This window comes from Burkholderia sp. YHN3-13 (genome assembly GCF_055810675.1).
The window spans coordinates 171,919-227,454 of the sequence record NZ_JBVVNQ010000009.1 but is presented as its reverse complement, the minus strand read 5'-3'; the positions used below and the strand labels follow the sequence as shown (position 1 = coordinate 227,454).

The window sequence follows — 55,536 nt, the reverse complement described above, 5'->3', positions numbered from 1 at the left end:
CGGTCGAGATGGCGAACGCGAGCATCGACGACGTGGCGCGCAAGCTCGCGCAGTCGTCGCACCGCGCGCAGCTGGTGCAACTGTTCGGCGCGCGCGTGTTCGACAGCCCGCAGCTCGCGGTGTCGGAGGCGATGTTCGCGATCGCGCGCTACCAGGTCGAGGATCCGTCGTTCCATCCGTACAACAGCAAGTACGACCGCTGGCTCGAAGGCCGCGCGCGCCTCACGCAGGCCGAGCTGCGCGGCCTGCGCCTGTTCAACGATCCGGACAAGGCGAATTGCGCGGGCTGCCATCTGTCGAAACCCGGCAAGGACGGGTTGCCGCCGATGTTCACCGATTACCAGTACGAGGCGCTCGGTGCGCCGCGCAACCAGGCGCTTGCGCAGAACCGCAACCCGGCGTTCCACGATCTCGGCGTGTGCGGACCGTTCCGCGACGACCTGAAGGACCAGACGCAGTATTGCGGGATGTTCCTGACGCCGACGCTGCGCAACTCGGCGACGCGCCGCGTGTTCTTCCACAACGGCGTGTTCCATACGCTCGACCAGGTGATGGCGTTCTACAACGAGCGCAGCATCTCGCCGCAGAAGTTCTATTCGCGCGGCGCGGACGGCAAGGTCGACGAGTACGACGACCTCCCGCCGAAATATCGCGCGAACGTCGACGTGACCGACGCGCCGTTCGACCGCAAGCCGGGCGACAAGCCCGCGATGACCGCGCAGGACATCAAGGACATCGAGGCGTTTCTCGGCACGCTGAACGACGAGCCGGCACGGCACTGAACGCCGCGCGGGCGTCGCGCCGCATCAGCGGCGCGCGCGGATGCACAGGAAGGCCGGCGCCAGCGACAGCTCCGCGTGGAGCCGTTCCGACGCCGCCTTCATCTCCGGCAGCGGCTTCGGTTCGACGAATCGGTCGAGCCGCCAGCCGCCGTCGGCGAGCGCATTCAGGATGTCGGCCAGCGGCCGCCGCCAGGCTTCGACGTAGGGCCTCGGCTCGCCGAACCCCGACCAGTGGAAACCGAAGCGTGACGTGTCGAAGTACGTGCCTTCCCCGCGCGTCCGTTCGTCCATCCAGTCGCGCATCGGATGCGCCATCGAGAACACGAGCGTCGCGCCGGGGCGCGCGACGCGCCTGAATTCGCGCAGCGTCGGCGCGAGATCGCGCACGTAGTCGAGCGCGAGCGAGCACAGCACCTTGTCGACCGCATGATCCGGCAGCCACGCGAGCGGCGCCTCCAGGTCGCCTTCCACGATGTCGACCGCGAGGCCGTCGCAGCGCGTTCGCGCGAGCGCGACCATCTCCGGCGTGACGTCGAACGCATGCACGGTCGCGCCGCGGTGCGCCAAGTGTTCGCTGCAGATGCCGGGACCGCACCCGGCGTCGAGCACCGTCAGGCCGTCGACGTCGCCGAGCAGCGCCAGCGTCGCCGGCCGTTCGTACAGCGCGTTGTGCGCCTTCGTCGGCGCGATGTCCGCGTAGCGTTGCGCGAAGCTCGCATAGGCGCGGCGGCCGGGCGATTCGTTCGGATCGGTCATGCGGCATCCGTCGGCGGAAACTGGGAGTGTCGATTCTGCCCGATCGGACGACGGTTGGCGATCCTGCTTCCCGCCTGCGTTACGACAGGCTGTCGAGCAGCCGGTACCAGGCCACGCCGGCCGCGATATAGAAGCGCTGCAGCCCGTGAAACGGAATCGGCCGGATCGGCGTGACGCGGAACGGCAGCGGCAGTTGCGCGTCGCCCGACAGCTGCGCCGCCAGATGCTTGCCGAGCGTCGTCGCCATCGCGATGCCGCGCCCGTTGTAGCCGAGCGCGATCGTCACGCCCGGCGCCGGCTCGTGCACGTGCGGCATGAAATCCGCGGTGATCGCGACGCGTCCGGCCCAGCGGTATTCGAACCGGACGCCCTTGAGTTGCGGATACAGCAGCGTCGCCGCACGCTCGAGATGGCGCCAGTCGCTCGCCGCACGCGGTTCCGCGAACGGGCCGCGACCACCCATCAGCAGGCGTCCCGCCGCATCGCGCCGGAAGTACAGCAGCAGGCGCCGCGCATCCGATGCGACTTCGCCGCCGGCGAGAATGTCGCGGCCGAGTTCCGGCGCGAGCGGTTGCGTCGCGACGATGAAGCTGTTCGCGGCGATCACCGACTGGCGCAAGCCGGGCCACAGTCCGTCGGTATAGCCATTGGTCGCGAGCACGACGCGGTCGGCCGATACCGTCGCGCCGCCGGCGGTCGCGACCTGCCAGCGACCGCCGGCACGCGTCAGCCCGACGGCGCGCGTCAGCCCGTGCACGACCGCCCCGCTCGCCTGTGCGGCGCGCACGAGGCCGCGCGTATAGCTGAGCGGCTGCACGCTGCCCGCGCGGCGATCGATCCAGCCGCCCGCGTAGGCGCCGGTGCCGAGCCGGCGCGCGACGTCGTCGCGACCGAGCAGTTCGACCGGCGCGCCCCGCGCGGCCCATTGCTGCGCGCGCCGCGCGACCGTCTCGAGCATCGCGGCGGTCGGCGCCGGCTGGATCCAGCCGCGGCGACGCGCGTCGCAGTCGATCGCGTGCCGCGCGATCAGGTCGAACACCGTGTCGGCCGCCCCGCCGACCACGCCGGCAAGCTGCTCGCCGGCCTCGTCGCCGAACCGGCGGATCAGTTCGTCGGGATCGTATTTCAGGCCCGGAATCACCTGCCCGCCGTTGCGGCCCGACGCCCCCCAGCCCGGCTGCGCGCCGTCGATCACGCGCACGTTCACGCCGCGTTCGGCCAGGTGGAGCGCGGTCGACAGGCCGGTGAAGCCGGCGCCGACGATCGCGACGTCGCACGACGCGGACGCATCGAGCGCGGGGGTATCGGGCGCCGGCGCGGCGGTCGCCGCCCACAGCGAATCGGGCCACTGCGTGTCGGGCCATCCGGGTGCCGCGTTCCTTGCACTCATGTTCGATCCGGGTTGGCGGCGTCGTCCGACGCCAGCAGGCGACGCAGGAATTCCTGCGTGCGGGGATGCTTCGGCTGCGTGAGCACGTCGCGCGCGGCGCCGCTTTCGCAGATGGTGCCGTCGTGCAGGAAGCACACGCGATCGGCCACCTCGCGGGCGAACGCCATTTCGTGCGTGACGACCACCATGGTCATGCCGTCGCGCGCGAGCCCGCGCATCACGCCGAGCACCTCGCCGACGAGTTCGGGGTCGAGCGCCGAGGTCGGTTCGTCGAACAGGATCGCCTGCGGCTCCATCGCGAGCGCGCGTGCGATCGCGACGCGCTGCTGCTGCCCGCCCGACAGTTCGGACGGGTATGCGTTCATCCGGTGCGCGAGCCCGACCTTGTCGAGCAGCGCGCGGGCCTGCTCGCGCGCTTGCGCGGCCGGCCTGCGCCGCACGTGGACGGGCCCCTCCATCACGTTCTCGAGCGCCGTGCGGTGCGCGAACAGGTTGAAGCGCTGGAAGACCATGCCGACCCGCATCCGCAGCTCGTGAATGCGTTTCGAATGCGCATCGACCTTCACGCCGTCGATCGTGATCGACCCTTCGTCGTAAGTCTCGAAGCCGTTGATACAGCGCAGCACGGTCGACTTGCCCGAGCCGGACGGCCCGATCAGGCACACGACCTCACCCTGCTGCACGTCGAGGCTCACGCCCTTCAGCACGGCGTGCTGGTGGAAACGCTTGTGTATCGCATCGATCCGGATCATGTGCTTCTCCTCAGCGAGAGCCGCTTGCCGAGCCGGTTCACGCCGAACATCAGCGGCAGGCCCAGCGCGAGGTACAGCAACGCGACGAGCGTATAGACGCTCATGTTCTGGAACGTCGACGACGCGATCAGCTGCCCGGCGCGCGTGATCTCCGCGACCGTGATCGTCGATGCGACCGATGAATCCTTCAGCAGCATCACGAGCGTGTTGCCGTACGGCGGCAGCGCGATGCGGAACGCCTGCGGCAGCACCACGCGCCGCATGATCATCGGGCCGCGCATGCCGATCGCGTGCGCGGCTTCGATCTGGCCGCGGTCGATCGCCTCGATGCCGGCGCGGAAGTTTTCCGCCTGGTAGGCCGAGTACGCGATGCCGAGGCCGAGCACGCCGGCCTGGAACGCCGACAGCTGGATGCCGAGATCGGGCAGCACGAAGTACATATAGAACAGCTGCACGATGATCGGCAGCCCGCGGATCACGTTGACGACCGTGCTGCCGGCCGTCGCCACGACGCGGTTGCGCGACACCTTCAGCAACGCGAGGATCAGCCCGAGCACCGAGCTGAGCACGAACGCGCATGCGGTGATCTCGATCGTGACCACCGCGCCCTTCAGCAGGATCGGCAGGAAATCGATCGCGTTCTGAAAAAACATGAGGTCTCCTATGCGACGGCCTGGCGACGCGCCGCAGTGGGTGCCCGCGACACGCGGGCGATATCGTCCGGGCCTCCCGGACGGGCGCTCAGCTCATGTGCCACTTCTGCAGGATCTGCTGCAGCGTGCCGTCGCTCTTCATCTTGCGGATCGCGCCGTTGAGCTGCTCGAGCGTTGCCGTGTCGCCCTTGCGCACGATGAAGCAGACCTGCCCCTTCACGACGCTCTGGTATTCGGGCACGAGCCGCACCTGACGGTTGACGCCGTGTTCGATCTGGTACGCGACGATCGGCTGGTCGGCAAAGCCGGCCTTGATGCGCCCGAGCGCGACGTCGCGCATGATGTCCGCGATCGAATCGTAGGTCCGGACTTCCTTGAAGATGCCCTTCTTGTTGAGCGCGTCGACGAACGCCGTACCGACCTGCGCGCCGACCACCTGCCCCTTGAAATCGTCCATCGACGTGTAGCGGCCCGGGTCGTCCGCCTTCACGATCAGGCCTTCGCCGAACGAATAGACCGTGTCGGAAAAGTCGACGACCTGCTGGCGCGCCGGCGTCTTCAGCATCGCGGCCGAGATGATGTCGATCTTCTGCGTGGTGAGCGACGGGATCAGCGCCGAGAACACGGTCTGCTGCACGTCGACGCGAAAGCCGGCCGACTGCCCGGCCGCGGTGATCGCATCGACCATCATCCCCTGGATCGAATTGCTCTTGACGTCGAGAAACGTGAACGGCACGCCAGTGGCCGTCGCGCCGACCTTCAGCGTCGGCTCGGCCGCGGCGGCGCCGGGCGATGCCGCGCCGAGCGCGATGCAGGTGGCGAAACCGGCGGCCAGTGCGCCGAACCGCTTGATGAACGAAACCATGGTGCCTCCTTCTCGAATACTTCGGTGCGCCGACTGGTCGCGGATCGACACTGCGACGATGACTCGATCTTAAAACGAATCAAAAATATCGAGAAAAGATTTTTGAGTATCGATATGCGATACGCTATGATGCGTTATCGAATCGATTCGGCCCCTTGCCCATGGAAACGTCGCCCGATCAGTCAAACGACCTGCTGTTCAACCAGTCGCTGGAGAAAGGGCTGAACGTGTTGCGCGCGTTCAGCGCGAAGCGGCGCACGATGACGCTGGCGGAAGTGGCCGACGCCGCGGGCATGACGAAAAGCTCGGCGCAGCGCATGGTCTATACGCTCGAGAAGCTCGGCTACATCCGCAAGCATCCGGTCACGCGGCGCTACCAGCTCACGCCGCACGTGATGCGGATCGGCTTCAACTATCTCGCGGCCGATACGCTGATCGACGTGGCGAATCCGTTTCTGTCGGAGCTCACGAACCTGACCGGCGAAACCACCAACCTCACCGAGCCGGACGAGGACGAGATGGTGTACGTCGCGCGTTTCGTGTCGACGAAGTTCGTGCCGATCCACATGCCGATCGGCAGCCGCATCCCGATGTATTGCACCGGCTGCGGCCGCGCATTCCTGAGCGCGCTGCCGCCCGGCGACGCGCGCGCGCGTCTCGACGCCATGGCGCGCCCGCCGCACACGCCGCGCACGGTCACGGCACTCGACGAACTGGTCGCGCTGCTCGACGGCGCGCGGCGCGAAGGCTACGCCACCAACCAGGAAGAACTGTTCATCGGCGACATGTCGATCGCGGCGCCCGTGCTCGGCAGCCAGGGGCAGCCGGTGGCGGCCGTGCACGTGGTTGCGCCGACGAGCCGCTGGACCTTCGACGACGCGCGCCGCAAGCTCGCGCCGGCCGTGATCGACTGCGCGCGCGGCATCAGCAATTCGATCAGGACGCTCGAGTAGGGTTCGAGGCGCGGAAGGCGCGGTGTACGACGGCGTTTGATCGTCAGCGCGGCTTCTGCGGCTTCTTGGTCCGATAGGTACCGTTCGGGTGCACACGCGTTGTTTCGCCGCGGCGTCCCGTGCTCTGCCGTGGTACAGATCGACGCACTTCAGGTAGTCGAACTTCACGTCGCCGACATCCGTTTCGACGACCGGATGTCGACAATCCCGCGCCAGATGCTTCGCCACCCGTGCGTGAATGACGTCCGGCGCATGCTCCGAAGCGGTACCTGGCCGTCAACCCTCGTCCGCCCTTCCTCGGCGTTTTCCCCGATCCCGTTCGTCTTGACTCCGCCCGCCGCATCGTCAACACTTCGCCTATCGCAAGTGTGATCACAGATCGCAGATCAAACCCAGGAGAACCCCGCCTTGGCACCTCGTATCGTCCCGCCCGCACTGAAAGCCATCGAACAGGAAACGATGGCCGACAAGGTCTACCAGCAACTGCGCGAAGCGCTGATGAGCGGCCGTTTCGCGCCCGGCCAGGCGTTGAGCCTGCGCAGCGTCGCCGAGGCGGTCGGTTCGTCGACGATGCCCGTGCGCGCCGCGCTCACGCGGCTGCGCGCCGAGCGCGCGCTGGTCGACGGCCCGAATCGCGCGCTCGTCGTGCCGCCGATGACGCTCGACATGCTCGACGAACTGCGCGACGTGCGGATCGCACTCGAGGGCTGCATCGCCGAGCGTGCGTGCGAACGAATGAGCGACGCGCAGATCGCGGCCGTGCGCAAGACCTGCGAGACGATGCAGGCGCACGTCGAAGCCGGCCGCTCGCGCGCTTACCTGCAAAGCAATTTCGCCTTCCACAGCGCGATCTACGCGCATGGCGCCAGCGAAAGCACGCTCGCGATCGTCGAGAACTTGTGGATGCGGGTCGGGCCGTTCCTGAACATGGTCGCGCTCGACATCCCGCACATGCGGCGCTCGATGGACGCGCACCGCGCGATCGTCGACGCCCTCGAACGGCGCGACGGCACCGGCGTGCGGGCCGGCATCGCGCTCGACATCGGCGGCGCCGCACACGATCTCGCCGAAACCTTGCGGGCCGAACAGGCCCCGCGAACCGTGAACGCAAAGCCGTAGCGGCCGCCCGCCGCGGGCGGCTGCGATCCTACAACATCAACGATGGAGACAACCCGGCATGACAGCTTCCGACCTGCTGAAACCCTATGACGGCCTGCGCGTCCTCGTGACGGGCGGCGCATCGGGCATCGGCCTCCACATCGCCGACGCGTTCGCCGAGTGCGGCGCCCGCGTACATGTGTGCGACGCGTCGCCAGCCGCGCTGGCCGCACTCGCCGACCGGCCGCCGCGCGCCGGGGCCGGTGCGATCAGCGCGACGCTGGCGGACGTATCCGATCCGGCCGCCGTCGAACGCGTGTTCGACGACGTCGCGGCAACGCTCGGTGGCCTCGACGTGCTGGTCAACAACGCGGGGATCGCCGGCCCGACCGGCGGCATCGACGAGATCGACCCCGTGCAGTGGGAACAAACCGTCGCGATCAACCTGAACGCACAGTTCCAGTTCGCGCGCCGTGCGGTGCCGCTGCTGCGCGACGCGAAACATGGCGGCGCGATCATCGCGCTGTCGTCGGTCGCCGGGCGGCTCGGCTACGCGTTCCGCACGCCGTACGCCGCGACGAAATGGGCCGTGGTCGGCCTCGTGAAGAGCCTCGCGATCGAACTGGGCCCGCTCGGCATCCGCGTGAACGCGATTCAGCCCGGCATCGTGCGCGGCCCGCGGATGCGCCGCGTGATCGACGCACGCGCGCAGCAACTGGGCATCGGTTACGACGAAATGGAGAAGCGCTATCTCGAGAAGATCTCGCTGCGGCGCATGACCGACCCGGCCGAAATCGCCGCGACCGCGCTGTTCCTGTGCTCGCCGGGCGGGCACGGAATCACGGGGCAGGCCATCTCCGTCTGCGGCAACGTCGAAGTGCTGTGACGCACCCGGCATCGTTCACCGAAAGGAATCCATCCGTGGCAAACGCTCGCAAAGTCATCATCACCTGTGCGCCCACCGGCGCGATCCACACGCCGTCGATGTCGCCGTACCTGCCCGTGACGCCGCACGAGATCGAAACGGCCGCCGTCGCGGCCGCCGAGGCCGGCGCGGCGATCCTGCACCTCCACGCGCGCCATCCGTCCGACGGCAAGCCGACCCAGGATCCGGCGGTGTTCGCCGAATTCCTGCCGCGCATCAAGGCGCAAACCGACGCGGTGATCAACCTCACGTCGGGCGGTAGCCCGCACATGACGGTCGACGAACGGCTGCAGCCCGCGCTGCATTTCCAGCCCGAGGTCGCTTCGCTGAACATGGGGTCGATGAACTTCGGGCTGTACCCGATGCTCGAGCGCTTTCGGGAGCTGAAGCATCCGTGGGAACGCGAACACCTCGAGAAGAGCCGCGACCTGGTGTTCAAGAACACTTTCGCCGACATCGAGACGATCCTCACGCGCTGCGGAGCGAACGGTACGCGTTTCGAATTCGAGTGCTACGACATTTCGCACCTGTACAACCTTGCGCATTTTGTCGACCGCGGGCTCGCGAAGCCGCCGTTCTTCGTGCAAAGCGTGTTCGGCCTGCTCGGCGGGATCGGTGCCCATCCGGAAGACCTGATGCACATGCGCCGCACGGCCGACCGCCTGTTCGGCGGCGACTACGTGTGGTCGATCCTCGGTGCCGGCCGCAACCAGATTCCGCTCGCGACGATCGGCGCGGCACAAGGCGCGAACGTGCGCGTCGGGCTCGAGGATTCGCTGTGGATCGCGCCGGGCAAGCTCGCGGAATCGAGCGCCGCGCAGGTGCTGAAAATGCGCCAGGTGCTCGAAGGCCTGTCGCTGGAGATCGCGACACCGGCCGAAGCGCGCGCGATGCTCGCACTCAAGGGCGGCGACGCGGTGAATTTCTGACCGCGGGTCGCGCCCCGACACCCGAACCCGCAAGCGCAGTGACAAGGCGCCGGCCCGAGCCGGCCGGCGCCCGGACGCCCATCATCGCCCCGCTCCGTTCGAGCGCCGCCGGCGCGGCTCCGTCGTCTGCCCATCCGCTGCATGCCCCGCAGCGGCATTTGCCGAACGCGGCGCACCGTGCTTGCCGTGCGCGCCGGTTCGCCCTTACCGGAGTCGTCCGCATGTCCACTCATCACGCCCAGGCCCTGCCTTCCGCCGCTGGCGACGCGAGCGCGTCGCTGAACCGGCTGCTGTTCCGCAAACTCATGCCGTTGCTGATCGCCGCATACGTGATCAGCTTTCTCGACCGCACCAACATCGCGTTCGCCAAACATTCGATGGCGGTCGATCTCGGCATTTCATCGGCCGCGTACGGACTCGGCGCGGGGCTGTTCTTCCTGACCTATGCGCTCTTCGAAATCCCGAGCAACCTGATCATGCATCGCGTCGGCGCCCGCTTCTGGATCACGCGGATCATGATCACCTGGGGCGCGCTGTCGATCGCGATGGCGTTCGTCCGCGGCGAGACGTCGTTCTACGTGATGCGCCTGCTGCTCGGGGCCGCCGAAGCCGGGCTGTTTCCCGGCGTGATGCTGTACCTGACGTACTGGTTCGGCCGCGAGGAGCGTGCGCGCGCGACCGGCTACTTCCTGCTCGGGGTGTGCATCGCAAACATCGTCGGCGGCCCGCTGGCCGGCGCGCTGATCGAACTCGACGGCACGCTCGGTTTCCACGGCTGGCAATGGCTGTTCGTCGTCGAAGGGATTCCGGCGATCCTGCTCGCCTTCGTCGTGTGGGCACGGTTGCCGGATCGTCCGGGCACCGCGCCGTGGCTTGCCCCGGAGACCGGACGCGCACTCGAACGCACGCTGGCCGCCGAGCAGGATGCGGGCGTCGGCACGCACGGCGGGCATGCGTTCGGCACCGCACTGCGCGATCCGCAGATCTGGCTCGCGATCTTCGTGTACTTCTGCCATCAGTTGACCATCTATACGGTGATTTTCTTCCTGCCGGGCATCATCGGCGCCTCGGGACGCTTCTCGCCGTTCGCGGTGGGGTTGTTGACCGCGCTGCCCTGGCTCGCCGCCGCATGCGGCGCCGCAACGCTGCCGCGCTTTGCACGCGAGTCACGGCATGCGCGCCGGATGCTGTGCGCGGGGCTGGTCGTGATGGCGGCCGGGATGGTCGGCGCGGCGCATACGTCGCCGGTTGCGGGGCTCCTGTGCGTGTGCGTGGCCGCATCGATGTTCTTCGTCGTGCAGTCGATCGTCTTCACGTTTCCCGCGTCGCGGCTGGCCGGTAGCGCACTGGCGGGCGGACTCGGGCTCGTGAATACGTGCGGGTTGCTCGGCGGCTTCGTCGGGCCGACCGTCGTCGGCGCGATCGAACAGGCCACCGGCAATGCGAAGAACGGGCTGACGCTGCTGGCCGCCGCGCTCCTCGTCGCCGCGTTCGCGAGTCTCGCGTTGCGTCACGGGCACGAACGCCGGGCCGCACGATCGCACGGCTGACGGCGGGCCGGATCCGGGATGGCGAGATGCGGACGGAGCACGCCGCCCGGATCTCGCCCCGCTCGATCAGAACAGATCCATCCGCGCCACACACCCCGCGCCCGAAAACAGGCGCGTCGTCACGACGTATCCCATGACCTCGAGCGCGGGCCCTTTTGCACGAAACGCGGCACGAGGAACCCCGCGCACCGCGCCGCGACACCTCGGCGACCCGGTAAGCGGCGCCGAATCGACACAGACGACGTGGCCCGCCCTCAGCCGCTCGAGCGTGTCAGCGCGCCGTCGTCGCAGGCGCGTTCACGGCGGCAACCGCACTCGCCCGTCGCTCCGCCAGCCGCTGCGCGAACCGGTACGCAACGAGCGAGCCGGCCACGGCCAGCAGCATCGGCACGAGGCTGTCGTGATTCGCGCGCGTGAATTCGAGCAGCAGCACCACGGCCGTGATCGGCATCTGCATCGACGCGGCCAGGAACGCGGTCGCGCCGATCAGCGCACACCCGCCGATCGACGCGCCCGGCCACACGAGGCTCCACAGACCGCCGAGCACGACGCCGATCAGTGCGCCGTTCGCCAGGCCCGGCGTCAGCAGCCCGCCCTCCGCGCCGGCCCGCAGGCTGCCGGCCTCGATCAGCACCTTCAGCACGAGCAACGCAGCGGCCAGGCCGATCGTCAGCGTGCCGTCGAAACCCAGCGACGCCGGCCCCTTGCCGTTGCCGAGCAGTTGAGGAAACCCCATCGCGAGCACACCGATCACCACGAAATTGACCAGCGCGAACAGGGGCAGCCGCCAGTCTTTCGGCGCGTTCGCCCGCGCGCGGGTCGTGAGCCGCACGAAACCGTATGCGGCGAAACCGAACAGCGGCCCGCAGACGATCGACCACGCGACGAGCGGCGTGCTCAGCACGAACGGCGGCACCGTGTACTGGTGCTCGTTGCCGAGGCCGATCCACGCGACGGCCGCCGCGATCGCCGAGGTCACGACCGCGACGACCAGCGCACGCAGCTCGAACGTGCCGAGCAGCACTTCGAGCACGAAGATCGCGCCGCCGAGCGGCACGTTGTAGACCGCCGCGAGGCCCGCGCCGGCGCCGCACGCGACCATCAGCCGGCAGTCGTCGGGCGTGAGCCCCGCGGCGTGCGCAAACCGCCCGGCCAGCAGCGAACCGATCTCGCGCGGTGCGACTTCGCGGCCCAGCGGCGAGCCGAGCGCAACGGTGACGATCTGCAGCAGCGCGTGAATCGTCGTGCTGACGAACGGCATCCGCGGATCGGCCGCACGCACCGCGCGGCGGATGCTGACGAGCGGCCGGCCATACCGGTAGAGCGCCCACCAGCCGCCACCGGCGACGATTCCGCAGACGGTCAGCACCGCGACCCGGCGCAGCGGATCGGCGCCGGTCACCCCGCCGAGGAAGCTCTCGGAACCGATCACGTGCGCGATGCTGTAGCCGTACGCGATGTGCTGGATCGCATGCAGCAGCAGCGCGAGCAGCATGCCGCCCAGGCCCGCGCCCACGCCGGTCAGGACCGTGACGACGGCCATCCGCGCGAACGGGCTGGCAGGCGGCGGAGAGGATGCGGGAGCGGACGGAAGATCGAGGCGCATGAGGTCGGCGAACGGGATCGAAAGGACGGCGCGCAACACGCGCACCGTCGTCAGGACCGCATCGTAGGCCCGCACCGATCATGAGACAAACGTATTTTTAGCATCGACTCATGCATTCGATGAATACATGGGATCGGACGAGGCCGTGCGCCCCGCCTTCCGCGTCAGTCCGGATACGTCACGCGCTCCGGTTCGCGCCGCATGATCACCTTCCCGTGGCGAACCGACAGCGTGGCCTTCGCCTGCCGGCGCACGGCTTCGTAGTCGCTGTCCGCATCGAGCACCACGAGATTCGCCGGACGCCCGGCCGCGATGCCGTAGCCGTCGCCGAGATGCAGCGCCGTCGCGCTGTGGTCGGTCACGAAGTCGAGGCAGCGCTGCAGGTCCTCGTAACCCATCATGTGGCAGATATGGAGGCCCGCGTCGAGCACGCGCAGGATGTTGCCGTTGCCGAGCGGATACCACGGATCCTTGATCGAATCCTGCCCGAAGCACACGTTGAGCCCGGCGCGGTCGAGTTCGGCGACGCGCGTGACGCCGCGCCGCTTCGGAAACGTATCGAAGCGTCCTTGCAGGTGGATGCTCTCGGTCGGGCACGAGATGAAGTTCAGGCCCGCGCGCTTCAGCAGCCGGAACAGCTTCGAGCAGTACGCGTTGTCGTACGAGCCCATCGCGGTCGTGTGGCTCGCGGTCACGCGGGCGCCCATCCCGCGCACGCGCGCGGCTTCGGCGAGCACTTCCAGAAAGCGCGAATGCGGGTCGTCGGTCTCGTCGCAATGCACGTCGACGAGGCAGCCGGTGCGTTCCGCGAGGTCCATCAGGAAGCCGATCGAGCTGACGCCCTGCTCGCGCGTGTTCTCGAAATGCGGAATGCCGCCGACGACATCCGCGCCGAGGTCGATCGCCTGCTCCATCAACGCGCGGCCGCCGTCGAACGATTCGATGCCCTCCTGCGGAAACGCGACGATCTGCAGGTCGATCAGCCCGCGCGCCTCGTCCTTCACTTCCAGCATCGCCTTCAGCGCGGCGAGCGTCGGATCCGTCACGTCGACGTGCGTGCGCACGTGCTGGATTCCATGGTCGCGCAGCATGCCGATCGCCGCATGCGCGCGCGCTTTCGTGTCCTCGTGCGTGATCGTCGCCTTGCGTTCGGCCCAGCGCTCGATGCCCTCGAACAGCGTGCCGCTCATGTTCCATGCCGGCTCGCCGGCCGTCAGCACCGCATCGAGGTGGATATGCGGCTCGACGAGCGGCGGAATCGCGAGCCGGCCGCCGCCGTCGATATCGCCGGGGTTCGCCAGCGCGATCGGCGCGGATTGCGCATCGATCCGCGCGATCGTGCCGCCGTCGATGCCGATCGTGAACAGGCCGTCGCGGCCGCGCAAGCGTACGTTGAACAGATTCATGTGGAGGCCCCTTGTTGTATGCATGACGCGCGCCGCGCGATTGGCGCCGGCGGCCGTGCGATCCCGGTGACCAGTATGGATGAAAAACATCGATGCGCGCACGCGCCGCGCATGTTGCGTCGGCACGACAGCCGGCCACGGCCGGACGGAAGCCCGGCGTCGGCGATCACGTGAAAACCGCCGGCCTCGCGCGCACGCCGCGCGACATGTCGGTTTTGTGAAGGACTCTTGCCGGATCCGGAAAGGTGCGCTCGCCGCGCCGGCGGCCGCGCGCGCGCAGGGCGTTCCTATACTTGCGCCGAACTTTGGTTTCCCGTCCCACACGCAGGAGCTTCACCATGAAAAAAACCCTGATCGCCGGTGCATGCGCGGCCGCCCTGTTCGCGCCGCTCGCCCATGCGCAGAGCTCGGTCACGCTGTACGGCCTGATCGACGCCGGCATCGCCTATACCAACAACGTGAACGGCGTGTCGCAGTGGCGCATGGCCAGCGGCACGGTCAACGGCAGCCGTTTCGGCCTGCGCGGCACCGAGGATCTCGGCGGCGGCCTGAAGGCGCTGTTCGTGCTCGAGAACGGCTTCAACGTGAACAACGGCGGCCTCGGCCAGGACGGCAAGCTGTTCGGCCGTCACGCGTACGTCGGCCTGAGCCAGGCCGGCTACGGCACGCTGACGCTCGGCCGCCAGTACGACACGATGGTCGACTTCGTCGCGCCGCTGTCCGCGACGGCCGGCGATTTCGGCGATGCGGGCTTCGCGCATCCGTTCGACAACGACAACCTGAACCACTCGCTGCGCATCAACAACGCGGTCAAGTACACGAGCGATTCGCTCGCCGGTTTCAAGGTCGGCGCGATGTACGCGTTCTCGAACTCGACGAACTTCAGCGCCAACCGCGCGTACAGCGTCGCGGCGAGTTACACGAACGGCCCGCTCAAGCTGGCCGGCGCGTACCTGCAGATGAACGGCACGAAGGGCTCGACGAGCGCGAGCCCCGGCGCGACCGATTCGGTCGAGGCAAAGAGCATGAACCAGGGCGGCTGGTCGATCGGTTCGGACCGCATGCGCGCCTACGGCGGCGGCGTCGGCTACGTGTTCGGCCCGGCGACGGTCGGCTTCGTCTACACGCGCTCGCAGTACGACAACACGGGCTCGTTCGGCGCCACCGGCCAGGTCGCATTCAACAACTACGACGTGAACGTGCGCTACGCGGTCACCCCGGCGGTCAGCCTCGGCGTCGCCTACGTGTACACGGACGCCAGCGTGTCGAATCCCGACAGCAAGCACGGCTCGGATCCGAAGTGGCACCAGGTCGACCTGCAGGCCGTATACAAGCTGTCGCGCCGCACCGACCTGTACGCGGAAGCGATGTTTCAGCACGCGTCGGGCCGCGGCTACCAGGCGTTCATCAACACGTCGGGCGGCGCATCGAGCACGGCGAACCAGGTCGTCGGCACGATCGGCATGCGCACGCGCTTCTGAACGGCGTGATGCCGCGTCGCGCGTGGCGCACGGAACGTCGGTTCGTGCGCCGCGCGCGACGCGCCGCCAATGTTGTTCCATCTGGAAGGCAGCCTGCCGGGAATCGGGGTTTTTGTGCGTGCGACCGCTACGTAGACTGGCGTCGAAGGCTCGGGTCATGCATCACGCATCGATCCGTCCACCTACCCCGTATTCAGGAGAACCCCGTGAAATCGCTCGTCGTTACCGCCGCCGCTGCCGTCCTGCTTGCCGCACCGGCCCTGTCGTTCGCCCAGCAGGCACAGGCGCCCGTCACGCGCGCGCAGGTGCTGCAGGAACTGATCGATCTGGAATCGGTCGGCTACAACCCGGCGCGCGGTGAAGCCGACAACTATCCGGACGACATCATGGCCGCGCAGCAACGGCTGCAGGCGAAGCGCCTCGCGGAACACAAGGCCGCGCAGGCCGCGTACGGCCCGGCCGGCCAGCCGGCCACCGAATCCGGCGCGGCGGCGAAGCCCGCGCCGTGACGACGTGACGACGCGCCTCGCCCGCGAGAGGGATGTTCCGCGGGCAACGCGCGTCTCGCGCATGCGTGAGGAAGCCGGACAGGACACGGCGCCCCCGTGTGCGCCCGGCGTGCAGGCCTTCAGGCAGCCTGCGGTTCGCGGTCGATCGCGTTCAGCATCTCGACGTCGCGCGCGATCATGCCCGGCACCTGCGCACGCAGCATCTCGACCCAGGTCCGCACCTTCGCATCGACGAAACGGCGCGACGGATACAGCGCGTACACGTTCATCTTCTGCAGGATGTGCGCGGGCAGCACGCGCACGAGCGTGCCGTCGCGCAGTGCGTCGATCGCCGCGTACAGCGGCAGCATGCCGATCCCGATGCCGTCGCGGATCGCCAGTGCGAGCGATTCGGCCGTATTGGTCTGCACCGGCCCCGAGACGTGGATCTGCTCGACGCCTTCGGGGCCCTCGAGCACCCACTCGTGCGTCGGGAACGCGGGCGTGCACAGCGTCAGGCACGCATGCGCGGCGAGATCCTGCGGACGGGCCGGCGCACCGTGCCGTTTCACATAGTCGGGCGACGCGCACAGGATGCTGAACGTGGAGCCGAGCAGGTGCGACACGAGTTCCGAATCGGGCAGTGACGACGCGGTCACGACGGCCATGTCGCTGGTGCCGTCGAACAGGTCGGGCATGCGCTGCGACAGCGACAGCTCGATCGACACGTCCGGGAACTGCGCGTGATAACGCGTCAGCGCGGGCAATACGTAGTGGTGACCGACGCTCGCGAAGCTGTGCATGCGCAACACGCCGGCCGGCCGTTCGTGCGCGCAACTCGCTTCTTCTTCCGCACGGTCGACGTCGGCGAGGATCTGGCGGCAGCGCCGCAGATAGCTTTCGCCGGCCGACGTGAGCGCGAGACGGCGTGTCGAGCGATTCATCAGACGGGTGCGCAGCCGCGCCTCGAGTTCCGACACCGCGCGCGACATCGCGCCCGTCGTCGAATTCAGCGATTGCGCCGCGGCCGTGAAGCTGCCCGTCTCGACGACGCGCGAAAACACCCGCATGTTTTGTAGGGTATCCATTCCTGTGAGCAACCTGTAGCGGAACCGCTATTTTCCTCCACTGGATGCGACAGATTGTTACTCCGGCTGCAACTATCGTTTCCCCGGAGCTGCGTTAATGCGCACGCGCCGCACTCCTACAATCGGCGCCTCACCAGTCGAACGGACCCGTTCGGATGCGCCGCGGCCCCGCCCCGGCCCCGCCTCGGCCCCCTCTTTTCATGAAGCCACCACCTGCGATCGAGCAATCTTCCATCGAACCCGCGCGATGGAGGGCCTGGCTCGAACCGCTCGGCGACGCCGCGCGCGACTGGGCGACCCGCGACGGGCTGATCTGGCTGCATCTCGCGAAAACCGTGCTTGCGGCACTGCTGGCGATGGGCATCGCGATGCGCCTCGAGATGTCCCAGCCGCGCACGGCGATGACGACCGTGTTCGTGCTGATGCAGCCGCTCTCGGGCATGGTGTTCGCGAAGAGCTTCTATCGCGTGCTCGGCACGGCGGCCGGCCTCGTCGCCGCGCTCGCGCTCGGCGGACTGTTCGCGCAGCAGCCCGAGCTGTACATGGCCGGCATCACGCTGTGGATCGGCGGCTGTATCGCGCTCGCGGTACGCAACCGCCACTTCCGCTGGTACGGCTTCGTGCTCGCCGGCTACACGGCCGCGCTGATCGGCCTGCCGGCCGTGATGACGCCGCAGACGCTGTTCCAGTCCGCGCTCACCCGCGCCGCGGAAGTCGCGCTCGGCATCGCCTGCTCGGGCGCGGTCAGCGCGCTGATCCTGCCGCTGAGTTCCGCGAAGGCGCTGATGCGCTCGCTGAGCGCGCGCCATGCGACATTCGCGGCGTTCGCCGCCGGTGCGCTGGCTGGCGACGTCGCGCGCGGCGATTTCGAGCGGCGCTTTGCCGATTTCGTCGACGACATCGTCGGTTTCGAGGCCAACCGCGCGTTCGCGTCGTTCGAGGATCCGCACATTCGCGCGCGCAGCCGCCGCCTTGCACGGCTGAACAGCGAGTTCATGAATGCCTGCACGCGGCTGCATGCGCTGCACCAACTCGTCAAGCGCCTGCGCGCGAACCAGTCGGACGCGGTGCTCGCTGCGCTCGCGCCGCACGTCGACGCGCTCGCCCTGCGCTTCGCGGCACTGCGCGACGAGCGGCCGCGCGGCATCACGCCGGCCACCGGCGCGCTGCTCGAACTGCGCCGCTTCCACGGTGCATTGCCGAAGGCCGCGCGCGCGTCGCGCCGAACCATCGAGGAACATGCCGCGGGCGGCCTGCTCGACTTCGATACCGCGATCGAGCTGATGTACCGCTTCATCGGCGAATACCTCGGCTACGCCGATACCTACGCGTCGCTCGACCAGGACGATCACGCGTTCGAGCGCTCCGTCACGCATTACGCAGTGAAGACCAATGCGTTCTTCGTCGGCTTCGCGTTCCTGCGCACGGTCGTCGCCGTCGGCGCGATGAGTGCGTTCTGGATCGCGTCCGAATGGCCGAGCGGCTCGCTCGCCGTGATCGCCACCGCGATCGCGTGCGCGCTCAGCTCGACGTCGCCGCGCGCGCCGAAGTTCGTCGCGCAAATGAGCGTCGGCGCGGCGTTCGCGACCGCCGTCGGCTACGTGTTCCTGTGCTACGTGTATCCGAACATCGACGGCTTCCCGCTGCTGTGCGCGACACTCGCGCCGGTGCTCGGCCTCGGCGCGTTCCTGGCCATGCGGCCCGGCCTGTCCGGCTACGGGATCGGCTTCGCGGTGTTCTTCTGCCTGCTCGCCGGCCCCGACAACGCGATCGCGTATACGCCCGAAGTGCTGATCAACAACGGGCTGGCGATCGTCGTCGCGATGCTCGCGTGCTCGCTCGTGTTCGCGGTCGTCTTCCCGACCCACATGCCGTGGCTCACCGGCCGCATCGCCCACGACCTGCGCCGCCAGGTCACGCTCGCGTGCGAAGGCGCGCCGGTCGGCCTCGCGCAGCGTTTCCAGTCGAGTACGCACGACCTGATGGCGCAACTGCGCACGCTGCTCGTGCGGCGTACCCGGCAGCACCGCGACGCCCTGCGCTGGATGCTGTCGACGCTCGAGGTCGGCCACGCCGTGATCGACCTGCGCGACGAGCTGCGCGCGTTCAGTGCCTCGAAACCGCCGCAGACGCTGCGCTGGACCACCTCGATCGACGCGGTGCTGCACGAGCTGCCGCGCTTCTTCGACGACCCGACGCCCGGCCATCACGCACGCACGCTGAAATCGGTGAATCTCGCGATCCGCGCGGCGCAGCACACGCTGCAGGCCTGGTACGCGGTGCCCGATGCGCGCCGGAGCATGCAGCGGATCGTCGGCTGCCTGCACTTCATGCGCACCGCGCTGCTCGACAAGGATGCGCCGTTCAACCGGCGCCGCCATTGAGGATCGATGCGTGCGCAACGGGATCCTTGTTCCGGATGGAAATAAGCTCTACAGCCCCGGTGATTAATCTTTAAGCAGTGCGAGCCTATAGTTTCCTCACTGCCAGCGCGACTGGCACTCACCCAGGAGAACCCAAAATGAAGCCGCTGCACCTCGCCCTCGTTGCCCTGTCGCTCACCGCCGCTGTCGCCCACGCACAGCCGGCGCCGGCGGACGCCGCACCGCAACAGGCGAACCGCGCCGAAGCCGTCAAGGCCGCGGGCCGTGTCGATCGTTCGCAATCGAAGCAGGAAGACCCGAACGCCTGTGTCGGCCCGGTCAGCTTCTGCAACATCTACTTCGGCAGCTGAGCATGACGCCGCGTCGTCACGGCCAGGCCCGCATCGCCCGCACGGCATGCATCGCATGCGCGGGCGGACGGCGGTCCGGCCGATCGCCGCATCGCCGCCCCGTTCCACGCCGCTTCGATTGAAGCGGCGCTCGCCGTTTCAGGCGCCGCGCCCCGGCCGCCACCCCACTTCGCGCAACGCATCGAGCAGGCGCGCCTGCCCGAGCCCCTCGACCCGCGCACCGCGCGATTCGACGTCGCCGCCCGCGACCAGCGCATTCACGATCGCTTCCTCCACCGCTTCCGCCGCCGCGACGAACAGCGCGGAAATGTGGTCGTTGTTGACCATCTTCAGATCGGTGGTCGGCGCGCCCTTGCTGCCGTAGTTCGCCGCGGGCAGGCCGTCGTTGCCCGTTGCGAATGCCAGGAAGACGTCGCCGCTCGAATCCTCGGTACCGCCGCCGACGCGTGCGAGCCCGACGCTCGCGCGCTGCGCGAGGCGCGTGCACTGATGCGGCAGAAGCGGCGCATCGGTCGCGAGCGTCACGACGATCGATCCCATGCCCGGCTCGCCTTTGGCGCCCTGGTCGCGGAACGGCGAATGCACGTGCCGCAGCACCTCGCCGACCGGGTAGCCGGCCACCCGCAGCATTTCGCGCACGCCGTAGTTTGCCTGGACGAGCGCGCCGACGGTCCAGCCGCCCGCATCGTTCGCGAGCACGCGCGAGGCGGTGCCGATGCCGCCCTTGAACTCGTGGCAGATCATCCCCGTGCCGCCGCCGACGCCGCCTTCCGCGACCGGCCCCGACTGCGCGGCGGCCAGCGCGCGCTGCAGGTGCGCGGCGCTCACGTGCTGCCCCCAGATGTCGTTCAGCAGCCCGTCGTAGGTTTCCATCACGACCGGCATGCACCAGTACACGCGGCCGGCCGCCGCTGCACGCTCGTTCGCGACGAGCGCGTCGCGCACCGTGCCGACGCTGTGCGTGTTCGTATAGGCGATCGGCGTCGTCAGCAGGCCGGCCTCGCGGATCCATTCGAGCCCCGTCGCGTCGCCGTTGCCGTTCAGCACGTGCACACCCGCGAAGCACGGCGAATCGTGCGCGGCGCCCGCGCGCGGCTCGATGACGGTCACGCCGGTGCGGATCGATGCGTCGCCGTTCTCGACGTTCAGCGTGCAATGTCCGACCCGCACGCCCGGTACGTCCGTGATCGCGTTGAAGCGGCCCGGCGTGCCGAGCCCGATGCGGATGCCGAGATCCCTCGTGCGCATGATGCAGTTCCTCCAGTCTTTCCGTGGTTCGGTATGTCGATGCTGCAAGGTGTCGATCCGCCGCTCAGAGCGCGCGGAACGCTTCGCTGTGGCGCGCCCATACCCCGTACATCACGAGTGCGGCGGCCAGCAGCCCCGCGATGATGATCAGGTCGGTCGACTTCGTCGCGGTCGCCAGCGTCGTGTACAGCGTGTAGGCCGCGCCGGCCACCGCGACGAGCGGCGTCACGGGCCACAGCGGCATCCGGTAATGATGCTCGACGTCGCGACGCACGAACCGGCTCGCGAGCGCGGCCAGCCCGACGACCAGGTAGATCAGCAGCAGCAGGTCGACCGTGAACGCGGTCAGCTCGTCGAGGCTCGACACGAACACGAGCCCGGCCGACGGCACCGCCAGCGCGAGCGTCGCGAGCCACGGCGATTGGAGGCGCGGATGGATCGTCGAGAATGCGCGGTTGCAGGCGCGCGACCAGAGTGCATGCCGGCCGCTGCTGTACAGCAGGCGGCCCATCGTGATCACGATCGCGATGATCGCGTTGAACACCGACAGGAAGATCCCGCCGCTGACCACGCGCGACACGGCCGGGTTGCTCAGCGAACGCACCACATAGCCGATCGGGTCGGCACTCTTCGTCAGTTCCGTGAGCGACGGCGCGCCGAGCACGATCGCGGTGAGCGGCACCAGTTCGACGACGAGGATCACGAGCAGCGAATAGATCACCGCCTTCGCGACGTTGCGGTTGCCGCCGCGCAGGTCTTCCGCGAGATACGCGGCCGAGCCGAAGCCGTTGTAGCAGAAGATCGCGGTACCGATCGCCGGCACGATGGCCGCGAGCGTCGCCGGCACGAGCGCGTTGCCGCTCGCGACGACCGGCGCGATCAGCACGTCGGCGCCGCGATGCGGCGAACCGAAGCCGAGCCCCGCGATCAGCATCAGCACGCCGATCTCGACGACCAGGAACGCGCCGGTGATCCACGCGTTCGTCTTGATGTTCAACATGCCGAGCAGATAGCTGAGCAGCACGATCGTCAGCGCGACCGACTGGTTGCCGAAGTGCGTGCCGAGCGCGTTGTTCAGGTAGGGCGCGGCGCCGCTCGCGAGCACGGCCGGGATGAACACGCTGACGGACAGCACCGTGATGAAGGTCAGGTAGCCGGGCAGCGTGCCGAACACGCGCTTGGCCATCACGTATTCGCCGCCCGCGCTGCGGTGCGCGGCGCTGAGCTCCGCGTAGCAAAGCGCGAACGCCAGTGCAAGCACGCCGCCGAGCACGAACGACAGCACCGCGCCGCTGCCGGCCTGCTGGATCGCGAACGGCGCGATCACGAAGATCGAGCTGGCAGGCGTCACGCCCGATACGGTGATCATCACCGCGTCGCGCACGCTGAGCGTCTGCGACAGCGCGCGCGGCGCGTCTTCCGTTGCAGGCGCCGCTTGCAGGCTACCCGTCGATTCCGACATCATCGCCATTTCGTTCTCCTGTGCTCCTTTGCTGCCAATTTTTGAACACCCATACTCGGGCCCGATTGATTGCGTGGCAGTCTAGGAAGCCAATTTCAGGACCGCTATTCCCCCTTCGTGTTACGCCCTTCCGGTGGTGGTATGGATCGTCTCTTTTCCGAAATCGCGATGCATCAGGCGCTTGGCCGCGCAATCGATCATCTCGGCCAGCCGCGCTTCTGGCGGTTCCTGGTGCTGCTGCTCAACGAAATGGTGCCGTTCGACAACGCGCTCGCGACCGCGGTCGGCCGCGACGGCGTGCCGCTCGTGCTCGACGAATACGACACCGGCGGCACCGACAACGCATCGCCCGTGCCGCTCTACCTGAACGGCGTGTATCTGCTCGACCCGTTCCTGCAGGCCGCGCACGACGGGCTCGCCGACGGCTGCTACCGGCTCGAGGAAGTCGCGCCCGACCTGTTCCGGCAAAGCGAATATTTCCTCAGCTATTTCCGCGATGCGGTCGGCGACGACGAGATCCAGATTCTCGTGCGGCCGAACGCCGATACGCTGCTGTCGCTGTCGCTCGGCGCGGCCGCGCGCTTCGACGTCGAGCCGCTCGGCAAGCTGACGGCCGCGATGCCGTGGGTGCTCGCGGCGATGCGGCAGCACTGGCGGCTGGTGGGCGACGCCGCACGCGCGACGCCCGACGCCGATCTCGGCGCGCGCGTCGAGCAGGCGCTCGCGCGCTTCGGCGCGGGCGTGCTGACCGACCGCGAGATGTCGATCGCGCGCATGGTGCTGCGCGGCAATTCGTCGAAGGCGATCGCCGAGCGGCTGGCGATATCACCCGAAACGGTGAAGGTGCATCGACGCCATCTGTACGCGAAGCTCGGGATTTCATCGCAGCCCGAGCTGTTTTCGCGGTTCATCCGGGCGCTGGGGGAAGATGCGGCCGGGTGAGCGCCCCGATCGCGGCGGATGGCAACGGGCGCGGAATCGGGCACTATCCGTGCATCGACTCGCGCCGTGATCGGCCGGTGAAGCAGACACGGAGGTTTCGCCGACCACACGGCCGCCCCGATACAGGAGACCCGATTCATGTCGCTCGTTCCGCTCATCGGACTTGGCTGGCTGCTGCTGTGTGCCGTCAGCGCCGCTTCGATCGTGCTCGTGCCGCCCGTGGTGCTGGCCGCCTGCCTGATGGGCAAGGACGTCTGGTCGATCCTGACGCGCGGCCGGCTGCAGTTCGCATTCCTCGCCTACCTGGGGTCCGCGCCGGTGCCGGCGGTCTTCACGTTCCTGCTCGAAGCCGGCACCACGGCCGGAAATGCCGGCGGCGTGGCATCCGACAGCCTGAACGCATGGAACGCGCGGTGCTTTTTCGTTTTCCTCGGCGCGGCGGCGCTGAGCGGCCTGCTGTTGCTGTGCAGGCCGAAAGACCGGCCGGCGGCACCCGTCGAGCCGTCGCCGCCTGCGCGATAGTCGGCACGCGAACGCCGCGCCATGCCTCCCGCCCCGTTGTCGGGCAGGGGCACGGCCATGCGCGGCATCCTGCTACCGCCACTTCGCGCCGAGTTGCGCGAGCCCGGCGTTCCGCAGATCGTCCGGCAGCATCACCACGCGGAACTCGCAGTCCGCATTCAACATCAGGAACCACGGCTCCGCGAGCGCCGGGATTTGCGACGGGTCGTCCAGATTGACGATCACGACCGCGCCGCGCCCGCCGCTCTGCTCCGTGAAATACACGGCCTCCGGCTTGACCGCCTCGAGTATTCGCGAGATCACGTCGCCGACGCTGCCGTCGCGCACCAGCGTATTGAACGGCTCGTGAGGAATTCGTATGTTGAGAAGCATGCGCATGACCGTCCTCCGTTGGGTCCGCCCGGCCCGGGCCCTTCAAGCATAGGTGCTGCGCGACGCCGCGCCAGGGTGCCGAACACCGTTGCCGGCATGCATTCACGTTCCGACGATTCGACGACACGGCATCGCTCGTACGGTCGTCACTCGCGCGATGCGCGCGTGACCGGCTCGGTCACGCCGGCCCTTGTGCCGAGGCCGCCTCGGCCGTCAGCCCCGGCGACGCGATCGCCAGATGCAACGCCTGCCGCGGCCGCAGCGTAACGTTCAACACCGGTCGCGGCGACGCCGTGCCGGGCGGAACCGACAGCACGTAGCGCTGCAGGAGCATCGCGGCCACCACGGTCATCTCCGTCATCGCCAGATGCTGCCCGAGGCACACCCGCGGGCCGGTGCCGAACGGCATGTACGCGCCGCGCGGCAGCGGCGGCGCGTCGTCGGCGAAGCGCGCCGGCCGGAACGCATGCGGCTCGGGAAACCAGCGTTCGTCGAGATGCATCAACTGCAACGGCAGCATGAACAGCGTCCGCGCGGGAAACTGCCAGGCGCCCAGCGCAACCGGCCGCGATGCGCGACGGCTGATCAGGATCGGCGCCGCCGGGTACAGCCGCATCGTTTCCTCGAGCGTCTGCGTCAGGTAGCGCAATGCCGCGCGCGTGTCGGTGCTCGGCGCGCGGCCGTCCAGCACGCGCACGACCTCGTCCCGCGCGGCAGCCTGCACGTCCGGATGCGCCGCCATGCTCCACGCCCACCAGGTCAGCGTGGCCGCGGCCGTCTCGTGTCCGGCCAGGAACGCCGTCATGCATTCGTCGCGCACGGCCTGCAGCGGCCAGACGCGCGCGTCGGCGCGATGCAGCCGCAGCAGGCGCGACAGCAGATCGTCGGGCCAGCCGTGCTCGGGACGGTCGAGACGCACATGCAGTTGCCGGTCGATCAGCCCGTTCAGCACCGCGAGCGCCCGCGCCTTCCCGCGCTTCCACGGCATCCAGTCCGGTGCGCTCACCGGCTGATAGAACTCGGCATTGGACACGGCGCTCACCGTGCGCACGGCGGCCTCGGCCACGCGCGCATCCTCGCCGATCGCATCGGAAAACATCGTGCGCATGATCACGTCCATCGCGAGCGACGTCAGCGCGCTTTCGATCGGCCAACGCGCGTCGTGCGCGGGCCATTGCGCGAGCGCATGGCCGGCCGTCGCGGCGATCGCCGGAACGAACGCCTGTACCGGCTTCGGCATGAAATTCGGCTGCAACGCGTGCCGCTTGTCGCGCCATGCGTCGCCTTCGGCCATCAGCACGCTGTGCCCGTGTACCTGCGAGAACACGCGGATGCCGCGCTCCCAGCGCACGAGCGCATCGTGATGCGTGACCAGCAGTTCGCGCACGAGCGCGGGATCGGTCACGGCCACCACGTGCTCGGGCCACATGCGCAAGTGCACGACGTCGCCATGCTCGCGCTGCCAGCCCGCGAGCGTGCCGAGCAGGTCGCGCGACATCGCGCGCAGCAATGACCACCCCGTCAGGCCGGCGCGCGGCCCCGGCGGCCATACGCCGGGCGGGTGAAGCACGGGCGCCGGTGCTGCGGCGCCCGCATGGAAGGGACATGGGGAGGAGGTTCGCGGGTTCATGCGGCGGATTGTCCGCGGCGACGCGGCGGCGGTCTTGAACGCAAACGACATCGACACGCATGCAGGCCGTCCCTATACTCCGGCGTCATGTGCTCCGGCCCGCCCCCGATCCTGCCATCATGCCCCGATCCGCTCGCGCGCGCGCCGCGCGTGCTGCGCGGCGGCCGCGCGCCGCATGCGCGGCTGTATCCGGCGCCGGCCGCGTTGCAAGGCGCGGTGGTCGCGATCATCTGCCGCGACACGCGCGGCTTCGCGCTGGACGCAGCGCAGCGGCTGACGCACTTCCCGGCGTCACCGCTCGTCTGTCTCGCGTGGTATCGCGCTCTCGACGCGGGGCTCGTCGAGAGCGCGCCCGACGGCCCGCGCTGGCGCGCGTTCGGCGCGTCGGCGACGCTGTCCGGCAGCCAGTCGGCGCCGACCGTCAGCTGGGCGCCGACCACCGGTCAGGGCGGCATCGTCTGCTTCCATGCCGACGCGGCCCGCGTGCTGTTCGGGATCGGGCTGCCCGAGATTCACGACCGCTTCGTCGATGCGCGTGTCGCGCTCGACGACGGCTGGCGGCCGCTGCTCGACGCATTGGCCGAGGCGGACGGCGACGCCGCGGCGCTAGCCGCGCTCGACCGCCACCTGGCGCCGCGCTGGCGCGCGCTGCGCGGCGGCACGACGCCGCTGTCGTCGCTGCGCGACGCGGGCCGCAGTTGGGCCGAACGGCTCGCGCTGCAGGCACGCGAATGGCGGCACACGCACAGCGCGCGCCAGGTCGAGCGGCGCATCAAGGCGTACAGCGGGCGTTCGTTGCGCGACTGGCATACGCTGGTGCGCAGCGAAGGCGCGTTCTTTGCCGCGCGGGCGCGGCAGGAAGCCGGCGAGCCGGTCGACTGGGCGGCGCTGGCGCTGGATGAAGGCTTTGCCGACCAGGCCCACCTGAGCCGCGCGACGCGGCGCATCACGGGCTTTGCACCGACCGAATTCGTGCGGCGCTTCGCCGACGACGAATCGTTCTGGATGTACCGGCTGTGGGTGTAGCCCGCGCCGCCGTGTTCACGAACCGGGTGCCCGTGTTCGGCGTGCTGCTGTCGGTCGCGCTGCTCGGCGAACCGCTGTCGCCGTCGATACTGGCCGGCGGCGTGCTCGTGATCACGGGCGTCGCGCTGACCAATCGCGCCAGACGCTGACGCGCCGGCGTGCGCCGCGCGTTCGGGGACGGATGCGGAATACCGGCGCGCCGGCAATCGCCGCGCCGTTGCGCGATGCCTACGCGCGGCCGATATGCCCCCCGATCTTCTCGCAGCCCCGCGCAAAACCGCCTATCGTGAAGAAGGCGCCCCGTTTGCCGCCATGCGATCCCGCGTCAAGCTCGCGAACGGCAACGGCATCGCGTTCCGGCACCATTCATCGCGATCGTCGCGCACGCTCGCCCGTGCGCGCGGTTGCGGCCGCCCACCGGACTATCAGGAGGCACACATGAAAGCCGTGCTGCTCGTCAGCTCCGCTCTGCTCGCCATTGCATCCGCTTCGGCTACGGCCCAGGGTTCCATCACGAAGGAAGAAAACGGCGCGCTCGTCGCCGCCAACGGGATGACCGTCTACACGTTCGACCACGACAAATCCAATGCCGGCACCAGCGCCTGCACGGGCCAGTGCGAATCCTTCTGGCCGCCCTACAAGGCCAGCGCGACCGACGTCCCGGTCGGCCCCTACACGATCGTCAAGCGCGACGACGGCAGCCCGCAATGGGCCTACAAGGGCAAGCCGCTGTACTTCTTCTCGAAGGACATGAAACAGGGCGACCGCAACGGCGACAACTTCAAGAACATGTGGCACGTGGTTGCGCCGTAAGCGTCCTTCCGCCGCCTTCCGCCCGATCCGTGCACAAGCAAAAAAGCCTGCCCCGATCGTCGACCGGGGCAGGCTTCGGCACGTCGCGCCGGCTGCGTGCAGCCGGCTTGCGCGTCAGCGGCTCGACGGGAAGCTGAATACCGTCCCTTCGCGCACGCCGGCCGACGGCCAGCGCTGCGTGATCGTCTTGCGTTTCGTGTAGAAACGCACGGCGTCCGGGCCGTATGCGTGCAGGTCGCCGAACAGCGAACGCTTCCAGCCGCCGAACGAGTGGTACGCGACCGGCACCGGCAGCGGCACGTTGATGCCGACCATGCCGATCTGGATGTTGTCGCTGAAGTAACGCGCGGCCTCGCCGTCGCGCGTGAACAGGCACGTGCCGTTGCCGTATTCGTGCGCGTCGATCAGCGCCATCGCCTCGTCGAGCGACTTCAGGCGGATCACGCCGAGCACGGGCCCGAAGATCTCGTGCTGGTAGATCGGCATGCCGGGCTTCACGTTGTCGAACAGGCACGGGCCGAGGTAGTAGCCGCCGTCGTGGCCGTCGACCTTCACGCCGCGGCCGTCGACGACGAGCGTCGCGCCCGCCGCGACGCCCGCATCGACGAAGCCCGTCACCTTCTCGAAGTGCTGCCGCGTCACGAGCGGGCCCATGTCGACACCCGCGCCGTTGCCCGGTCCGACCTTCATCTTCTCGATCTCGGCCTTCAACCCCGCGACGACCTGGTCGCCCGTCTCGTCGCCGATCGCGACGACGAGCGGAATCGCCATGCAGCGCTCGCCGCACGAGCCGTACGCGGCGCCCATCAGCGCGTTCACCGCATTGCCGATGTCGGCGTCCGGCATCACGACCGCGAAGTTCTTCGCGCCGCCGAGCGCCTGCACGCGCTTGCCGTGCGCGCAGCCGGTCGAGTAGATGTATTCGGCGATCGGCGTCGAGCCGACGAAGCTCACGGCTTTCACGCGCGGGTCGGTCAGGATCGTGTCGACCGCTTCCTTGTCGCCGTTCACGACGTTCAGCACGCCCGGCGGCAGGCCGGCCTCGAGCGCGAGCTCGGCCATGCGCAGCGTCGACGACGGCGTGCGCTCGGACGGCTTCAGCACGAACGTGTTGCCGCACGCGACGGCCATCGGCCACATCCACAGCGGCACCATCACGGGGAAGTTGAACGGCGTGATGCCGGAGACGACGCCGAGCGCCTGGAACTCGCTCCACGAATCGATCGCGGGGCCGACGTTCTTGCTGTGCTCACCCTTCAGCAGCTCGGGCACGTACGTCGCGTATTCGACGTTCTCGATCCCGCGCTGCAGTTCGCCCATCGCGTCGGCGAGCACCTTGCCGTGCTCGGCCGTGATCAGCGCGCACAGCTCGTCGGCATGCTCTTCGAGCAGCGTCTTGAAGCGGCTCATCACGCGCGCGCGCTTCAGCGGCGGCGTGTTGCGCCACGCCGGGAACGCGGCCTGCGCGGACGCGATCGCGGCTTCGACGGTCGGCTTGTCGGCGAGCGCGACGCTCTTGTCCGATTCGCCGGTGGCCGGGTCGAACACCGGCTGGACGCGGTGGCCGCCGTCGACGCGCTTGCCGTCGATCAGGTGGCCGATGGTGGAGGTGACGTTGCTGTCGTGTTTCATCGTTGAGGCTCTTTCGTGAATGCGGTTGTCGCGGGGGCGAGCCGCGGCTCAGTCCACTTCGTTCAGTGCGTCGGACAGCGCGTTGACCAGGTTGTCGATCTCGCGCTTCTCGGCGATGAACGGCGGCGCGAGCTGGATCGTGTCGCCGCCGTAGCGCACGTAGAAGCCCTTCGCCCAGCAGCGCATCGCGATCTCGTACGGACGTCGTGCCGGCTCGCCCGGCAGTGCCGCGATCGTCAGGCCGGCCGCCAGCCCGTAGTTGCGGATGTCCGCGATGTGGCGCTGGCCCTTCAGCCCGTGCACGGCCGCCTCGAAATGCGGCGCGAGATCGCGCACGCGGGCCACCGCGTCCTCCTTCACCAGCAGGTCCAGCGCCGCGACGCCGGCCGCGCACGCGACCGGGTGCGCCGAATACGTGTAGCCGTGCGGGAACTCGAGCATGTACTCGGGGCCACCCGCGGCCATGAACGTGTCGTAGATCTCCTTCGTCGCGATCACGCCGCCGAGCGGCTGCGCGCCGTTCGTCACCTGCTTCGCGAAGTTCATGATGTCCGGCACCACGCCGAATGCGTCGGCGCCCGTCATCGCGCCGGCACGGCCGAAGCCCGTGATGACCTCGTCGAAGATCAGCAGGATGTCGTGCGCGGTACAGATGTCGCGCAGGCGCTTCAGATAGCCCTTCGGCGGCACGACCACGCCCGCCGAACCGGAAAACGGCTCGACGATCACGGCCGCGATGTTCGACGCGTCGTGCAGCGCGATCAGCTCGAGCAGGCGGTCGGCCAGCTCGGCGCCGTGCTCGGGCATCCCGCGCGAGAACTTGTTCTCGGCGAGTTGCGTGTGCGGCAGGAAATCGGCGTCGAGGCCCTGGCCGAACAGCTTGCGGTTCGGCCCGATCCCGCCGACCGAGATGCCGCCGAAGTTCACGCCGTGGTAGCCCTTCTCGCGGCCGATCAGGCGCGTCTTCGTGCCCTTGCCCTTCGCGCGCCAGTATGCGCGGGCCAGCTTCAGCGACGTGTCGGCGGCTTCCGAACCCGAGCCCGTGAAGAACACGTAGTCGAGGCCGGCCGGCGTCAGTTCCTTGATCTTGTTTGCGAGTTCGAACGATTTCGGGTGGCCGAACTGGAATGCCGGCGCGTAGTCGAGCTGCGCGATCTGGCGGCTCACGGCCTCGACGATCTCCGTGCGGCCGTGACCGAGGCCCGTGCACCAGAGGCCCGACAGGCCGTCGAAGATCTTGCGGCCTTCGGCGTCCGTGTAATACGCGCCCTTGCCCGACACGATCATGCGCGGATCGGCTTTGAACTGGCGATTGGCCGTGAACGGCATCCAGTGCGCGTCGAGCCACGCGGCGTCGGTGCGCAGGTTCGTGTCGTCGTGCTGGGCGGTGGTGATGTCGGTCATGTCGGTCGGCGCGGCGCGCCCCTCTTCCTTGTGATGATGTTGCACATTGTCGGGACGCCAATTAGTCTTTTGAATATCGCAATATCAATGTTCACTTGCTCAACTATGCAAGCAAAGAAACCGAAGAGCCGCGCGCTGCTGGGGCAGCTCAGCGACATGGACCTGCGCCTGCTGCGGGTCTTCAAGGGCGTCGTGCAGTGCGGCGGGATGGCGGCGGCCGAACTGGAACTGAATATCGGCATCTCGACGATCAGCCGGCACGTGAAGGATCTCGAAACGCGCCTCGGCCTGGTGCTGTGCCGGCGCGGTCGCGCCGGCTTCACGCTGACGCCGGAAGGCCAGACGGTGTACGAGGAGACGCTGCGCCTGCTGGCGTCGATGGAAGCATTTCGCAGCAGGATCGACGGCATTCACGACAAGATGGGCGGAGAATTGCACGTCGCCGTGTTCGACAAGACGGCCACCAACCCGCATGCGCGGCTCGGCGACGCGATCCGCCAGTTCGCCGACGAGGCGCCCGACGTCACGCTGAACCTGCATGTCGCGTCGATCAACGAAGTCGAGCGCGGGATCATCGACGGCAGCTATCAGGTCGGGATCATTCCCGCGCACCGCAATTCGGGCAGCCTCGAGTATGCGGAGCTGTTCGACGAACGGATGCTGCTCTACTGCGGCCGTCAGCATCCGCTGTTCGATGCGCCGCACGGCAAGCTCACGTGGACGACGATCCGCAACCACGCGTTCGCCGGGCTCGGCTTCCATTCACCGAACATGGAGCTGAGTCATCGCGCGAAGCTCACGCGCAGCGCGACCGCGTCGGACCAGGAGTCGATCGCGACGCTGATCCTGTCCGGCCGCTACCTCGGCTTCCTGCCCGACCACTACGCGGAAAGTTTCGAAAACAAGGGGCTGATGCAGCCGATCGCGCCGCACCGGTTCAATTACCGGTGCCGGTTCGTGAGCCTGCTGCGACGCTCGCCGCGGCCGTCGCGGGCCGCGCTGCTGTTCCAGTCGTGCCTGGAAGCCGCGCATGCGGCCGTGCGGCCGGCGGCGTAGACAGCTCGCGCGGGTCATCCCGGCGAATCCGTTTCCCGGCGGCGGCATCGCATGACGGGCGGACGCGCCGCCCGCCGCCTTGCGTGCATCAGGCGGCGTCGCGCTGTTCGACCGCGCGTCCCGCGCGCAGCGTGTCGCGGTTGCGCTTCACGAAATGCGTCGCGACGAGCGCCGCGGCAAAACCGGACGCCGCGCCGACGCCGAGCGCCCAGCGCGGGCCGAGATGGTTCGCGACCCAGCCGGCCACCGGCGCGCCGATCGGCGTGCCGCCGAGCGCGACCGCGAGGCGCAGCGCCATCACGCGGCCGCGCATCGCCGGCTCGGTGGACAGCTGCATCAGGCTGTTGGTCGAGTTCATGAAGGTGATCGCGGCGACGCCCGTCAGCACGAGCGCGGCCGCGAAAAGCCAGTAGCCGGGCGCCAGCGCGGCGAACGTGCAACCGAGCCCGAACAGCGCCGCGCCGAACCACAGATGCCCGAAGCGCGGCTGCTCGCGGCGGGCCGCCAGCAGCGCGCCGGACACCGTGCCGACCGCCATCATCGACGACAGGAACCCGAACCCGCGCGCATCGACATGAAACACGCTGGCAGCCATCGTCGAGATGAACAGCTGGAAGTTGAGCCCGAACGTGCCGATCAGGAACAGCATCACGAGGATCGCCTTCAGGTCCTCGCGGTGCCACACGTAGCGGAAGCCGTCGAGCAGCCCGCCACGCGAGCGGCCCGCGCGCAGGTTCGCGCGCAGTTCGTCCTCCCGGAGCAGCAGCAGCGATGCCAGCACCGCGAAGAAGCTGAGCCCGTTGGCAACGAATGCCCAGCCCGTGCCGACCGACGCGATCATGAATCCCGCCGCCGCCGGGCCGATCATCCGCGCGGCGTTGAACGACGTCGAATTGAGCGCGACCGCATTCGCCAGCTCGCGATCGCCGACCAGTTCCGCGACGAAGGTCTGCCGCACCGGCGCGTCGAACGCCGACGCACAGCCGAACAGGAACGCAAAAACGTACACGTGCTCGAGCCGTGCGGCGCCCGTGACCGTCAGCATGCCGAGCGCCAACGCCAACACGCCCATCAGCGCCTGGGTCGTCATCAGCAGCTTGCGCTGGTCGAAGCGGTCGGCCGCGTAGCCGGTCCACGGCAACAGCAGCAGCTGCGGCCCGAACTGCAGCGCCATCACCGTGCCGACGGCCGACGCGTCGTGATGCGTGAGTTGCGTGAGGACGAGCCAGTCCTGCGCGGTACGCTGCACCCAGGTGCCGATGTTCGACACCAGCGAGCCGATCGCCCAGACCCGATAGTTGAAGCTGCGAAGCGAGCGGAACACGCCCGCCGCCGGCACGCTCATGGCCGCTTCCGGCCGGGCTCGTTGCCGCCGTGCAGGGTGCCGAAGTGCCACGCGAGGAACAGGCCGAGCGCGAGGATGCCGAGCCCGAGCGCCGCGGCGTCGGCCGTGCTTCTCAGATCGAAATCGCCGACGCGGCACACGAGCGCGTAGGCGATCGCGAGGTTCACGACGCCCCACACGACATTCACGGTGGACGACGACAGCCCGCGGCCGGACGGATTCGCGAACGGCGTCTGGAACGGCTCGCCGCGCAGCCCGCTGACGAGATGCGGCACGACGTTCGCGAGAAACGCGCCGCCGAAGAAGTACGACACGAGATGCAGGAGGTTCATGGTCGGGCGGTCCTTTCGGCGTGCGGGCCGAGGCGGTTCACGGGCGGGCGGGATCCTGAAATTCGGCGAGCCGCTGCAGCAGCTTCACGGCAGCGGCGAGCTCGGCCTGTTCCGCCGCCGACAGCTGCGCGTGCAGCGCGCGGAACAGCCAGTCGTCCTTGGCTGCACGGTTGGCCTGCAGCATCTTGCGAAACCCGGGGGTGAGCGCGATCAGCGTCTGCCGGCCGTCGGTCGGGTCGGCCGCGCCGCTGACGGCGCCGAGCGCCTCGAGCGTCGCGACAGTCACGCGCATCGACTGCGGGCGCACGCTTTCGGCACGGGCCAGCGCCGATACGGTAGCCGGGCCGTCGCGGTCGAGCCGCAGCAGCACCGATTTCTGCGATGAAGTGAGGTCGTTCGGATGGGTCTGCTCCCGCATGCGCCGTATCAGCTTGCCGACCGAGATGCGGAGTTCGCCGGCGAGCCCGGCAAGCGGGCGTGCATCGGAGGGGGACGATCGCGTGTTCATGGCGCCACGATATCACATCGGCAGTTTAACTGTACAGTTTAACTGTATATTTCAGGTTGTCAGGATCGTGGGCCCGGCCAGACCCGCGTCGCCGAGAACGGCCGCGTTCCGCCGTGCGAAGTTGCTCTGCGATAATGCTGACTCCCCATTTCCGCTCCGCCTCCCGCCATGACGCAGCCGCCCGCCCTGCCCCCCACCGACCTGCCGCCGATCTCGTGCCTGCCCGGCGACGCGCTGCCGTGGCTGCCGATGAGCGCCGACCTGCCGGGGCTCGCGATCAAGTACCTGCACATCAATGCGGCCGAGGACACGCTCACCGCGCTGCTGAAGATGCCGGCCGGCGGCACGCTGCCGCGCCACCGTCACGACGGCGAGGTGTTCGTCCATACGCTGCAGGGTGCGTGGCGCTACCGGGAGTACGACTGGGTCGCGCACGCCGGCTCGACCGTGCTCGAACCGGCCGGCTCGGTGCATACGCCGGAAACGCTCGGCGCGCCGAGCGAGGACGTGATCACGCTGAACGTGATGCGCGGCGACCTCGTGCTGCTCGACGACGACGGCCGCGAGACCGCGCGCGAGAATTGCCGCGTCGCGCTGCTGCGCCAGCGCAAGCATGCGCGCACCGCGCCGGACGACGCCGCGCCGTTCGTCACGCGGTAAGCCAGACGGCCCGGCCGCGCATTACCGAAACCGCCGGAAGAATCGCCGCACGTCGTCGGCCAGCAGATCCGGCTCCTCCATCGCGGCAAAATGGCCGCCGCTCGGCATGTCGGTCCACTGCACGACGTCGAATACGCGTTCGAGCCAGCTGCGCGGCGGCCGGCCGATTTCCTTCGGGAAACGCGCATACGCGACGGGCACCGCCACGCGTTGCCCGGCCGCGAAGCGCATCGGCTGCAGCCGGTTTTCCCAATACATCTGCATCGACGAGCCGATGCAGCCGGTGAACCAGTAGAGCGAGATGCCGGTCAGCAGCGTATCGTGCGAAAACCGCCGCGCGACGTCGCCGTCGCAATCGCTCCACGCGCGGAATTTCTCGGCGATCCATGCGGCCAGCCCGGCCGGCGAATCGTTGAGCGCGACGGCCAGCGTCCGCGGCTTGGTCATGTGCATATGGGCGTATCCGCCTTCCAGCGCGGCCCACTCGCCGCGCTGCGTCAGGAAGGCCTGCTCATCTCCGGTCAACGGCAACGCCGCGTCGGCCGGCGGCTCGTAACTGCCGGGCAGGTAGTTCAGATGGATGCCGTCCACCCGGTCGGCATGTCGCGCGCCGAGCGCGATCGACACGCCCGCGCCGAGATCGCCGCCCTGCGCACCGAAGCGCCGATAACCGAGACCGGACATCAACGCCGCCCAGCGGTCGGCGACCTGGAATGCCGCCATGCCCGGCGCCCCGGGCGCGGGCGAAAACAGGAAGCCGGGCAACGACGGCACGACGACGTCGAACGCATCGTCGGGATCGCCGCCGAAGGCCGCCGGGTCGCACAGGCGGTCGATCAGCGCGTCGAATTCGAACACGGAGCCCGGCCAGCCGTGCGTGATGACGAGCGGATAAGGTTTCGGTCCCGCCCCGCGCCGGTGAATGAAATGCACGCGCTGCCCGCTTACGTCGGCAACGAACTGCGGCAACCGGTTCAGCGCACGCTCCACCGCACGCCAGTCGAAGCCTTCGGCCCAGTATGCAACCAGTTCGCGCAGCCACGCGCCGTCGACGCCCTGCTGCCACGGCTCGGCGGGTGTCAGCAGCGGCGGGCGGCTGTCGCGCAGCCGCCGGCGCAGGTCGTCCAGCGCATGGTCGGGTATCGCAATGTGGAACGGCTCGGCGGGCATGGCGTCTCCTCACGAAGGGTGCCGGAGATTTTGCGCGCTTTTCCCGGGCCGCGCTGGCGCCCGCGTCAGCCCGTTTCCCGTTCGTCCAGCCGCGCGTCGCGCCGCATCGCCTGCGGCGGCACGCCGAACCCGCGCACGAACGCCTCGCGCATGTGCCGGCGGTCGCGAAAGCCGTTCTCCTTCGCGATCACGTCGAGCGGATGGCGGCTCTGCTCGATCATCAGCCGCGCGGATTCGAGCCGCAGCCGTTCGATCGCCTTCGCCGGCGACTGCCCCGTTTCGAGCGTGAACACCCGGCTGAACTGGCGCGGGCTCAGGTGGACGGCTTCGGCGAGTTCCTCGACGGTCAGCGCGCGGCCGAGGTTGCGCCGCGCATAGTTCAGCGCGTTCTGGATCCGGTCGGATTTCGGCGCGAGATCGAGCATTTCGGAATGCTGCGACTGGCCGCCGCCGCGGCGCTGGTGCATCACGAGCTTGTGCGCGACCGAGCGCGCGGCGTCGGCGCCCAGGTCCTTTTCCACCATCGCGAGCGCGAGGTCCAGCCCGGCCGTCATCCCGGCCGAGGTCCAGATCGGCCCGTCGACGATGTAGATCCGGTCTTCCTCGACGCGAATCTCCGGGTAGTGCCGCTGCATGTCGCGGCCGAACGCCCAGTGCGTGGTCGCGCGGCGCTGCGCGAGCAGCCCGGCCTCGGCAAGCACGAACGCGCCCGTGCAGATGCCGGCGATCCGCCGCGCGCGCGCATTCGCGCGCCTCAGGTAGGTGACGACGCCGGCCGGCGCCGGCGAGACGAGCGGATCGTTGACGCCCGCGACGATCCACGTATCGACGTCGATCCGCCCGCGCAGCGCGCGCGTCGCGACCGTCAGCCCGAGCGACGAGCGCACGTCGCCGCCGTCGACCGAATAGCTGTCCATCACGTAGAACGGCTCGCGCGTGCCCATGTTCGCGTACTCGAACACCGACTGCGCGGCGAGCGCCATGATCTGGAAGCCGTCGCTGATCAGAAAGCCGATTCGGTGCATGAGGATTCTCCGGTCCCGGGCGCGGTCATCGGCCCGATGTCCTGAATCATACCCATCTACGTCATTTGTGTCGCCGCACTTCGGCGCCAGAATGGCTTCACGCCATCCGGCCATTCCCACCGAAACGGAGCACATCATGACGCAAGCACATCGCGGTACCGCCCTCATTACCGGCGCCTCGTCGGGCATCGGCGCCGTCTACGCGGACCGCCTCGCGCGCCGCGGCTACGACCTGATCCTGGTCGCGCGCAATCGCGACCGGCTGAGCGCCCTCGCCGAGCGCATCACGAACGACACGCAGCGCAGCGTCGAGATCGTCGACGCGGACCTCAACGACCGCGCGGCGCTCGCCGCCGTCGAGGCGAAGCTCAAGCAGGACGCGAGCATCACGCTGCTCGTGAACAACGCGGGCATCGGCACGCATGCGCCGCTGCTCGACAGCGACGTCGACGCGATGACGCGAATGATCGACCTGAACGTGACGGCGCTCACGCGCCTGACCTACGCGGCCGTGCCCGGCTTCGTCGCGCGCGGCGGCGGCGCCGTGATCAACATTTCGTCGATCGTCGCGATCTCGCCGGAAACGCTGAACGGCGTGTATGGCGGCAGCAAGGCGTTCGTGCTCGCGTTCAGCCAGTCGCTGCATCACGAACTCGCCGACAAGGGCGTACGGGTGCAGGCCGTGCTGCCGGGCGCGACGGCCACCGATTTCTGGCAGACGGGCGGCCTGCCGCTCGAGCACCTGCCGAAGGAAATCGTGATGACGGCGCCCGACATGGTCGACGCGGCACTCGTCGGCTTCGATCGCGGCGAACTCGTGACGATCCCGTCGCTGCACGCGGGCGACGAATGGGACGCATACGAGACCGCACGCCGCACGATGGCGCCGCACCTGTCGTCCGATACGCCCGCACCGCGCTACGCGAGCTGATCGATCGCGCCGGCCCCGCGCCGAGCGGGGCCGGCCAACGGATCGAACGCCGGCAAACGTGACGGAACACGGCGATGCCCGGCGACGACTCGACCGACGGTCGCCCGGCGTTCGGCGGCAGGTTGACGGGCCGGCGCGGAACGCTCGATTCGTCTGCGGGAACGCTCTCGCGAATTCGTTCCCCGACGGCACAAATGACCGGTGCCACCCATCGATTCCGACACGCTTGCCACGCATTCCGCACGACAGTAAGCTCTGCGATTGCAGTCCCCACGCAACCTCGTCCGATCACGAGGGCAATCGTCCGTTGCGGAATTCGACCAGGCGGTTCCGTATGTTCATCACCGAGACCGGCGACGCGCCGGCCGCCGCACGCGATCCCGCCGACAAGCAGCCGGCGCTTGCGGCGCTGCCCGAACTCGTCGCCGTCTGCCGTATTGCGCGTGCGCATGCACGCGCGGCAGGCGCGTTCGTCGCGCGCGCCGGCCGCGGCACGCAACGCGTGCTGGCGGCCGACGGAGCCGTGCCCGACCCGCTTCCGGCCGACTGCTTTCCAGCGCGCGTCGAACGCGATCCGTCCGCCGGCAGACGCTACGTCATACACGACCTGCGATGCGACGACGGCCCGCCGCACGCGCCGCACATCGTCGCGGCCTGTGAGCTGACCGCCGCCGACGGCACGACGCTCGGCACGCTGTGCATCGCCAACGACACCCCCCTGACACTCGACGGCACGCCATGCGCGCTGCTGCTCGACCTCGCGGTCGTGGCCGAGCGCGCGCTGGCCCGCGCCCTCACGGAAACCGCGTTGCGCGAACGGCTGGCGCGCGTCGAGGAGCACAGCACGCTGACGGCGCTGGCGCTGACCGAAAGCGGCACCGGCGTGTGGGATCGCAACGTGGAAACCGGCGAGATCCATTATTCGCCGGCGTGGAAGGCGATGCTCGGCTACGCGCCGCACGAGCTGAGCAACCGGATCGAGGACGCTTACGAACGCCTGCACCCGGACGACGCCGACGACGTGAAGGCCGCGATGCTCGCCCATTTCGAGAGCCGGACCGACAGCTACGAAGTCGAGCACCGCATCCGCTGCAAGGACGGCACGTACAAGTGGATCCGCAGCCGCGGCAAGGTGATCGCGCGCGACGGCAACGGCCGCGCGCTGCGGATGGTCGGCACGACCACCGACATCACCGCGCTGCGCGAGCTCGCCGAGCGGCTGCTCGACTCGGCCGCGCTCGTCACGGACCTCACCGACCAGGTTCCCGGGCTCGTATTCCAGTTGCGACAGACCGCCGGCGGGCGCCGCTTCTTCTCGTATGCGAGCGCCGGTGTCCGCGACATCTACGAACTGACGTCCGAGCAGCTCGCCCGCCAGGCGGACACGGTCGAGATGCGGATCCATCCGGCCGACCTGGCCGTCTATCGGCAGTCGCTGCATGAATCGTCGGTGCACCTGACGCCGTGGCGTCTCGAGTATCGCGTGCTGCTGCCCGGGCAGGGCCTGCGCTGGCGCGAAGGCGATGCGCGCCCGCAGCGCACGATCGACGGCGGCACCGTGTGGCACGGCTTCATCACCGATGCGACCGACCGCAAGCACATCGAGGCCGAATTGCACCGGATGGCGACGACCGACCATCTGACGCAACTGTCGAATCGCCATGCGTTCATGCGGCAAAGCGAAGCGGCGCTACGCGGCGTACGCGCGACCGGCCACGCTGCCGCCGTGCTGATGCTCGACCTCGATCACTTCAAGGCGCTGAACGACCGCTGGGGCCACCCGCTCGGCGACCGCGCGCTGCGGCATTTCGCGCGGCTGCTGCTCGCGGAAACCGGGCCGGACTGCATCGTGGGCCGGGTCGGCGGCGAGGAGTTCGCGATCGTGCTGCCGGGATCGGACCTCGAGACGGCCCTGGCCTTTGCGCGGCGCGTGCAGCAGCGCGCGCGGCAGACGCAGCTCACGCACGAGGACGAGCAGATCGTGCTGACCGTCAGCATCGGCATCGACGCGATGCGGGAATCGGACCTGGGTGCCTACCAGGCGCTGTCGCGCGCCGACAAGGCGCTCTATCTCGCGAAGGAACGCGGCCGCAACCGGATCGAGGTGTATCGGGCGTAGCCGCGGCGCCCGCTTCCGCCGGGAACGGGACGACGGCATCCCGCCGCCGCCCGGTCACGCGGCCTCGCCGTCAAGGCGTGGCGTCCGCCCGCACACCCGCCTCGCCGCGCCGCACGCCCAGCAGCATCGCGATCGCGCACGCGGCCAGCAGCGCCGCGATCATCAGCATCGCCGGATCCATGCTGCCGGTTCGCGTACGGATCAGCCCGACGAGCCAGGGCGTGATCATCCCGCTCGACACGCCGATGCTGCTGATCAGCGCGATCCCGCCCGCCGCGCCGGCGCCCGAGAAATACGCGGACGGCACGGCCCAGAACACCGGATGCGCGGCGAAGATCAGCGTCGCCGCGATCGACAGCAGCGCCATCATCGCGACGATGCTCGGCAGGTGCAGCGTCAGCAGCGCGAGCGCCGCCGCGCCGCCGAACGCACAGGCGGCGAAGTGGCGGCGCCGTTCGCGCTTGCGGTCCGAGCGCCGCGCGATCGCGATCAGGCCGGCCGCGCCGATCGCATTCGGCACGACCGACAGCAGGCTGATCTGCACGACGTCGTGAATGCCGAATTCGCGGATCATCAGCGGCATCCAGAACAGCAGCATCAGCAGCGCGGTGGTCAACGAGAAGTAGATGAACGCGAACAGGTACGTGCGCGGTTCGGCCAGCACCTGCCGCAGCGAATGCGGCGCCGGCGCGCCCGTGCGGGCGCGGTCGGCGGCCAGGTCCGCCGCGAGCCGCTCGCGCTCGGCGTCGGACAGCCAGCGCGCGTGCTCCGGCCGGTCGCACAGCCAGAACCACGCGACCACGCCGAGCAGGATCGCGGGCGCGCCTTCGATCGCGAACATCCATTGCCAGCCGTGCAGCCCCATCACGCCGGACATCCCACGCATGAGCCAGCCCGACAGCAGCCCACCGACCATCCCGGCCACCGCGACGCCCGCGTAGAAGATCGACAGCACCGACGCGCGCCGCCGCGCCGGGTACCAGTACGTCAGGTAGAACACCACGCCCGGAAAGAACCCGGCCTCGAACAGCCCGAGCAGGAAGCGCAGCACGTAGAAGTGCCGGGCGCTGTCGACGGTGATCATCGCGACCGACACCGCGCCCCACAGGCACATGATCCGCGCGAACGTGCGGCGCGCGCCGAAGCGGCGCAGCAGCGCGTTGCTCGGCACCTCGAACAGCACGTAGCCGACGAAGAACAGCACCGCGCCGAGGCTGTACATCGCGTCGGTCAGGCCGAGATCCTGCCGCATCTGCAACTGCGCGAAGCCGATGTTGCTGCGATCGAGGATCGACACGATGTAGCAGATGAACAGGAACGGCACGATCCGCAGGCCGATACGGCGGTACAGCGCATCGTCGTCGGCCGCATCCGTCGAACCGGCGGCGGACGCGGCGGCCGGTGCGGCGTGCGCGTGAAGAGGGGCTGACATCGATCGTCTCCTCGATGGATTCGGGTGCGGGCGAAGAGGAAGCGCCGGCCGCCTCCGCCCGCGGGCCGCGACCGGTCGTCACGTGCTCAGCCGCGTGGCGCGCTTTCGCCCTTCACGCCGAGCATGAGCGCGGCGCCGCTGGCCACCAGCAGTGCGGCGAGCAGGTACACGGCGAGATCCATGCTGCCGGTGCGCGTGCGGATCATCCCGATCACCCACGGGCTAACGATGCCGCTCGTGATCCCGAGGCTGCTGATCAGCGCGATCCCGGCCGCGGCCGCGTTGCCCGACAGGTAGCGGGTCGGTACGGCCCAGAAGATCGGCAGCGCGGCGAAGATCAGCGTCGCCGCGATCGACAGGCACGCGAGCATCGCCGCGAAGCTGTGCAGGTGCAGCGTCAGCGCCGCGAGCGCGAGCCCGCCGCCGATCGTGCAGCACGCGAAGTGCTTGCGGCGCTCGCCGGTGCGGTCCGAGCGGCGCGCGATCAGCACCAGCCCGACCGCGCCGACCGCGTTCGGCACGACCGTGTAGAGGCTCACCGCGACGACATCGGTCACGCCGAAGTCGCGGATCATCAGCGGCATCCAGAAGTTGAGCGTCAGCGACGCGCAAGTCAGCGAAAAATAGATGAACGCGAACAGGTACACGCGCGGGTTCGCGAGCGCGGCCATCACGCTGCGCCCGTCGTGCGCGCCGCCGTGCCCGCGGCCTTCGGCGCACAGCGCGGCGACGCGCGCCTTGTCGTCGGCCGTGAGCCATGAGGCGTCCTGCGGCCGGTCGACCAGGAACGTGAACGCGGCGAACGCGAGCAGGATCGCCGGCGCGCCTTCGATCGCGAACATCCATTGCCAGCCGTGCAGCCCGAGCACGCCGCTCATGTCGCGCATGATCCAGCCCGACAGCAAGCCGCCGAGCACGCCGGCCACCGCGACGCCCGCGAAGAACACCGAGATCGCCGCCGCGCGCCGGTTCGCCGGGAACCAGTAGGTCAGGTACAGCACGATGCCGGGGAAGAAGCCGGCTTCGAACACGCCGAGCAGGAAGCGCAGCACGTAGAAGTGCGACGGCTGCGACACGAACATCATCCCGGTCGACGCGAGACCCCACAGCAGCATGATCCGCATGAACGTGCGGCGCGCGCCGAAGCGCGCGAGCAGCATGTTGCTCGGCACTTCGCAGAATACGTAGCCGACGTAGAACACCGCGGCGCCGAGGCCGTACATCGCATCGCTGAAGCCGAGATCGTGCTTCATCTGCAACTGCGCGAAGCCGATGTTGATGCGGTCGAGAAACGACACGACGTAGCAGAGGAACAGGAACGGGACGATCCGCCACGCGATCTTGCGGAACAGTTGCGCGTCGCTGAATTCGGATACCGAAGCCGGCGCATGCGCGTGCGCGAGCGTCGCTCCGGCGGGAAGCGATTGGGGCATGTCTCTCTCCAAACGGGCCGCGCGATTCGCGCGCGCGGCAGTCTCCGAGGGCGTGCGTGCGCCCTGCTTTCTTGTGAGACCGGATCCGGCTGCCGGCACCGCGGCGCACTGCCGCCGCGGATGCCGCAACCGTCGGGGAAACGGCGATGCCTACGTCAGCGCTCGCCGTCGTGTGCCGCTCAGTCCTGCAGCGCGGCCCACATGTCCTTGTCGCGCTGCGCGGTCCAGATGCGCGGATGCGCGATGCCGCTCGCTTCGTCGAAGGCGCGCGACACGTCGAACGGCAGGCAGTGTTCGTAGATGAACACGTGGCCGAACTTCGGGTCCATCGCTTCGCGCGTGAGCGCCATCGCCGCCTTCAGGTCGAGATTGCGCTCGACGGCCTTGCGGCCCTGCGCGAGCAGCGTCGTGACGAAATCCTTCGTGTAGTCGAGGCCCTTGTTCACCTCCGCCGGGTTCAGCAGCGCGGGGCCGCGGCCCGGCACGAGCTTCTCGGCGCCGAGCGCGCGCAGCGCCTCGAGCGTGGCCGGCCACTGTTCGAGCTGCGCATCGCCGCAGTAGCACGCGGCGTCGTACTCGACGAGGTCGCCCGAGAACAGCACCTTCTGCGACGGCAGCCAGACGATCGTGTCGCCCTTCGTGTGGCCCGAGCCGACGTGCATGATCTTCACCTCGAGCTTGCCGAGGAACAGCGTGATCTCGCGCTCGAACACGAGCGTCGGCCAGGTCAGGCCCGGCACCGTCTCGACGCCGGCGAACAGGCGCGGGAAGCGTTCGATCTCCGACTTCATGTCGGCCTCGCCGCGCTCGACGATCATCTCGTACGTGCCGCGGCTCGCGATCACGTGCTGCGCGCCTTCGTCGAAATACGCGGACGCGCCGAGCACGCGCACCGCGTGGTAATGCGACAGCACCACGTGCTTGATCGGCTTGTCGGTCACGCTGCGGATCTTCGCGATCAGGTCCTGCGCCATCGCGGGCGTCGCGGTCGTGTCGACGATCAGCACGCTGTCGTCGCCGATGATCACGCCCGAGTTCGGGTCGCCTTCGGCGGTGTACGCGTAGGCGTTCTCGGACAGCTTCGTCCAGGTGACTTTCTTCTCTTCCAGATCGGCTTGGGAGGCGAATGCTTTGGCCATGTTGCGTTCCGTGGCTGCGAGCCATGTGTTGAGGGGAGTGAGCGGATCATCTTCCCGCATCGAATATTTGTCAATGACAAAGTCGCTTGCTATTGTCTAATACGGGTAAACCTGCGGGCTGGCGCGATAAATGGCGTCGGATACCATGCGGGGTTTCGTCAAGGAAGAATCATCGCGTGCAGAACCACGAAGTCAGCGCGGACGATGCGCCGCCCAAGGCGCAGCGCGGCATCCAGAGTGTCGAGGTCGGCGGCCGGCTGCTCGACGCGCTCGCGCGCCGGCGCAAGCCGCTCGGGCTGTCGGAACTGGCCGCGGCGGCCGACTTGTCGACCGCGCAGGCGCATACCTATCTCGTCAGCCTGACGCGGCTCGCGCTCGTGAAGCGCGACGCGATCACCGGCAACTACGAGCCGGGCCCGCTGTCGCTGCGGCTCGGGCTGATGTCGATCGAGCGCCAGCCGGCCTACCGCGCGACGCTGCCGCACGCGGTGCGACTCGCCGAAGCCGTGGGCCTGAGCGTCGCGCTGTCGGTGCCGGGCGCGCTCGGCCCGACGATCGTGCGCATCGAGCACGGTGGTTATCCGTTGCATGTGAACCTGCACGTCGGCTCGGTGATGTCGCTCGACACGACGGCGACCGGCCGCGTGTTCCGCGCATTCGGCGAACCCGCGCAGCTCGACGCGATGGCGGCGAGCCAGGCCGGCGCGGGCGAGACGCTCGCGGGCGCCGAGGGCGTGCAGCCGGCGCCGGACGCGGACGTGCAGCAGGCCGAACGCGAGGCGATCCGCGCACGCGGCATCGAGCGCGGCATCGACCGGCCGAGCCCCGGCGTCAGCGCGATGTGCGTGCCCGTCCTCGACGCGCATGGGCGTCTGCAGCTTGCGTTGACGGTGATCGGTTCGAGCGGGTCGATCGATGTCGACTGGCACGGCCCGATTGCGACGGCCTTGCGCGAAGCAGCGCGGCAGGCCACCGCGTCGCTCGGCGCGGAAAGGGCGAACCAGGCCGAACCGCTGCCCGCGCCGGCAGCGGGCCCGGCTCGCGTGCCGCCGGCACTGGCCGACGACGCGAAGGCGCAACGCGGGATCAACGCGCTCGACAGCACCGGCGACCTGCTGCTCGCGCTGGTGTCGGCGGGCCGCGCGCTGCCGTTGCGCGATCTCGCGGCGGCAGCCGGCATGCCGGCCGCGAAGGCGTTCCCCCATCTCGTCAGCCTGCAGAAGATCGGCCTGCTGAGCCGCGACGACGCCGGCTGCTTCGACGGCGGCCCGCTCGCGCAGGCGCTCGGCCTGATCGCGATGCAGCGCGTGTCGCCGACGCGCGACGCGGAAGCCGAGATCGTCGCGCTGGCCGCCGCGACCGACATGAGCGTCGCCGCCGCGACGCTCGGCCCGCTCGGCCCGACCGTGATCCGTCTCGAGGAATCGGCACGGCCGCAGCACGTGAGCCTGCAGGTCGGCACCGTGATGTCGCTCGTCAATACGGCGATCGGCCGGATCTTCGCGTCCGGCATGTCCGAGGACGTGCTGGCCGACCTGCTCGCCAACGAGCCCGTGCGCCTCGCGGGCAGCCGCACCGCGCCGGACGACGCCGCATTCCGTGCGCGGCTCGCGGCGATTCGCGCGGACGAACTCGATTTCGCATTCGACGCGCCGGTGCCGGGCATCGGCACGGTCGCCGCGCCCGTGTTCGATCACACCGGCAGCATCCGGCTCGTGATCGCGATCATCGGCTCGTCGCGCGGCTTCCCGCGCGGGCCGGACAGCGACCTCGCACAGGCGCTGCTCGCCGCGACGCGGCGACTGTCCTGGCGGTTCGGGTGGATCGGCCGGTAATCGCGCCCCGTTTCCCCTACGCTCGCCTTCCCTTGTCCCGCTTCCCGCGAAGCCTGGCCGGGACGGCCTCGGCACGCCTGTCCGCGACGCAAACGCGGTCAGACATGCATGTTGCGCGGCAGCAACATAAAGTGTCAGGAATTCTCATATAACGAAATCGCATTTCACAAAGCGGTGATGCTCCGCTATGATTAGGGTTATCCCTAACTCGCCACCTATACGGGGCTTCACCATGCAAACGTCCAACGTCTCCAACCGTTCCACCCAATCCACCGGCTGGCTCGCACGTGTGAGCGAGCTGCTTGCAGAAGCGTGGGCGCTCCACCTCGAGAACTGCGAAATCATCGCGCAAGCACACGCGCGCCTGCCGCGCTGAGCAGGCCGACCGGCCGCCAGCGGCCGCTGCGTCGGGCATCGGAACATGGCGGTGCCGGCGTGGAAACAGGCCGGGCTCGTGCCGGCCGGCCGAGCTCACCGCGCCGCGAGCGTTTGAAGGTCATCTCGAGGCCGCTTCAAGGCCGATAGCCGGCGCACGATTGCGCCGGACCGCCGCCGCCGGAAGATTCATCCGTTTTCCGCGCTCGCCTGCCGACTCTGCCGGCAAGCGTTGCCTGTCGGCCCTTTGGCGGTTTTCTCCGCGCCCCGCCCGCAGCCGCACGCGCCGTCGTTTCAACGACGGCCGCCCTCCGCACCCCATCACACCTGGATCGAAGGCACGTCCTTCATGCAGCGCAGCGCGAACATCGAGCGGCTGTGGCGGATGCTCGAAATCCGGTACAGCTTTTCGCGCAGGAAGCGCTCGTAGCCGGCCGTGCCGTCCACCGCGACCTTGATCCAGTAGTCGTACTCGCCGGACACCAGATACGCCTCGAGCACTTCCGGCAGCGCCGCCAGCTCCGAACCGAAACGCGCGAGCGCGTCGTCCTCGTGGCGATCGAGCGTGACTTCGAGGATCACGATGTCCGCGTAGCCGAGCATGCGCTGGTTGACCAGCGCGACGTACCCGTCGATGTAGCCGTCGAGTTCGAGTTGCCGCGTGCGGTTCCAGCAGGCGGTGGTCGACATGCCGATCTGTTCGGCGAGTTCGGCGTTCGACAGGCGCGCGTTTTTCTGCAATGCGCCCAGGATCTTGCGGTCCTGGTTGTCGAGCGTTCTCGGCGTGCGTTCGCGGGTAGCCATGATGAAAAGAATCTTCTACTTAAAATCAGCATTCTAGCTGAACAGGATTCCGGTTTCAGGCCCGTTTAGCCGGAAAACAGGAAGCCTTTTAACCGGGCCGCTTGATACATTTTCACCATGCCTGCTGCCCGGCACGCTCCCCGCGACCACCCCTTCGCAGCGGGACGCACGGCCGCAATCACGAGTTGCGGTGCCGGGCCGCAGGCATGCGATTCCCCGCCGCCCGCACGCCTATCCGACCGCGTGCGGGGCCGGTGCCCGCGGCCCTGTTCCTGCACTCCCGTCATGTCGTTCAAGCTTTATCTGTCGTTCCTCGCTGCTTCCGTCGTCCTGATCTACGCCCCCGGTCCCGTCAACCTGCTCACGATGAACCAGGCGCTGCGCGCCGGCTGGCGCCGCGCGCTGCCGTGCGTGTGGGGCGGCACGCTCGCGGTGCTGCTGCAACTCGCGCTGACCGCGCTGTGCCTGAATTCGCTGGTGCATGTCAGCGCGCATGCCTTGACCGCGCTGCGCTGGGCCGGCGCCGCGTATCTCGTGTGGCTCGGCGCCAGACAATGGCTCAGCCGGGCGCCGGCCAACGCATCCGCTCCGTCCACCGATGCCGCGGCCGGAGCCGCAATCGCCCGGCGGGACATCGACACCGACCGCGCGCTGTTCTGGCGCGGCGTCGCGACCTCCGGCCTGAATCCGAAAACGCTGCTGTTCTTTCCGTCGTTCTTTCCGCAGTTCATCAGCCCGAATGCCGACTGGAGCCTGAACCTTCAATTCCTGCTGCTCGCGACGACGTTCGCGTTGCTGTTCGCGGGCGGCGTCGCGTCGATGGCGCTGTTCTCGCACCGGCTGAGCCGCGCGCTGCAGCGGCCGGCGCGGATGCGCGCGATGAACCGCGTGACGGGCGGGCTGCTCGTCGGAATGGGCGCGATCATGGTCGGGTGGAACTGAACGGTCCGGTCTGCCGGCTTCGTCGCGGTCGCCGTCGAGCCCCGCGAAAAAGCAGCCGCTCGCCGAATGCTTTAGGGTAGCGGCTGGTTCGTTGGACATGCCCGGGCCGCCGGGCGACTGAATGAAGCACGTCACTACCCGCCTGCGGCGCCTGTTCGCGCCGATCGGCCTGCACTGGTATCTCGCCCTCCTTCTCGCGCTCGATGCGTTGATGGTGCTGCGCCCCGTCGTCGAGCATGCGCGGCTCGGCCTGCATCACGCATGGCTCGCCGATGCGCTGAACCTCGTCGACACCGCGGGGCTCGTCGTGCTGCCGCAAGTCGTCGTCGCGGCCGGCCTCGCGACGATGGCCATCGGCATCGTGCTGCGCGCCCGCGTCGCGTGGGTGCTGTCGATCGTGCTGCTGGTCGCGGCCGCCGCGATCAGCATGCTCGGCGGCTATCGCAGCCACGCGGTGTTCGTCTACACGGCCGTGCTGGTCGTCGCGCTGCTCTATTACTGGCGGCACTTCGACCGCGCGAGCATCGCCGCGAGCAGCCTGTTCGCGTTGCTGAGCATCGTGTCGCTGCTGATCTACGCGACCTTCGGCGTGCTGTACCTCGGCGACGAATTCACGCCGCCCGTCCACGATCTCGCCACCGCCGTCTATTTCTCGATCGTGTCGATGTCGACGGTCGGCTACGGCGACATCGTCCCGCACGCGCCGACCGCGCGGCTGTTCACCGCCTCGGTGATCGTGCTCGGCATCACCGTGTTCGCGACATCGATCAGCGCGGTCGTCGGCCCCGTGATCGGCGGCAATCTGAAACGGATCGTCAAGGGAGGCCTGTCGAACGTGATCCGCAAGCATCATTTCCTGATCGTCGGCGCGACGCCGGTTGCGCACGCGGTACACGACGGGCTGCGCAAGCGCGGCTACGCGGTGACCGTCGTCGTGCCGGCCGGCGTCGAGCACAACTACGCGGCCTCGACCGACCTGATCGTCGGCGACGCGGCCGATCATGCGGTGCTGGAAAGCGCCGGCGCGGCGACCGCGCGTGCCGTGCTCGCGCTGCGCTCCGACGACGCCGAAAACGCGTTCGTCATCCTCGCGATCCGCGAGATCGCGCCGACGGTGCGAACGGTCGCGCTCGTGAACCAGCAGCGCAACCTCGAACGGCTGCGCCTGCTGAAACCCGACATGGTGTTCTCGCCGCAGCAACTCGCGGGCGAACTGCTCGCCAGCACGCTCAACGACGAACCGGTCGACAAGTCGTTGATCTCGCACCTGCTGTTCGGCACGGCCGGCGCCACCTAGCACCGTGCGCCCGTGATCGCCTGATCCGGGCCGGCCGGCATTCGGCCGGTACAATCGCGCGATGTCCGAATTGCTCACTTACGGCGGCCTGTTCGCCGTGTCGATGGTCGCCGCGACCCTGTTCCCGCTCCAGTCCGAAGCCGTGCTCGCGGGCCTGCTGCTCGCCGGGCGCGAACCCGTGTGGGCGCTGGTGCTCGTCGCGAGCATCGGCAACGTCGCCGGCTCGGCGATCAACTGGGCGCTCGGGCGCGGCATCGAGCACTTCCGCGACCGCCGCTGGTTTCCGGTCAAGCCGTCCGCGCTCGCGCGCGCCGAGCGCTGGTACGGGCGCTACGGCCGCTGGTCGCTGCTGCTCAGCTGGGCGCCGGTCATCGGCGATCCGCTGACGATGATCGCCGGCGTGCTGCGCGAGCCGCTGCCGACCTTTCTCGTCATCGTGACGATCGCGAAAGTCGGCCGCTACCTGGCCGTCGCGTGGCTCGTGACGCACTGACCCGCTGACCGGCCGACGCGCGCCACCGACCTCCGGCAACGCCCGTTCGCGGCGCCGCCGGCTTCGTCCCGCTAAAGATTTCGCCGAATCTGCCGTTTTCCTTACGGACTGCGGTGACGCGTGCGTTCCGCCCCTCTCACTCTCCCCACTCAGGATGTTTCATGAGATCGACCCCATTGGGCCGGGTGAGCGTCGGCGCGCGTCTGGCCGCGCTGGCGTGCGTGCTCGTCGCCCTGCTGTTTACCGTGTTCGCGTGGACGCTCGCTCATTTCGCCGGCCAGCAGCTCGCTGAAGAAGCCCATCTGCGGATCGCCGACAAGGAGCAGTCGATCCGCGCGATGGTCGACCTGTTCGACAAGGCCCTGACCGCCGAAGCGAACCGCTCGATGACGCTGTTCGCGAGCTTCCTGCCGGCCGATTTCTCGCTCGACGCGGCCCGCACGGTCGACATCGGCGGCGTCGCCGCGCCGACCCTCCTCGCGGGCGGCCAGCCGCTCGACCTCGACTACGCGATTCCCGACCAGTTCCTGAAGAAAAGCGGCGCGATCGCGACGATCTTCGCGCGCGACGGCGACGATTTCGTGCGCATCACGACGTCGCTGAAGAAGCAGGACGGCGCGCGCGCCGTCGGCACCCGGCTCGACCGCGCCGGGCCCGCGTATGCGCCGCTGGTCGCCGGGCGCAGCTATACCGGCCTCGCGAGACTGTTCGGCCGGCCGTACATCACGCAGTACAAGCCGGTGACCGACGCGAGCGGCCGCGTGATCGGCGCGCTGTTCGTCGGCCTCGACATCGGCAACGAACTCAAGCTCGTCGAAGACGGCATCCGCTCGCTGAAGATCGGCGACAACGGCTACTACTTCGTGCTCGATGCGTCGCAGGGCCCGTCGCGCGGCACCTTCGTCGTGCATCCCGATGCGGCCGGCCAACCCGCCGACGACACGCGTGCGCCGTATGCGCGGATGCTCGCGGCCGGCCAGGGGCGGCTCGCGTACACGTCGACCGACCTGGCCGCGCACGACAGCGGCCCGACCGCGAAATTCGTGTCGTTCACGACGATTCCGCAGTGGCAGTGGCTCGTCGGCGGCATCGCGCTCGACGACGAACTGCTCGCCGCCATGCGCGCCACCCGCAACCGCTTCCTGATGATCGGCGCGGTGCTCGTCGCGGCGTTCGCGACGCTGTTCGTGATCGTCGTGCGGCGTGTCGTGAGCCGGCCGCTGGAAGCCGCCGCCCGCGCCTCCGAGCGCTACGCGGCGGGCGATCTCAGCGTGCGCATCCGCGACGGCGCGCACGCGCGCGGCAGCGCCGGCAACGACGAGATCGGCCGGCTCGTGCAGGCGGTCGACGGCATCGGCGACGGCCTCGCGCGGATCGTCGCGCAGGTACGCAACAGCTCGGCCGACATCGCGCACGGCACGGTCGGCATCGCAGCCGGCAGCGGCGACATCGCCGCGCGGATCGCGACGCAGGCGAGCAGCGTCGAACAGACGGCCGCCAGCATGGAACAAATCACCGCCGCCGTGCAGCAGAGCGCCGAGCATGCGGCGCAAGCCAACATGCTGGTCGCGGACGCGTCGGCCGCCGCGACGAACGGCGACGCCGCGGTGCAGCGCGTGGCCGCGACGATGGACGACATCGGCCGCGCGACGCGCCGGATCGCCGAGATCACCGGTACGATCGAAGGCATCGCGTTCCAGACCAACATCCTCGCGCTGAACGCGGCCGTCGAGGCCGCCCGTGCGGGCGAGCACGGCAAGGGGTTCGCGGTGGTCGCGGCCGAGGTGCGCGCGCTTGCGCAGCGCAGCGCGGCCGCCGTCAAGGAGATCGACGCGCTGAGCGCCGAATCGTCGACGACGGTCGAACAGGGTTACCGGATCGCGGACGCCGCGCGCGGCACGATGCGCGAGATCGTCGCGCGGGTCGACCAGGTCCGCACGCTGATCGGCGAGATCAGCGCCGCGTCGCGCGAGCAATCGACCGGCATCGAGCAGGTCAACCTCGCCGTCACGCAGATCGGCGACGCGACGCAGCAGAACGCGATGCTGATCTCGGACGCCGAGCGCGCGGCCGTCGCGCTGCGCGAACAGGCCGCGCAGCTGTCGGACGCGGTCAGCGTGTTCCGGCTCGAACGCGACGCGTGACGGACGCCGGATGATCGGCCGGGGCCCGGCGCCGCGCCTACTTCTTGTCGCCCGCCAGGTCGATCGCCTTGTCCGAGCCGACCGCGTTGCGCAGCTGGAACTTCTGGATCTTGCCGGTCGACGTCTTCGGCAGCTCGCCGAAGCGCACGGCCTTCGGCACCTTGAAGCCCGCCAGCAGTTGCCGGCAATGCGCGACGATCTCCGCCTCGGTGGCGCTCGCGCCTTCGCGCAGCTCGACGAACGCGCACGGCACCTCGCCCCATTTCGGGTCGGGCATCGCGACGACCGCCGCGACGGCGACGGCCGGATGGCGGTACAGCGCGTCCTCGACCTCGATGCTCGAGATGTTCTCGCCGCCCGAGATGATGATGTCCTTCTTGCGATCCTTGATCCGGATATAACCGTCCGGCATCAGCACCGCGAGATCGCCCGTATGGAACCAGCCGCCGTGGAACGCCTCGTCGGTCGCCTTCGGGTTCTTCAGGTAGCCCTTCATGCAGATGTTGCCGCGGAACATGATCTCGCCGAGCGTCTCGCCGTCGGCCGGCACCGGCGTCATCGTGTCGGGATCGAGCACCGTCGCGCCCGCCTCGAGGTGGTAGCGCACGCCCTGGCGCGCGTTGAGCCGGGCGCGGTCCTCGTCGGGCAGTTCGTCCCAGTGCGCCTGCTTCGCGCAGACGGTCGCCGGGCCGTAGACCTCGGTCAGCCCGTACACGTGCAGCAGGTCGAAGCCGATCTCCTTCATCTTCGCGATCACGGCCGGCGCGGGCGCCGCACCCGCGACCATCGCGTGCACCGTGTGGTCGATTCCGGCGCGGAATTCCGCCGGCGCGTTCGCGATCGCGCTCTGCACGATCGGCGCGCCGCAGTAATGCGTGACGCGCTCGCGGCGGATCAGGTCGAACACGGTCTTCGCGTCGAACCTGCGCAGGCACACGTTCACGCCCGCGCGCGCGGCGACCGCCCACGGGAAGCACCAGCCGTTGCAGTGGAACATCGGCAGCGTCCACAGATACACCGCGTGCTTCGGCATGTCCCATTCGAGGAGGTTGCTGACCGCCGCGAGATACGCGCCGCGGTGATGGTAGACGACGCCCTTCGGGTCGCCGGTCGTGCCGGACGTGTAGTTCAGCGCGATCGCGTCCCACTCGTCGGCGGGCGGCGTCCACGCGTAGTCGGCATCGCCGCCGGCCACGAACGCCTCGTAGTCGGTCGCGCCCGCGAACCGCTCGGGATCGGCCGGCATCGCGTCGGCCACGCTGACGATCTTCAGGCCCGGCACCTCGAGCGCCGCGCGATGCGCGAACTCCGCGTACTCGGTGTCGACGATCAGCACCTTCGCCTCGCCGTGACGAAGCATGAACAGCACCGACGGCACGTCGAGGCGCGTGTTGATCGTGTTGAGCACCGCGCCGGCCATCGGCACGCCGAAGTGCGCCTCGACCATCGCCGGGATGTTCGGCAGCATCGCCGCGACCGTGTCGCCGCGCTCGACGCCGGCCCGCGCAAGCGCGCTCGCGAGTTGCTTCGCACGCGTGTAGGTCTCGCCCCACGTGCGCCGCACGTCGCCGTGCACGATCGCCACGCGCTCGCCGTAGACTTCGGCCGTCCGGACCAGGAAGTCGATCGGGGTGAGCGGCACGTAATTGGCGTCGCGGCGGCCGAGTCCGGCCTCGAACATCTGCGTCATGATCCTGTCTCCCGTATTCTGCCGACCGGCGTGCATGCACCCCGGATCGTTTTGATGTGGTTCAATTGCCGACAGCCTAACGGGCGTTATTGTGAGCCGTCTGTCATCGAAACGACAGAGTGCCTTTCGAGCGCTGCGCGTTATCCCTATCCTCGCAAACCCGCACCCATGCACGATCACCCCGTAGCGCCGCCCGACGCGGCCGACCCGCTTCCCGAACCGGGCCCGCTGCCCGCCCTGGCGACGCTGTTCGGCCAGTGCGCGTGGTTCCGCACGCTCGCGCCCGAGCACCAGGCGCTCGTGCTCGCGCAGTCGCACGTCGAGCAATGCGAGGCCGGCGACGTGATCGCGCGCCGGCTCGCGCCGTCCGAATACTGGATCGGCGTGCACCAGGGGCTGCTGAAGCTCGCGATCTTCAACGTGTCGGGGCGCGGCTGCACGTTTTCCGGCGTGCCGTCGGGCGGCTGGTTCGGCGAAGGCAGCGTGATCAAGCGAGAGCTGCGCAAGTACGAGGTCGTCGCGATCCAGCGCTCGACCGTGCTGTTCGTGCCGGTCGACACCTTCCACGCGCTGCTCGATACCAGCCTGCCGTTCACGCGCTTCGTGATTCATCAGCTGAACAACCGGATGGGCGAATTCATCGCGTCGATCCAGAACAGCCGGCTGCTCGACGTCGACGCGCGCGTCGCGCAGGCGCTCGCGCAGCTGTTCAACCCCGACCTGTATCCGGACACCGGCCCGTCGCTGTCGATCTCGCAGGAGGAACTGGGGATGCTCGTCGGCGTGTCGCGGCAACGGATCAACCAGGCGCTGCAGCAGCTCGAGAAGCTCGGCGCGTTGCGGCTCGCGTACAACCAGATCGAGGTCGTCGATCTGCGCGCGCTCGCGCGCTTCGGGATGGAGCAGCTGTGAACGCGGCACGATCGGCGAAACCGCCGCCATCGCGACGCATGCCTTCCGTCTGCGGAATCGGCCGACCACCCGCCCGCCCCAACCTGACAGTTCCGCCAGTTTCGCGACAGTAACCCGTTCCACGCCGACGCCTATCATTCGGGTTCCCTTCACCGACGCCTGATCACCGCCTGTCCCGCCGCCTCCATGTGGATCGTCAATCTCGCGCTCAGGCGCCCCTACACGTTCATCGTCATGGCCATCATGATCGTGCTGGCCACCCCGCTGGCGCTGATGCGCACACCGGTCGACGTGCTGCCCGCGATCAACATCCCCGTGATCAGCGTCATCTGGAATTACAGCGGCTTCTCCGCGACGGAGATGACCAACCGGATCACGTCCGTCCATGAACGGATCCTGACGACGACCGTCAACAACATCCAGCACGTCGAATCGACGTCGCTGCCCGGCATCGCCGTCGTAAAGGTGTTCCTGCAGCCGGGCGCCAACGTGCAGACGGCGATCGCGCAGACGGTGTCCTCCGCGCAGGCGATCGTGCGACAGATGCCGCAGGGGGCGACGCCGCCGCTCGTGATCACCTATTCGGCGTCGAGCATCCCGGTGATCCAGCTCGGGCTGTCGAGCAAGACGCTCAGCGAACAGTCGCTCGCCGACATCGCGCTCAACTTCCTGCGCCCGCAGCTGATCACGGTGCCCGGCGTGCAGATCCCGTTCCCGTACGGCGGCCGCACGCGCGTGGTCGCGATCGACCTCGATCCGCAGGCGCTGCAGGCGAAAGGCCTGACGCCGGCCGACATCGTCAACGCGGTGAACGCGCAGAACCTCGTGCTGCCGACCGGCACCGCGAAGATGGGCCCGACCGAATACCGGATCGACACGAACGCGTCGGCCGACACCGTCGCCGACATCAGCAACCTGCCGATCCAGACCGTCAACGGCGCGACGACCTACCTGCGCGAGGTCGCGGCGGTGCGCGACGGCTTCGCGCCGCAGACCAACGTCGTGCGGCAGAACGGCCAGCGCGGCGTGCTCATCTCGATCCTGAAAAGCGGCGACGCGTCCACGCTGAAGGTCGTGTCGGACCTGAAGGCGCTGCTGCCGAAGGTGATCCCGACGCTGCCCGAAGGGCTCACGATCACGCCGTTGTTCGACCAGTCGGTGTTCGTCAACGCGGCCGTCCAGGGCGTGATCCACGAGGCGCTGATCGCCGCCGTGCTGACCGCGATGATGATCCTGCTGTTCCTCGGCAACTGGCGCAGCACGCTGATCATCGCGATCTCGATCCCGCTGTCGATCTTCACGTCGCTGATCGCGCTGTCCGCGCTCGGCGAGACCATCAACATCATGACGCTCGGCGGGCTCGCGCTCGCGGTCGGCATTCTCGTCG

Annotated in this window: 52 protein-coding genes and 1 pseudogene (2 of these 53 cut by a window edge); 27 read left to right on the top strand and 26 right to left on the bottom strand. The window is 68.9% G+C overall.

From position 1 onward, the window contains the following. A protein-coding gene (locus AC0KUR_RS21495; RefSeq protein ID WP_034191435.1) for a cytochrome-c peroxidase crosses the window boundary here: on the top strand, positions 1–782 show its 3' portion. The gene continues 640 nt to the left of window position 1, outside the view; 782 of the gene's 1,422 nt are visible here — the last part of the coding sequence; the start codon falls outside the window, past its left edge; it ends in the stop codon at positions 780–782. Positions 783–806: 24 nt separating this feature from the next. On the opposite strand, the gene AC0KUR_RS21490 is transcribed toward AC0KUR_RS21495, so the two are convergent. The 5 genes from AC0KUR_RS21490 to AC0KUR_RS21470 form a co-directional block, all read right to left on the bottom strand. Next, positions 807–1,538, bottom strand: a complete 732-nt coding sequence (locus AC0KUR_RS21490; RefSeq protein WP_049032587.1) for a class I SAM-dependent methyltransferase — start codon at positions 1,536–1,538, stop codon at positions 807–809. Positions 1,539–1,617: 79 nt separating this feature from the next. Next, positions 1,618–2,928 carry an NAD(P)/FAD-dependent oxidoreductase gene (locus AC0KUR_RS21485; protein WP_473376402.1) on the bottom strand — a complete coding sequence of 437 codons (1,311 nt, stop codon included), beginning with the start codon at positions 2,926–2,928 and terminating at the stop codon, positions 1,618–1,620. After that, positions 2,925–3,680 (bottom strand): amino acid ABC transporter ATP-binding protein, encoded by a 756-nt coding sequence (locus AC0KUR_RS21480; protein WP_473376401.1) that lies wholly within the window; start codon positions 3,678–3,680, stop codon positions 2,925–2,927. Before AC0KUR_RS21480 ends, AC0KUR_RS21485 begins: the two co-directional genes overlap by 4 nt. Next, positions 3,677–4,333: an amino acid ABC transporter permease gene (locus AC0KUR_RS21475; protein WP_034191439.1), complete on the bottom strand. Its 657-nt coding sequence runs from the start codon at positions 4,331–4,333 to the stop codon at positions 3,677–3,679. Before AC0KUR_RS21475 ends, AC0KUR_RS21480 begins: the two co-directional genes overlap by 4 nt. Before the next feature lie 88 nt (positions 4,334–4,421). Then, the gene (locus AC0KUR_RS21470) at positions 4,422–5,198 is read right to left on the bottom strand and encodes an ABC transporter substrate-binding protein (protein ID WP_034191440.1); all 777 of its coding nucleotides are present in this window, start codon (positions 5,196–5,198) and stop codon (positions 4,422–4,424) included. 161 nt (positions 5,199–5,359) lie between these two features. Between AC0KUR_RS21470 and AC0KUR_RS21465 the strand changes: the two genes are divergently transcribed. Beyond that, positions 5,360–6,151, top strand: a complete 792-nt coding sequence (locus AC0KUR_RS21465; RefSeq protein ID WP_034191441.1) for an IclR family transcriptional regulator — start codon at positions 5,360–5,362, stop codon at positions 6,149–6,151. A 180-nt stretch (positions 6,152–6,331) separates the two neighbouring features. Here AC0KUR_RS21465 and AC0KUR_RS21460 read toward each other — a convergent pair. Beyond that, a pseudogene (locus AC0KUR_RS21460) lies at positions 6,332–6,379 on the bottom strand (hypothetical protein); the annotation flags it as partial. Between the two features lie 180 nt (positions 6,380–6,559). On the opposite strand from AC0KUR_RS21460, the gene AC0KUR_RS21455 reads away from it, so the two are divergent. The 4 genes from AC0KUR_RS21455 (at position 6,560) to AC0KUR_RS21440 (ending at position 10,653) form a co-directional block, all read left to right on the top strand. Beyond that, positions 6,560–7,270: a GntR family transcriptional regulator gene (locus tag AC0KUR_RS21455; protein WP_059556504.1), complete on the top strand. Its 711-nt coding sequence runs from the start codon at positions 6,560–6,562 to the stop codon at positions 7,268–7,270. Positions 7,271–7,328: 58 nt separating this feature from the next. Next, positions 7,329–8,135 (top strand): SDR family oxidoreductase, encoded by an 807-nt coding sequence (locus AC0KUR_RS21450; protein WP_124669346.1) that lies wholly within the window; start codon positions 7,329–7,331, stop codon positions 8,133–8,135. A gap of 35 nt (positions 8,136–8,170) precedes the next feature. Beyond that, a complete protein-coding gene (gene kce / locus AC0KUR_RS21445) occupies positions 8,171–9,103 on the top strand; it encodes a 3,5-dioxohexanoate:acetyl-CoA acetone transferase (RefSeq protein WP_034191444.1) in 933 nt (310 codons plus the stop codon). A 221-nt stretch (positions 9,104–9,324) separates the two neighbouring features. Next, complete coding sequence (locus AC0KUR_RS21440) at positions 9,325–10,653, top strand: MFS transporter (RefSeq protein WP_473376400.1); 1,329 nt, start codon at positions 9,325–9,327, stop codon at positions 10,651–10,653. Positions 10,654–10,924: 271 nt separating this feature from the next. Here AC0KUR_RS21440 and AC0KUR_RS21435 read toward each other — a convergent pair whose 3' ends face one another. The 3 genes from AC0KUR_RS21435 to AC0KUR_RS21425 all read right to left on the bottom strand — a co-directional run bounded on the left by AC0KUR_RS21435 (position 10,925) and on the right by AC0KUR_RS21425 (position 14,005). Continuing rightward, on the bottom strand, positions 10,925–12,259 hold the full coding sequence (locus AC0KUR_RS21435) for a chloride channel protein (RefSeq protein WP_473376399.1): 1,335 nt from the start codon (positions 12,257–12,259) through the stop codon (positions 10,925–10,927). A gap of 164 nt (positions 12,260–12,423) precedes the next feature. Next, complete coding sequence (gene codA, locus AC0KUR_RS21430) at positions 12,424–13,665, bottom strand: cytosine deaminase (RefSeq protein ID WP_049028871.1); 1,242 nt, start codon at positions 13,663–13,665, stop codon at positions 12,424–12,426. A gap of 166 nt (positions 13,666–13,831) precedes the next feature. Continuing rightward, positions 13,832–14,005, bottom strand: a complete 174-nt coding sequence (locus AC0KUR_RS21425) for a hypothetical protein (protein WP_154233832.1) — start codon at positions 14,003–14,005, stop codon at positions 13,832–13,834. Here AC0KUR_RS21425 and AC0KUR_RS21420 point away from each other — a divergent pair. Together AC0KUR_RS21420 and AC0KUR_RS21415 are read left to right on the top strand one after the other, a co-directional pair. Then, complete coding sequence (locus tag AC0KUR_RS21420; protein WP_473376398.1) at positions 14,004–15,146, top strand: porin; 1,143 nt, start codon at positions 14,004–14,006, stop codon at positions 15,144–15,146. The genes AC0KUR_RS21425 and AC0KUR_RS21420 overlap by 2 nt on opposite strands. Positions 15,147–15,352: 206 nt before the next feature. After that, positions 15,353–15,655 carry a DUF4148 domain-containing protein gene (locus AC0KUR_RS21415; protein WP_059556501.1) on the top strand — a complete coding sequence of 101 codons (303 nt, stop codon included), beginning with the start codon at positions 15,353–15,355 and terminating at the stop codon, positions 15,653–15,655. 119 nt (positions 15,656–15,774) lie between these two features. Here the strand turns inward: AC0KUR_RS21415 and AC0KUR_RS21410 are convergent, their stop codons facing one another. Next, positions 15,775–16,722 (bottom strand): LysR family transcriptional regulator, encoded by a 948-nt coding sequence (locus tag AC0KUR_RS21410; RefSeq protein ID WP_034191449.1) that lies wholly within the window; start codon positions 16,720–16,722, stop codon positions 15,775–15,777. A 200-nt stretch (positions 16,723–16,922) separates the two neighbouring features. Here AC0KUR_RS21410 and AC0KUR_RS21405 point away from each other — a divergent pair, with 200 nt between their 5' ends. Both AC0KUR_RS21405 and AC0KUR_RS21400 read left to right on the top strand, forming a co-directional pair. Beyond that, entirely contained in the window at positions 16,923–19,106 is a 2,184-nt protein-coding gene (locus tag AC0KUR_RS21405) for an FUSC family protein (protein ID WP_473376397.1), read from the top strand. A gap of 137 nt (positions 19,107–19,243) precedes the next feature. Further along, positions 19,244–19,456 (top strand): hypothetical protein, encoded by a 213-nt coding sequence (locus AC0KUR_RS21400; protein ID WP_034191451.1) that lies wholly within the window; start codon positions 19,244–19,246, stop codon positions 19,454–19,456. Positions 19,457–19,594: 138 nt separating this feature from the next. Here AC0KUR_RS21400 and AC0KUR_RS21395 read toward each other — a convergent pair whose 3' ends face one another. Both AC0KUR_RS21395 and AC0KUR_RS21390 read right to left on the bottom strand, forming a co-directional pair. Further along, a complete protein-coding gene (locus tag AC0KUR_RS21395; protein ID WP_049028341.1) occupies positions 19,595–20,704 on the bottom strand; it encodes a DmpA family aminopeptidase in 1,110 nt (369 codons plus the stop codon). Between the two features lie 64 nt (positions 20,705–20,768). Then, the gene (locus AC0KUR_RS21390) at positions 20,769–22,175 is read right to left on the bottom strand and encodes an APC family permease (RefSeq protein ID WP_049028342.1); all 1,407 of its coding nucleotides are present in this window, start codon (positions 22,173–22,175) and stop codon (positions 20,769–20,771) included. A gap of 132 nt (positions 22,176–22,307) precedes the next feature. On the opposite strand from AC0KUR_RS21390, the gene AC0KUR_RS21385 reads away from it, so the two are divergent. Continuing rightward, the gene (locus tag AC0KUR_RS21385; protein ID WP_034191454.1) at positions 22,308–23,108 is read left to right on the top strand and encodes a helix-turn-helix transcriptional regulator; all 801 of its coding nucleotides are present in this window, start codon (positions 22,308–22,310) and stop codon (positions 23,106–23,108) included. Between the two features lie 138 nt (positions 23,109–23,246). Further along, on the top strand, positions 23,247–23,630 hold the full coding sequence (locus AC0KUR_RS21380; RefSeq protein ID WP_367188394.1) for a hypothetical protein: 384 nt from the start codon (positions 23,247–23,249) through the stop codon (positions 23,628–23,630). A gap of 72 nt (positions 23,631–23,702) precedes the next feature. Here AC0KUR_RS21380 and AC0KUR_RS21375 read toward each other — a convergent pair whose 3' ends face one another. Both AC0KUR_RS21375 and AC0KUR_RS21370 read right to left on the bottom strand, forming a co-directional pair. After that, positions 23,703–24,008 carry a panthothenate synthetase gene (locus AC0KUR_RS21375; RefSeq protein WP_034191456.1) on the bottom strand — a complete coding sequence of 102 codons (306 nt, stop codon included), beginning with the start codon at positions 24,006–24,008 and terminating at the stop codon, positions 23,703–23,705. Positions 24,009–24,180: 172 nt separating this feature from the next. Next, positions 24,181–25,632 carry a cytochrome P450 gene (locus AC0KUR_RS21370; RefSeq protein WP_473376396.1) on the bottom strand — a complete coding sequence of 484 codons (1,452 nt, stop codon included), beginning with the start codon at positions 25,630–25,632 and terminating at the stop codon, positions 24,181–24,183. 87 nt (positions 25,633–25,719) lie between these two features. Here AC0KUR_RS21370 and AC0KUR_RS21365 point away from each other — a divergent pair, with 87 nt between their 5' ends. The 3 genes from AC0KUR_RS21365 to AC0KUR_RS21355 all read left to right on the top strand — a co-directional run bounded on the left by AC0KUR_RS21365 (position 25,720) and on the right by AC0KUR_RS21355 (position 27,471). Then, complete coding sequence (locus tag AC0KUR_RS21365) at positions 25,720–26,658, top strand: helix-turn-helix domain-containing protein (protein WP_034191457.1); 939 nt, start codon at positions 25,720–25,722, stop codon at positions 26,656–26,658. Beyond that, complete coding sequence (locus AC0KUR_RS21360; RefSeq protein ID WP_277622977.1) at positions 26,649–26,807, top strand: EamA family transporter; 159 nt, start codon at positions 26,649–26,651, stop codon at positions 26,805–26,807. Before AC0KUR_RS21365 ends, AC0KUR_RS21360 begins: the two co-directional genes overlap by 10 nt. Before the next feature lie 289 nt (positions 26,808–27,096). Then, positions 27,097–27,471, top strand: coding sequence for a COG4315 family predicted lipoprotein (locus AC0KUR_RS21355; protein WP_226252137.1), 375 nt, complete (start codon positions 27,097–27,099; stop codon positions 27,469–27,471). A 114-nt stretch (positions 27,472–27,585) separates the two neighbouring features. On the opposite strand, the gene AC0KUR_RS21350 is transcribed toward AC0KUR_RS21355, so the two are convergent. Together AC0KUR_RS21350 and aptA are read right to left on the bottom strand one after the other, a co-directional pair. Then, positions 27,586–29,103 (bottom strand): CoA-acylating methylmalonate-semialdehyde dehydrogenase, encoded by a 1,518-nt coding sequence (locus AC0KUR_RS21350; RefSeq protein WP_059556496.1) that lies wholly within the window; start codon positions 29,101–29,103, stop codon positions 27,586–27,588. A 48-nt stretch (positions 29,104–29,151) separates the two neighbouring features. Further along, positions 29,152–30,507, bottom strand: a complete 1,356-nt coding sequence (gene aptA, locus AC0KUR_RS21345) for an omega-aminotransferase AptA (protein WP_034191682.1) — start codon at positions 30,505–30,507, stop codon at positions 29,152–29,154. Positions 30,508–30,612: 105 nt separating this feature from the next. Here aptA and AC0KUR_RS21340 point away from each other — a divergent pair, with 105 nt between their 5' ends. After that, positions 30,613–31,563 (top strand): LysR family transcriptional regulator, encoded by a 951-nt coding sequence (locus tag AC0KUR_RS21340; RefSeq protein WP_034191459.1) that lies wholly within the window; start codon positions 30,613–30,615, stop codon positions 31,561–31,563. Between the two features lie 88 nt (positions 31,564–31,651). On the opposite strand, the gene AC0KUR_RS21335 is transcribed toward AC0KUR_RS21340, so the two are convergent. The 3 genes from AC0KUR_RS21335 to AC0KUR_RS21325 are packed head-to-tail and all read right to left on the bottom strand — an operon-like array spanning position 31,652 to position 33,748. Continuing rightward, a complete protein-coding gene (locus tag AC0KUR_RS21335; RefSeq protein ID WP_034191460.1) occupies positions 31,652–32,908 on the bottom strand; it encodes an MFS transporter in 1,257 nt (418 codons plus the stop codon). Next, a complete protein-coding gene (locus tag AC0KUR_RS21330; RefSeq protein ID WP_034191461.1) occupies positions 32,905–33,240 on the bottom strand; it encodes a hypothetical protein in 336 nt (111 codons plus the stop codon). Before AC0KUR_RS21330 ends, AC0KUR_RS21335 begins: the two co-directional genes overlap by 4 nt. Before the next feature lie 37 nt (positions 33,241–33,277). Then, positions 33,278–33,748, bottom strand: coding sequence for a MarR family winged helix-turn-helix transcriptional regulator (locus AC0KUR_RS21325; protein ID WP_367188390.1), 471 nt, complete (start codon positions 33,746–33,748; stop codon positions 33,278–33,280). 168 nt (positions 33,749–33,916) lie between these two features. Here AC0KUR_RS21325 and AC0KUR_RS21320 point away from each other — a divergent pair, with 168 nt between their 5' ends. Beyond that, on the top strand, positions 33,917–34,408 hold the full coding sequence (locus AC0KUR_RS21320) for a 2,4'-dihydroxyacetophenone dioxygenase family protein (protein WP_124669353.1): 492 nt from the start codon (positions 33,917–33,919) through the stop codon (positions 34,406–34,408). A gap of 21 nt (positions 34,409–34,429) precedes the next feature. Here AC0KUR_RS21320 and AC0KUR_RS21315 read toward each other — a convergent pair whose 3' ends face one another. Together AC0KUR_RS21315 and AC0KUR_RS21310 are read right to left on the bottom strand one after the other, a co-directional pair. After that, positions 34,430–35,578 carry an epoxide hydrolase family protein gene (locus AC0KUR_RS21315; RefSeq protein ID WP_069705340.1) on the bottom strand — a complete coding sequence of 383 codons (1,149 nt, stop codon included), beginning with the start codon at positions 35,576–35,578 and terminating at the stop codon, positions 34,430–34,432. Between the two features lie 65 nt (positions 35,579–35,643). After that, on the bottom strand, positions 35,644–36,603 hold the full coding sequence (locus AC0KUR_RS21310; protein ID WP_124608373.1) for a GlxA family transcriptional regulator: 960 nt from the start codon (positions 36,601–36,603) through the stop codon (positions 35,644–35,646). Positions 36,604–36,739: 136 nt separating this feature from the next. Between AC0KUR_RS21310 and AC0KUR_RS21305 the strand changes: the two genes are divergently transcribed. Together AC0KUR_RS21305 and AC0KUR_RS21300 are read left to right on the top strand one after the other, a co-directional pair. Continuing rightward, positions 36,740–37,534: an SDR family NAD(P)-dependent oxidoreductase gene (locus AC0KUR_RS21305; RefSeq protein ID WP_034191466.1), complete on the top strand. Its 795-nt coding sequence runs from the start codon at positions 36,740–36,742 to the stop codon at positions 37,532–37,534. Positions 37,535–37,868: 334 nt separating this feature from the next. Continuing rightward, the gene (locus tag AC0KUR_RS21300) at positions 37,869–39,653 is read left to right on the top strand and encodes a sensor domain-containing diguanylate cyclase (protein ID WP_473376395.1); all 1,785 of its coding nucleotides are present in this window, start codon (positions 37,869–37,871) and stop codon (positions 39,651–39,653) included. A gap of 70 nt (positions 39,654–39,723) precedes the next feature. On the opposite strand, the gene AC0KUR_RS21295 is transcribed toward AC0KUR_RS21300, so the two are convergent. From AC0KUR_RS21295 to AC0KUR_RS21285, 3 genes are all read right to left on the bottom strand, one after another. After that, positions 39,724–41,085, bottom strand: coding sequence for an MFS transporter (locus AC0KUR_RS21295; protein WP_473376394.1), 1,362 nt, complete (start codon positions 41,083–41,085; stop codon positions 39,724–39,726). Positions 41,086–41,171: 86 nt separating this feature from the next. After that, on the bottom strand, positions 41,172–42,518 hold the full coding sequence (locus AC0KUR_RS21290; RefSeq protein WP_473376393.1) for an MFS transporter: 1,347 nt from the start codon (positions 42,516–42,518) through the stop codon (positions 41,172–41,174). Positions 42,519–42,697: 179 nt separating this feature from the next. Then, entirely contained in the window at positions 42,698–43,657 is a 960-nt protein-coding gene (locus tag AC0KUR_RS21285; protein ID WP_006482658.1) for an MBL fold metallo-hydrolase, read from the bottom strand. Positions 43,658–43,833: 176 nt separating this feature from the next. Between AC0KUR_RS21285 and AC0KUR_RS21280 the strand changes: the two genes are divergently transcribed. Beyond that, entirely contained in the window at positions 43,834–45,492 is a 1,659-nt protein-coding gene (locus AC0KUR_RS21280; protein WP_069705338.1) for an IclR family transcriptional regulator, read from the top strand. Positions 45,493–45,724: 232 nt separating this feature from the next. Continuing rightward, positions 45,725–45,868: a hypothetical protein gene (locus tag AC0KUR_RS21275; RefSeq protein ID WP_167361898.1), complete on the top strand. Its 144-nt coding sequence runs from the start codon at positions 45,725–45,727 to the stop codon at positions 45,866–45,868. Positions 45,869–46,188: 320 nt separating this feature from the next. Here the strand turns inward: AC0KUR_RS21275 and AC0KUR_RS21270 are convergent, their stop codons facing one another. Beyond that, a complete protein-coding gene (locus AC0KUR_RS21270) occupies positions 46,189–46,671 on the bottom strand; it encodes an Lrp/AsnC family transcriptional regulator (protein ID WP_034191471.1) in 483 nt (160 codons plus the stop codon). A gap of 285 nt (positions 46,672–46,956) precedes the next feature. Between AC0KUR_RS21270 and AC0KUR_RS21265 the strand changes: the two genes are divergently transcribed. The 4 genes from AC0KUR_RS21265 to AC0KUR_RS21250 all read left to right on the top strand — a co-directional run bounded on the left by AC0KUR_RS21265 (position 46,957) and on the right by AC0KUR_RS21250 (position 51,547). Further along, positions 46,957–47,613 carry a LysE family translocator gene (locus tag AC0KUR_RS21265; RefSeq protein ID WP_473376392.1) on the top strand — a complete coding sequence of 219 codons (657 nt, stop codon included), beginning with the start codon at positions 46,957–46,959 and terminating at the stop codon, positions 47,611–47,613. A 121-nt stretch (positions 47,614–47,734) separates the two neighbouring features. Further along, complete coding sequence (kch, locus tag AC0KUR_RS21260; RefSeq protein WP_049031150.1) at positions 47,735–48,910, top strand: voltage-gated potassium channel protein; 1,176 nt, start codon at positions 47,735–47,737, stop codon at positions 48,908–48,910. Between the two features lie 61 nt (positions 48,911–48,971). Then, on the top strand, positions 48,972–49,403 hold the full coding sequence (locus AC0KUR_RS21255; RefSeq protein WP_049031149.1) for a YqaA family protein: 432 nt from the start codon (positions 48,972–48,974) through the stop codon (positions 49,401–49,403). A gap of 161 nt (positions 49,404–49,564) precedes the next feature. Continuing rightward, on the top strand, positions 49,565–51,547 hold the full coding sequence (locus AC0KUR_RS21250) for a methyl-accepting chemotaxis protein (RefSeq protein WP_473376391.1): 1,983 nt from the start codon (positions 49,565–49,567) through the stop codon (positions 51,545–51,547). 37 nt (positions 51,548–51,584) lie between these two features. On the opposite strand, the gene AC0KUR_RS21245 is transcribed toward AC0KUR_RS21250, so the two are convergent. Then, positions 51,585–53,237 carry an acyl-CoA synthetase gene (locus tag AC0KUR_RS21245; protein WP_049030310.1) on the bottom strand — a complete coding sequence of 551 codons (1,653 nt, stop codon included), beginning with the start codon at positions 53,235–53,237 and terminating at the stop codon, positions 51,585–51,587. A gap of 168 nt (positions 53,238–53,405) precedes the next feature. On the opposite strand from AC0KUR_RS21245, the gene AC0KUR_RS21240 reads away from it, so the two are divergent. Then, positions 53,406–54,149, top strand: a complete 744-nt coding sequence (locus AC0KUR_RS21240; protein ID WP_059556486.1) for a Crp/Fnr family transcriptional regulator — start codon at positions 53,406–53,408, stop codon at positions 54,147–54,149. Positions 54,150–54,335: 186 nt separating this feature from the next. After that, positions 54,336–55,536: the 5' portion of an efflux RND transporter permease subunit gene (locus AC0KUR_RS21235; RefSeq protein ID WP_473376390.1), read on the top strand. The gene runs 1,967 nt beyond the window's last position; the window shows 1,201 of its 3,168 coding nt (coding positions 1–1,201); its start codon is at positions 54,336–54,338; its stop codon lies off the right edge, out of view.

What these genes read in the sequence shown, in the direction of transcription:
- AC0KUR_RS21475 (WP_034191439.1), bottom strand. Translation starts at nt 4,333, where the DNA reads ATGTTTTTTCAGAACGCGATCGATTTCCTGCCGATCCTGCTGAAGGGC.
- AC0KUR_RS21335 (WP_034191460.1), bottom strand. Translation starts at nt 32,908, where the DNA reads ATGAGCGTGCCGGCGGCGGGCGTGTTCCGCTCGCTTCGCAGCTTCAAC.
- AC0KUR_RS21255 (WP_049031149.1), top strand. Translation starts at nt 48,972, where the DNA reads ATGTCCGAATTGCTCACTTACGGCGGCCTGTTCGCCGTGTCGATGGTC.
- AC0KUR_RS21330 (WP_034191461.1), bottom strand. Translation starts at nt 33,240, where the DNA reads ATGAACCTCCTGCATCTCGTGTCGTACTTCTTCGGCGGCGCGTTTCTC.
- AC0KUR_RS21390 (WP_049028342.1), bottom strand. Translation starts at nt 22,175, where the DNA reads ATGGCGATGATGTCGGAATCGACGGGTAGCCTGCAAGCGGCGCCTGCA.
- AC0KUR_RS21290 (WP_473376393.1), bottom strand. Translation starts at nt 42,518, where the DNA reads ATGCCCCAATCGCTTCCCGCCGGAGCGACGCTCGCGCACGCGCATGCG.
- AC0KUR_RS21425 (WP_154233832.1), bottom strand. Translation starts at nt 14,005, where the DNA reads ATGGTGAAGCTCCTGCGTGTGGGACGGGAAACCAAAGTTCGGCGCAAG.
- AC0KUR_RS21465 (WP_034191441.1), top strand. Translation starts at nt 5,360, where the DNA reads ATGGAAACGTCGCCCGATCAGTCAAACGACCTGCTGTTCAACCAGTCG.
- AC0KUR_RS21435 (WP_473376399.1), bottom strand. Translation starts at nt 12,259, where the DNA reads ATGCGCCTCGATCTTCCGTCCGCTCCCGCATCCTCTCCGCCGCCTGCC.
- AC0KUR_RS21485 (WP_473376402.1), bottom strand. Translation starts at nt 2,928, where the DNA reads ATGAGTGCAAGGAACGCGGCACCCGGATGGCCCGACACGCAGTGGCCC.
- AC0KUR_RS21375 (WP_034191456.1), bottom strand. Translation starts at nt 24,008, where the DNA reads ATGCGCATGCTTCTCAACATACGAATTCCTCACGAGCCGTTCAATACG.
- AC0KUR_RS21365 (WP_034191457.1), top strand. Translation starts at nt 25,720, where the DNA reads ATGTGCTCCGGCCCGCCCCCGATCCTGCCATCATGCCCCGATCCGCTC.
- AC0KUR_RS21340 (WP_034191459.1), top strand. Translation starts at nt 30,613, where the DNA reads ATGCAAGCAAAGAAACCGAAGAGCCGCGCGCTGCTGGGGCAGCTCAGC.
- AC0KUR_RS21395 (WP_049028341.1), bottom strand. Translation starts at nt 20,704, where the DNA reads ATGCGCACGAGGGATCTCGGCATCCGCATCGGGCTCGGCACGCCGGGC.
- AC0KUR_RS21370 (WP_473376396.1), bottom strand. Translation starts at nt 25,632, where the DNA reads ATGAACCCGCGAACCTCCTCCCCATGTCCCTTCCATGCGGGCGCCGCA.
- AC0KUR_RS21265 (WP_473376392.1), top strand. Translation starts at nt 46,957, where the DNA reads ATGTCGTTCAAGCTTTATCTGTCGTTCCTCGCTGCTTCCGTCGTCCTG.
- AC0KUR_RS21320 (WP_124669353.1), top strand. Translation starts at nt 33,917, where the DNA reads ATGACGCAGCCGCCCGCCCTGCCCCCCACCGACCTGCCGCCGATCTCG.
- AC0KUR_RS21295 (WP_473376394.1), bottom strand. Translation starts at nt 41,085, where the DNA reads ATGTCAGCCCCTCTTCACGCGCACGCCGCACCGGCCGCCGCGTCCGCC.
- aptA (WP_034191682.1), bottom strand. Translation starts at nt 30,507, where the DNA reads ATGACCGACATCACCACCGCCCAGCACGACGACACGAACCTGCGCACC.
- AC0KUR_RS21245 (WP_049030310.1), bottom strand. Translation starts at nt 53,237, where the DNA reads ATGACGCAGATGTTCGAGGCCGGACTCGGCCGCCGCGACGCCAATTAC.
- AC0KUR_RS21420 (WP_473376398.1), top strand. Translation starts at nt 14,004, where the DNA reads ATGAAAAAAACCCTGATCGCCGGTGCATGCGCGGCCGCCCTGTTCGCG.
- AC0KUR_RS21275 (WP_167361898.1), top strand. Translation starts at nt 45,725, where the DNA reads ATGCAAACGTCCAACGTCTCCAACCGTTCCACCCAATCCACCGGCTGG.
- AC0KUR_RS21405 (WP_473376397.1), top strand. Translation starts at nt 16,923, where the DNA reads ATGAAGCCACCACCTGCGATCGAGCAATCTTCCATCGAACCCGCGCGA.
- AC0KUR_RS21240 (WP_059556486.1), top strand. Translation starts at nt 53,406, where the DNA reads ATGCACGATCACCCCGTAGCGCCGCCCGACGCGGCCGACCCGCTTCCC.
- AC0KUR_RS21470 (WP_034191440.1), bottom strand. Translation starts at nt 5,198, where the DNA reads ATGGTTTCGTTCATCAAGCGGTTCGGCGCACTGGCCGCCGGTTTCGCC.
- AC0KUR_RS21285 (WP_006482658.1), bottom strand. Translation starts at nt 43,657, where the DNA reads ATGGCCAAAGCATTCGCCTCCCAAGCCGATCTGGAAGAGAAGAAAGTC.
- AC0KUR_RS21250 (WP_473376391.1), top strand. Translation starts at nt 49,565, where the DNA reads ATGAGATCGACCCCATTGGGCCGGGTGAGCGTCGGCGCGCGTCTGGCC.
- AC0KUR_RS21380 (WP_367188394.1), top strand. Translation starts at nt 23,247, where the DNA reads ATGTCGCTCGTTCCGCTCATCGGACTTGGCTGGCTGCTGCTGTGTGCC.
- AC0KUR_RS21305 (WP_034191466.1), top strand. Translation starts at nt 36,740, where the DNA reads ATGACGCAAGCACATCGCGGTACCGCCCTCATTACCGGCGCCTCGTCG.
- AC0KUR_RS21355 (WP_226252137.1), top strand. Translation starts at nt 27,097, where the DNA reads ATGAAAGCCGTGCTGCTCGTCAGCTCCGCTCTGCTCGCCATTGCATCC.
- AC0KUR_RS21410 (WP_034191449.1), bottom strand. Translation starts at nt 16,722, where the DNA reads ATGGATACCCTACAAAACATGCGGGTGTTTTCGCGCGTCGTCGAGACG.
- AC0KUR_RS21490 (WP_049032587.1), bottom strand. Translation starts at nt 1,538, where the DNA reads ATGACCGATCCGAACGAATCGCCCGGCCGCCGCGCCTATGCGAGCTTC.
- AC0KUR_RS21310 (WP_124608373.1), bottom strand. Translation starts at nt 36,603, where the DNA reads ATGCACCGAATCGGCTTTCTGATCAGCGACGGCTTCCAGATCATGGCG.
- AC0KUR_RS21315 (WP_069705340.1), bottom strand. Translation starts at nt 35,578, where the DNA reads ATGCCCGCCGAGCCGTTCCACATTGCGATACCCGACCATGCGCTGGAC.
- AC0KUR_RS21385 (WP_034191454.1), top strand. Translation starts at nt 22,308, where the DNA reads ATGGATCGTCTCTTTTCCGAAATCGCGATGCATCAGGCGCTTGGCCGC.
- AC0KUR_RS21270 (WP_034191471.1), bottom strand. Translation starts at nt 46,671, where the DNA reads ATGGCTACCCGCGAACGCACGCCGAGAACGCTCGACAACCAGGACCGC.
- AC0KUR_RS21480 (WP_473376401.1), bottom strand. Translation starts at nt 3,680, where the DNA reads ATGATCCGGATCGATGCGATACACAAGCGTTTCCACCAGCACGCCGTG.
- codA (WP_049028871.1), bottom strand. Translation starts at nt 13,665, where the DNA reads ATGAATCTGTTCAACGTACGCTTGCGCGGCCGCGACGGCCTGTTCACG.
- AC0KUR_RS21400 (WP_034191451.1), top strand. Translation starts at nt 19,244, where the DNA reads ATGAAGCCGCTGCACCTCGCCCTCGTTGCCCTGTCGCTCACCGCCGCT.
- AC0KUR_RS21350 (WP_059556496.1), bottom strand. Translation starts at nt 29,103, where the DNA reads ATGAAACACGACAGCAACGTCACCTCCACCATCGGCCACCTGATCGAC.
- AC0KUR_RS21440 (WP_473376400.1), top strand. Translation starts at nt 9,325, where the DNA reads ATGTCCACTCATCACGCCCAGGCCCTGCCTTCCGCCGCTGGCGACGCG.
- kch (WP_049031150.1), top strand. Translation starts at nt 47,735, where the DNA reads ATGAAGCACGTCACTACCCGCCTGCGGCGCCTGTTCGCGCCGATCGGC.
- AC0KUR_RS21325 (WP_367188390.1), bottom strand. Translation starts at nt 33,748, where the DNA reads ATGAACACGCGATCGTCCCCCTCCGATGCACGCCCGCTTGCCGGGCTC.
- AC0KUR_RS21300 (WP_473376395.1), top strand. Translation starts at nt 37,869, where the DNA reads ATGTTCATCACCGAGACCGGCGACGCGCCGGCCGCCGCACGCGATCCC.
- AC0KUR_RS21450 (WP_124669346.1), top strand. Translation starts at nt 7,329, where the DNA reads ATGACAGCTTCCGACCTGCTGAAACCCTATGACGGCCTGCGCGTCCTC.